This window comes from Candidatus Zymogenaceae bacterium (genome assembly GCA_016931225.1).
GTDB lineage: Bacteria > Desulfobacterota > Zymogenia > Zymogenales > Zymogenaceae > JAFGFE01.
The window spans coordinates 1-57,671 of record JAFGFE010000005.1 but is presented as its reverse complement, the minus strand read 5'-3'; the positions used below and the strand labels follow the sequence as shown (position 1 = coordinate 57,671).

The following is a 57,671-nucleotide window of genomic DNA, read 5'->3' as shown; positions in this document are numbered from 1 at the left end:
GTCAGCACCGCCCTGTTTGCATATCCCACGAACTCGGGCGCTCCGCCCGCTCCCATCATGCGGATGATGAAGTTATCGGGATCGCCGATATATGAGCTGTTCATGTTGCCGAATTTATCGATCTGCCCCACCCCGAGGAACGTCACATCGACGTATCCCCTGTTTACGACGGTGGTGAAGATGTCTACCATGTCGCAGGAATAGGTGAATCCCCTGGTGCAGCTCACATCGGCGATATGCAGCGGGACCTTGAAGGGATCCATACCGTATATCCCCGCCTCGGTCAGAATGATGGAATTCGGGGCGTGGGTCGCTCGGGCCAGTACTCCCGCGGCCATGGGGATGCCCTGGCCGATCACCACCATCTCGCTGTCTCTGATCTCCTTTGACGCCCGGGAAACGATCAGCTCGTCTATGGTATATTTAACCGCCATCGATCAGCACTCCTTTCTCATCGAGCATTGCCACGAATTCGTCCATGCTCATGCCAAGCTGGTTTGAATAATCGTTTTCGTCCCAGACCCGGGTGAATGGAAAACCGTAATCGGCGGGTGTGCTCTCGAAACGCTGCGGCAACAGCTCCCTCAAGGTGTCCGACCCGAATTTTCTCTTGTAATGTTCGATGTACGCCTCCCGGTCGGAAACATTGTGTATCCACTCGTCTATCCAGGCGAGAAGCCCTTCGGCCGATGACGCGGACGCGAAGAACAACACCCGAAATAGCATATCGTAGTCATAATGGCCGGCTACTTCCGATGGGTGGGCGCCCCAGGGGGAATGAACCACCGCCGCCACCTTATGGGCGGGAACAATCGTCAGGTGAGGGGACGACTTGATGACATCGCTGTCGACGATTTGCTCGGTCGAGAGAATAACCCGCTTTGCCGCCAATGCCGCCCACTTGGAGTTGATCATCGCACCCCAGAGCTGACCGTTGCCTGATCTGTCGGCCCGCTGAACATGAATCAGTGCGAAGTCGGGATTATATCCCTTGACCACGAGGACCGGCTTTCCGGAAAAGGGGTCCTCCACTTCGGCGAAGCGGTCGCTTTTGAGAAAGCCCCGCCGTTTGACCACGTCGGTCACCCGTATGCCGCCCATGACCGGAATGAAGGGATAGCCCATGGCGCCCGCCTTCATCATCGATAGCAGCGTGTGGTTTGTCATCTCTTCCACCAAAAGGCCGCGTTCCTTGATCGCTCGGTCGAGGGGTGATACCAGGCGTGTGCCTCCGGACCGGAAATTATACGCCAGTACCAGCCGATCGATGACCTCCGATTCCACCAGTTGGTCTATTTCCTCGATACCGCCCTGTTGAAAACACATGAGGTTCCGCTTCTTTTTGCGTATCAATTCATGTGTCAGCGCCAGGGGCATACAATAGAGGCAATTGGCGAACACGAAGGAGTCTCCATCGGACACAAAACGCTCGATCGCCTCGGAGGCGGTCATGAGCTTGTCCGTTGCCATGAATTTTTCCATAGAAAGCCCCATGATATGAGATAAAAGATAAAAGAAGAGGAGTATGGTGGCTGGGATGGTGATTGTGCGAATGTCCGGGAAGAGGTTCCCTCAGCCGTTGATACATACACACGTTATTATATTATTGCATGGCGGGGTGCATAATGACCAGTATTTTTTCCGGAGTCGGGATAAAAAACGGGCGTCTCATATCGCCGGTCCAGTGCGGTTCAAGACGCCCAATGAGAAAAATGAGGTATGAAAAGGGCAAGTGTGGGATGTATTGTTCTTTTTTAAGCATGCATACCCTAACCGATACATGTAAAGGGAGAATAAACATTCTGTTATTTTTCATGGAATCGACGGCCGGACGGATGAACAATGGACGGAACATGCAGGGAGGATTGACGGATTACCATGAAAAACGGGACGAATCCCGTTAGGAAGGAGTCGTCCCGAAAATAAATCAAAATGTATGTAAGAAACCGGTAACGTATTGGACGCCCGAAAACCGCTTTGATGTATATATATGGATGATGTCGGGTTTTTTTCGGCTTTCGGATGACGTCGGCTATTCCGGCTTCAATGCCAGGTTGTCCAGTTCCCGCCACTGTTCTTCCAGTTCATTCCAGTCGAGGGGGCCTGAGCCTACTTTTTTCTGCTTGATGGCAAACGCACAGCATTCGTCTCCGGCGGCGGAACACATGACTTCTTTCGATTCCGTTGTGTCGCCTATATATGTCTCGGCGATCATGGCCCCGAGCCCCTCCAGATATTTCTGGAACAGGAAACATGTCGGGGAGTCCGATGTGACGCCGTCGGACTCGTAGGCGTCCCAGCATTTCAGGTAGAACATATACATGCCGTCGGGCATCATTTTGGTGGCGATCCGGGTTCTTCCCCACCCCAGGAACGGAAAGCTGTTGGAAAGCACCCCGTCCATGGAGGCCATGGCCCCTTCCAGGTCGTTCCAGTTGTAATTTTCACACGCCCGCTGCCCCACCGCGTATCCCGCCCGGCGGGTGACGGTGTTTAATATGGCCCGGGCACCGTGCTCGGTGAGGATGGAAATGGAGGCGTCCTTGAACGCCTGGAGGAACCTCAGGGGCAGCATGGAAAACGGGGTGTTTCCGAAGGCGATCAGGTCCCGGGTTTTCCCGTCCCACTGGAAGAGGTCCGGTATGGTCGAACCGTCCGTGGATATCGGCAAGATGGTCTTGTCGTTTGCGTCGCGGACGTGGCCGTAGGTGGGATTGTCCGTATCGGCCTTGGGTGAGCCCACGGTCGTCAGCAGGGAGCGAAGGGTCATGGTGACGGCGTTTTTCCCCTCCGCTTTTTCAATTTCATCCAAAAACGACTGGAGAAAACCCCGGCGCTGGAGTATGAGCCTTTCCGTACGGTCTCCCGCTTTTAGGGTGATGATTCCCCGCGTTGTATCCCATGAAATGGTATTATGAGTCATGAAGAGAGTCTCCCTTAAAAGATGAATATATTCACGCAACATATTATACCCATTATACACTATAGTACAGGTGAAGTTCAAAGGATGATATACAAAAAAAACGGACGCATCGAGAGGTGTTGATGCGTCCGTTTTGTGTATGATGTGTTAAGGAAGTCTCGGAAACGCGGTTATTCGGATTTTCTTTAACTCGCTCCGAAAACCTTCTTGACCTCCTTGAACGCCTCGTTCGCAATGTTGACCGACTTTTCGATGTCCTTTTCCTCATGGGCGGCCGAGACGAACCAGTTGTGATGGGGATGAAAGAAGACCCCCCGTTTCATGGACTCTGCGGCGAACAGCTGGCTTCTTCTGAAGCTCACATCTCCCACAAAGGTCATGAAGGGAATGGCCGGGGGTCCGGTGACGGAAATCTCCAGGTCGTTGGCCTGGGCCATCTCCTCCAGTCCCGACTTGAGCTTCTCACCCATTTTGCGCATCTTTTCGATGCCCTTGTCTCTCTGGAGGATTTCCAGGGTCTTTAAAGACGCGGCCATCGGATCCGCGGCGAACCAGTAACTCCCGGTGAAAAAGACATTACTGGCGCTGAGCCGTGTCTTTTCGTTCCCGACCATGGCCGACAGGGGGTGCCCATTGGCGATGGCCTTGCAGTAGCAGGAGATATCCGGTTGGAAGCCGAAGTATTCGTGGGATCCCCTCATATCCAGGCGAAATCCGGCCCGGACATCGTCCAGAATTAGGATGATTCCCTCGTCGTCACAGGTTTTCCTGATGCCGTTCCAGAAACCGTCGGGTGGCATCTGCTGATCCGCCCACGTGGGATGGTGATACGGTGTAAAGATGGCCCCCGCCACCTGGTCCGGGTTTTCCTTGACGAGCCGGCGGAATCCCTCGAGGTCGCCCCAGTCTATATAGAGGATGTGATCGACGTCCTCGTCAATCACGCCGCCGTGGCCGGCGCCCTGCGCCCAAGGAGCCGTACCGTGGTATGCGCCCTTGGCCATGATGATTTTTTTCCTCCCGGTATGTTTTCTGGCGACCAGGAGGGAGTGGTTGGTCATGTCCGCGCCGTTCTTGCCGAACACCGCCCATTCGGCCATGGGGATGAGTCCGGTCAGGCGCTCGGCAAGCAGCACCATCACCTCCGCGGGGTGGTTGCAGCTGCTGACCTTGCGGCGTTGGGCGTCGGCGGCCTCCTCGACTTCGTCGTTGTTGTATCCCAAAACCATCGGGCCGTAGGCGCAGATGTAATCGATATACTCGTTGCCGTCGACGTCCCAGTAGCGACATCCCTTGGTTTTCTCCACATAATAGGGAGAGGCCAGGGGGCCGGTTATGACGGGTGTATGGTGACCGTAGATACCCTGGGGTATCACCTTGACAGCTCGCTTGAAAATCTCCAAGGATTTCTTATATTTATCTTCGTAACCCTTCATGATTTGTCTCCCTCGTCTTCCCGTTCCGAATTATTCCAGGTAGGCCCCGGCCTTTTCCATGAGCACCGCGAGCTGTTCCACCATCGCCAGCGATCCCGAGAGGTCGATGTCTCCCAGGCAGATGGCGGCCATCAGGTCAAGGGTGTCGGTGAACATGGCATAGGCGATGTCATAATCTCTAAACCCGAGGTATACCGTGTAATCATCCGGTTTTCCCTTTGCGGCGGTAAATGTCGTCCCCTCTTTTTTCAGGTAGACAGACGGTCCTCCCTTGATTTCCAGAAAGGCGATGCCGTCCGGTATCTTCTTGACGATGTCCTTTACGGATTCGTCCGCGTTGCCCACCTGGGCCGCGCCGAATATGGCGGCCACCATCAAAAGCGAGGCCACCATCTCCTTGCCCTTCTTGCCGCCGGGGGGATTTTCCACATTGTCCATGTAGGCTTCCAGCCTTTTTCCCAAAGGGTCAAATCCCTTCATCACCAGGCCCATCTTCAGAAGTCCCTTTACCGGGATGGGCAGGGTAAATCCCCCTTCGAAAAGGTTGTTTAACATGGAGACGCTGGGGAGAAACAGGCTGACGGTCGGCTTTTTATCGGTGCCGGGTGTGGCCACCACACCGTCCGGGCTGATTTCCACCTGGGCTGCAAGGCTCCCGGGCGCCTTGAACTGGATGACGCCGGAGTGTTTCTTGATAATTTCCTTTGCTTCCGCGTCTCTCTTGGCGAGTTCTTCGAACAGGTGAAGCACGGCATACAGGTACAGCCGGGCCTTCACGATTTCAGCAGACATAACTCCCTCCTCGTGCGTTCAATCCCGGTGATACGGGGGTGACAAAAATTGTATGATAAAGATACTCTCAATAACGCATCATCCCGAAACAACACCGGTTCGATCACTCACCAGTAAAATCAGGTTTTCTCCGTTCTCCAAATGCGGCAAGTGCCTCGAAGAGATCCTTTGAGGGGAGGATGTTTGCGCTCTTGTGGGCGACATATGTCAAGCCGTCGTCCATCGACTTATCCCTGCAGTAATGGATGACATCCTTGGCCGCCATCACCGCCAGAGGAGACTGGTCCGCGATCTCCCGGGCCAGGTCTTCGGCGGCCGCGTACATCGTGTCCTTATCGGGATAGACGTAGTTGACCAGGTGCATCTCTTTTACTTCCTGAGCCGAGTAGTTCCGGGTGGTGTAGGTCATCTCCTTGGCGAATCCCTCACCGACGATACGGGGAAGGCGCTGCAGGGTGCCCACGTCGGCAACAATGGCTATCCGTGCCTCCCTCACCGAAAAGGTGGCGTCTTCGCTAGCCAGCCGGATATCGCAGGCGGTGATGAGGTCCACGCCTGCGCCGATGCAGTGGCCTTGGATTGCGGCGATGACGGGTTTGCTGCATGACTCGAACGCGGTGATGGATTTCTGAAGTCTCAGGATGTCCTTGATGAGTTTTACGCGCTTTCTGCCCATGATTCCGGGTTCGGTGAGACCCGTCACCTCACCGGCCATGCCTATCAGGTCAATACCTGCGGTGAAGGCCTTTCCCCTTCCCCCCAGGATAACCACGCGCACGTCGTCGTCTTGGTCCATTTCTTCCATCACGTCCACCGCTTCTCTCCAGAAGTCGGGTCCGCATGCGTTGAGTTTTTCCGGTCGGTTCATGAATAACCAAGCGAATTTTTCCTTCTTCTCAATTTCAAAGACTTTGTAGGTTCCAGCCATGTTCCACACCTCGTTCTTTGACATAACAATGTTCATTTTCGCGGACTCCATTGTAGCAGGTTTTTGAAGGAATGAAAACAGAAACGTCCGGAATTTTCCACATTCGTGCGAATTTTTTGTTTTTTTAAGTTCATTGATCCACTCACTCTCTTTGAAACCGGGTTATTGCCTCCTTTTTCGGATGTTTTCCCTTGCCAAGATTGTCAGGTGTGCTATCATTTGGTGGAAAAAGTACAATACAGAAAATTTTTTGAATCCATCATCGAGCGGAACAATACCGCTCGGTTTTCGCATGATACCGTGATTTTTACCGCAGATATCGGCGGCACCACCACCCGGCTTGCCCTCTTTACCGAAGAATTGGGCGGCCCGGTGATGGATCGCCGGACAGACTATACAAATCGCGATTTCGACTCCTTTGGCGATATCGTCGCCGATTTTCTGGCTGGGGACGAAGCGATCAACGGCGCCTGTGTGGCGGCGGCGGGACCGGTTCATGATGGGGCGGTGCTGGTGACCAACCTCTCATGGCGCATCGATCGGCGTGATATCTCCCGCATGGTTGGCTGTGACCGGACGCTTCTGGTCAACGACCTGGTGGCCCTGGCGGCGGGTACGCCGCACCTCGAAGATACTGACCTTGTGTGCCTGCATCCCGGGGGATATCGAGGAGGGCGTCGGAGAGGGACGGCGGCCATCGTCGCCGCGGGCACCGGCCTGGGAGAGGCGTACCTGATCCCCATGAAAAGAGGGGACGAAACGGTGTTGATCCCCCGCCCCTCGGAGGGGGGGCACGCGGATTATCCGCCCAGAAACGACGAGGAGGCGGCGCTCTGTGACTATCTCCGCTCCCGATACGGGCATGTCAGCAAGGAGCGGGTGATCTCCGGCGGCGGCATTCGGTCCATCTATGAGTTTTTGAAAGATACCGGCCGCGCGGCCCCGGACCCGGACGTGGAGCGGCTTCTCGATCGGGAAAAGGGCGGGATCGATGAAAAACCGCCGCGTGAGAGGCCGACCGACCCCAACCAGATCATCACGAGAAACGCGCTGGATGGGGTGTCCGACATATCGGTTCAGACCCTTCGCATGTTCGTCTCCGCGTACGGCGCGGAAGCGGGGAACATGGCGCTTACGCTGATGGCCGATGGGGGTGTGTATATCGGCGGGGGGATCGCCCCGAAAATTCTTCCAGCGATGACCGACGGACGGTTCATCGAGTCGTTTTTGGACAAGGGGAGGCTTTCAGACTACCTGAAGGAAGTACCGGTGTGGGTGATTGTCAATCCCGCCGTTCAGCTTATTGGTGCTGTGTACCTGGCAGTGGAAGATGATGACGGCATGGAGGTAATGGATGAAAGGCAAGGATAAGGCGGAAATCGAGGCCCTGAGTATCAATACCATTCGAATGCTGGCGGTGGACGCGATTGAAAAAGCAAAGTCGGGTCATCCGGGCATGCCCATGGGCGCCGCCGCAATGGCATATACCCTGTTTACGAAATTTCTCAGGTTCGATCCCGAAGACCCGGCGTGGATAGGGAGGGATCGATTCATCCTGTCGGCGGGTCACGGCTCCATGCTGTTGTATGCCCTGCTTCATCTGTGCGGCTATGATATAAGCATGGACGATCTGAAGGCGTTTCGCCAGTGGGGAAGCAAGACCCCCGGACACCCGGAATACGGCCATACGCCGGGAGTGGAGACCACCACCGGCCCCCTCGGCCAAGGCTTCGCCACCGGTGTCGGGATGGCGCTGGCCCTCAGGCATCTCGCCGCCAGATACAACACGAAAGACCATGCGGTCGTGGGAGAGCGGGTCTTCGGCATAGTCGGCGACGGGGACCTGATGGAGGGCGTCAGCGAAGAAAGCGCCGAGCTTGCGGGGCACCTGGGCCTGGGTAATATCGTTTATCTCTATGACGACAACGACATCAGCATCGAGGGCAATACGGATATCACCTTTACCGTCAACGTGGCCGAACGATTCGGCGCCGCGGGGTGGCAGGTCCTGACCGTGCGCGACGGCAACGATACAGAGCTGATCGAGGCCGCCGTCCGCCGGGGGATCGCGGAGGAGAAGCGGCCGACCCTGATCATGATCAAGACCCACATCGGCTTCGGCTGTCCGGCAAAGGTGGGGAGCGCGTCGTGCCACGGTTCTCCCCTGGGCTCGGAACACGTCCGTGAGACGAAGGAAAACCTGGGCTGGCCCACAGAGCCCCTCTTTTACGTGCCCGCGGAGGTATCCCGACATTTCACCGAGATCGCCAGTGAGAAACGGGCGTATGTCCACGCCGAGCGGGCTGCGATGGAGGAGTACAAGGCCAGAAATCCCGAGCGGGCGAAAGAAATGGCGCTGATCGCGGAGAAGGGGCTTCCCGAGGGATGGGGGGAGGTGTTGGATGCGGCCTTCGACCCGGAAAAGAAGACGGCCACCCGGGCCGCTTCGGGGGAGGTACTCAACAATCTTGCGGATGTGATCCCCTGGCTTGTCGGCGGATCCGCGGACCTGGCCCCCTCCAACAACACGTATCTGAAGAACTACACGGATTTCCAAAGGGAAAACCTCGGGGGGAGAAACATCCGCTTCGGTGTTCGGGAGCACGCCATGGCCGCGATGCTCAACGGCATGGCCCTTGCGGGGCTTGTGCCCTACGGCGGGACGTTCCTGGTGTTTGCGGACTACATGCGCCCGGCCATACGCCTGGCGGCCCTGATGGGGCTTCGGGTGGTGTACGTGTTTACCCACGACAGCATCGGCCTGGGGGAGGACGGCCCCACCCATCAGCCGGTGGAGCACCTGGCCGCCTTGAGGGTGATGCCGAACGTCGCCGTGATCCGTCCCGCGGATGCACAGGAGACCGCGGCCGCCTGGAAAATCGCCCTGGAGAGGATATCGGGCCCCACGGCCCTGATTCTCAGCCGACAGGGGCTGCCCCTGCTCGATCGAGGGATATACCCGAAAGCGGGTGAGATCGAAAGGGGGGGCTACACACTGACGAAGCCCGGGGGTGAGCCCGACCTGATTCTCATCGCCACCGGCGCCGAGGTGCACCTGGCCCTTTCCGTAGCACAGGCCTTGGCCGAGAAAAACGTCAACGCTCGGGTGGTAAATATGGCCTGTTTTGAGCTGTTCGACGAGCAGCCAGAGGAATATCGGAGGGAGGTCCTCCCTCGGGGCGTGAAAAAGATCGCCGTCGAGGCGGCGTCTCCCTTCGGATGGGAAAGATACGTCGGCATCGACGGAGACATCGTGGGGGTGGAGACCTTCGGCGCGTCGGCCCCGGCGGACGTGTTGTTTGAACAATACGGTTTCAGCGTCGAAAAGATAACCGAGAGGGCGCTCAAGCTTATCTCATAAACCAGTCATAACGATGGACAAGGAGGAATTGCGATATGCCGTTGACCGGAACAAAGGAGATGTTTGAGAGGGCCTACAGGGAACAGTACGCTGTGGGTGCGTTCAATATCAATAACATGGAAATCATACAGGGGATTGTAGAGGCGGCCCAGGACGAAAAGGCGCCGCTGATCCTCCAGGTCAGCGCGGGAGCCCGGAAATACGCCCGGCATGAATACCTGCTGAAGCTGATGGAGGCGGCCCTTGAAACCGCGGATGTGCCGATGTGTCTGCACCTTGATCACGGTGAGGATTTCGAGATAGCAAAATCGTGCATCGATGGCGGCTTCACTTCGATCATGATAGACGGCTCGAAACATCCCTTCGATGAAAACGTGGCCCTGACGAAAAAAGTGGTGGAATACGCCCACGAGCGGGGAATTCCGGTGGAGGCGGAGCTGGGGAAGCTTGCGGGCATCGAAGACGCCATCTCCAGCAAGAAGTCGGTCTTCACCGATCCCGACGAGGCGGTACAGTTCGTTGAAAAGACCGGGTGCGACTCTCTGGCCATCTCCGTGGGGACGTCCCACGGGGCGTACAAGTTCAAGGGGGAGCCGCAGCTCGATTTCGAGCGGCTGGAGGTGATTTCCGAGAAGCTTCCGGGCTACCCCCTGGTGCTTCACGGGGCGTCCACGGTGTTGCCGGAGTTCGTCGAGCAGGCCAACGCCTACGGCGGCAAGCTCCCCGGAGCAAGGGGCGTTCCCGAGGAGATGATCCGTCGGGCCGCAAAGCTGGGGGTGTGCAAGGTCAACATAGACACGGACCTCCGCCTTGCCATGACCGCCACGATCAGGAAGCACTTCGTCGAGAATCCCGAGGATTTCGATCCCAGGAAATACCTGGGTCCCGCCCGGGACGCCATCCGGGAGCTGGTTCGCCACAAGCTGAAAAACGTACTGGGGTGCGCGGGAAAGGCGTAGGCGATGCGCCGGGCCGCATAAAGCGGCATGGTTGAAATATCATATAAATGAAAACAGGGGAATTCCCTATGGGAATTCCCCTGTTTCGTGTCGTATTCCGATCCTTATCGGGAGATGCCGCCCTTCCCGCGGACTTCGTTGAGGTCCTGGCCGCTGTCGCACATGCCCGGAGAGAGGATCTCCGCCCTTTCGCGATCCTTCTCGGCCATCTTCGCGTTTCCCAGCATGAGAAACGCCTCGGCCCGCCGACAGTGTGCCTGGGCGAGGTAGTCGGTCTGGTCGTCGGTATAGCGGACGATGGCTTCCGAGAAATCAGCGACGGCCCCCTCCCAGTCTCCCATGTCGAACTTGATCAGCCCGCGGTTGTAGTAGGCGGGGGCGTACGAGTCGTCATATCGAACGGCGTTGTTGATGGAGGCCAGGGCCAGCTCCGGATTGTTCCGGGAACGGTGGATAACCCCCATGAGATTGTGCGCCCGGGCATAGGTCGGGTCGATCGTGAGGGCGGAAAGCAGGTCGTCTTCCGCGCTGGATACGTTTCCCAGCCGGTAGCTGATAACGGCCCGCTCGAAGTAGGCTTCAGGATTGTCCGGGGACTGGACGATCAGTCGGGCGATATCCGCCAAAGCCAGGTCGTATTGATCGATGGCTGAATAGACCCGGGCCCGCGCCAGGAGCACCTCCGCCTCGCCCTCTTTACTCCCCGTCCAGAGGGTCTTCGACTGGTTCAGATATTCGAGGGCCACTTCATAGTTACCGGCGTCAAAGGCGATGACGCCCAGGTTGTATAAATCCCTGGCCTCGTCGTAGGAGGCGTTCCTGGCGGTGTCTCCGGAGGACGGCCCCCCCTGGTGTGTGGTCACGCAGCCGGTCGATATAAGCACCATGAAGAGGCCCAGTAGTAAAATCGTGCGTTTCACGGGTCTTTTCCCCCCTGTTGATAGAGCGTCGGGTCAATGGACGCCATTATAGACCAGAATCGTCACGAATGAAAAGAGAAAACGAAAAAAGCATTTCCTGCTCGTCGGTGGTGACGACCGCCGCTACTTCATCGGGTGCAGGATATGGGACAGTCGGAAATCCATGCTCGCCGCGTCAGTCACCCGGGATCCTCCCACCTGAAACACGTATGTGGTCAGCTTCCCGCCCGGCTCCCGGAACGTGTAGCAAATATAATAATCCGCCCGACTTCCGAGTACGCTCACATCCAGAAGCTCCCCCGCGGATGTGGGGATGCTCTCGGACGGATAGAGGTCGGGCGCCTGGGCCATCACTGTGACCGTCGAAAAGAGGAGCAGTATCCCAGCGATCAGTCCAGCGCATGCTATCGATAATCGTTTCATGAATTTCCTCCTTGGATTGAAAACGTGGTTTGACATGTCGCATTCCCGACGGGCCGGATATCGACGTCCGGCGGGACGTGCGGAATAGTATAAGTATATGCGGTTTTTCCCCGCGTGTCAAAGCGGATGGTGTGACAACCAGCATTCTTGACCGGAAAGGCCGATATTATTATAATGAAGGCCGTCTGAAGTTTTCAATAGACGTGAAATGAATGGAGGACGCCCATGCCCCGGACGATTGAGTTTTACGAGACACACCTGAAGGACAGGTTTCGATCCGTCGATCACCTGAATGAAAAAGATCTGGAATGGCTTCTGACCGTGCACGACAAAAAGGTGGAATATTTCAAGGAGGAGCGAAAAATGCACTTCGGGGCCTTCGCCCTGGTGACGGTCCTTTTTTTCCTGCTGCTTCCGGTCATCCTTGCCGGGGGTGAATTCATCAGGCCGCTCCTTTTCATCGAGGGGCTTTTGTTTATCCTGATGGTCCCGTATGTGTTCTATTACGCCTGGTACGAGAACAGACTGAGAAAACTGGAGGAATTTTACTTCGTGATTCTGGAGGCGCTTGTTGGGATGGAGGAAAAAGAGATTTACAGGGAGACGAATAGTTGATAGTATAACACGATGAATTTCATATCCGAATACGGCATGGCGCTCCTCCTTGGAGGGGGCGGTCTGATCATCGCCCTTGTCGTGTTGCTCGTCTATCTGTTGGCCTCCATGGGCCGGCTCAAGCACGGCGAGGAGATGCGCCAGCAGGAGATGCGCCTCATTATGGAGCAAAGCGGCCGCACCCTCGCCAAAGAGCTCCAATCGATGATGCAGACGGTCAACACCTCGGTGGACAACAAGCTCACCAACGTCCAGGGCCTCATCGACAAGCGGCTGGCGGACAACTCGGCGCTTTTGGAAAAGCGCTTGGATATCAACGCCAAGTCGATGGAGCGCACCCGGGAGAGCGTGGATCAGCGGCTCCGAAATGTCACTGAGACCCTCACCGGGCTCGAGGTGGCCCAGCAGCGGATCGTGGCGGTGGGAAAGGACATCCTGGAACTCCAGGACATCCTGAAGGCGCCGAAGCTTCGGGGCGGATTCGGGGAGTTTTTACTTGCGGATTTCCTTGCCCAGATACTCCCCGCAGAGCACGTCAAGACCCAGTATCGCTTTTCCACGGGCGAAATCGTGGACGCGGTCATCATCCTCCGGGACGGTATGGTGCCGGTGGACGCCAAGTTTCCCATGGAAAACTTCAGGAAGTATATCGGGGCCGACAGCGACGAGGAGAAGAAGCGGGCGAAGAAAACCTTCGTGGGGGATGTGAAAAAGCAGGTCGACGAGATCTCCGAAAAATATATCCGCACCGACGAGGGAACCTTCGCCTTCGCCCTGATGTATATCCCGGCGGAGAATATATATTATGAAACCATCATCCGGGACGAGGATTTGGGGGGTGAGCGGTCGCTGTTGAACTATGCCCTCGCGAAAAACGTCATCCCGGTATCCCCCAACAGCTTTTACGCCTATCTTCAGGCCATTGCCCTGGGTCTCAAGGGGATGCGTATCGAGGAGCACGCCCGGGAGATGCTGGGGCATCTGGATCGCCTCAAGGGGGATTTCACCAAATTCCGGGAGGATTTCGAGGTGCTGGGGACGCATCTGAAAAACGCGCGGAACAAATACGACGACGCCGGTTCCAAGCTGGGCAGGTTTGAGGACCGGCTGGATGACGTGGGGGCCCTCGGTCAGGGCGAACCCCCGGCGATCGAGGAATCGTAACAGACGAAATCGGAAGGATCGATATGATTAATGTGGCGATAAGCGGCGCCAGCGGCAGGATGGGGCGGACGGTGATGACCGCCCTGATGGGCGAGGGCGACATGACTCTCTCCGGCGCCCTGGAGATGCCGGGGCATCCGGCCCTGGGAACCCCCGCGTTGGCGGAGCAGGGTGGGCCGGGGGAGGCGGCGGAGAGGATTAAAATTACTGATGATATGAAGGCCGCCCTCGAAGGGGCGGATGTGCTGATAGATTTTTCATCGCCCGAGGGGACCGTGGCGGTGATTCGGGCCGCGGCGGATGCGAAAATCGCGGCGGTCACCGGCACCACGGGGCTTTCCGATGACGATGTGACCCGGGTAACGGAGGCGTCCTCGGTGATTCCTGTGGTGATGGCCCCCAATATGAGCGTGGGCGTGAACGTCCTGTTCAAGATCGCGGGCGAAGTGGCGGCGGTGCTGGGAAGTGCCTACGACGTGGAGATCATCGAGGCCCATCACCGACAGAAGGTGGACGCCCCCAGCGGCACGGCGAAACGACTCTACGAGATCATCGCCCGGGCGCTGGAGCGGGATACGGAAAAGGCCGGGGTGTACGGCCGGGAGGGGATGGTGGGCAAACGTACCACGGAAGAAATCGGCGTGATGGCGGTGAGGGCCGGGGACATCGTGGGCGAGCACACGGTCATCTTCGGCGGTATCGGGGAGCGCATCGAGCTGGTGCACCGGGCCCACAGCCGCATGACGTTGGCCTCCGGCGCGGTTCGCGCCGCACGCTGGGTCATCGGACGTCAGCCCGGAATGTACGACATGCAGGATGTGCTGGGTCTCTCGTAAGCGAAGAGAAGGTGTCGGGCGCCCGAACAGGCTCTTTCGGACAGCGATACACAGCGAGTCATCCGCTTCGATATATCTTTACATTGACTCCTCGCATCTCGGCGTGGAGAAAGGATAATACATGAAGATCGCCCGTTTTTTTGCCGACTCATCGGTCCGGTACGGCATCGTGGATGGAGACGACATCATAGAGCTTGTGAATGGAGAGATCCCGTCGGATGAAGACGCGGTCGTCTATCTCCTGCCGGAGGTGACGCTCCTGGCCCCCACGGCACCCTCGAAGGTGGTGGCGGTGGGCCTGAATTACACCGACCACGCCAAGGAGGTGGGGATGGACCTTCCCGCAGACCCGATGATTTTTCTCAAGCCGTCCACGTCCATCATCGGACCGGATGAGAATATCATCTACCCCGTCATGTCGGAACGGGTGGACTACGAGGGTGAGCTGGCGGTGGTCATCTCCCAGGAGGCGAAAAACGTCTCCCCCGAAGACGCCGAGGAGTATATCCTGGGCTATACCTGCGTCAACGACGTGACGGCCCGGGACCTCCAGGTGAAGGATGTACAGTTCACCCGGGCGAAGTCCTTCGACACATTCTGCCCCATCGGGCCCTGGATCGATACCGATATCGATCCCACCGATGTCGCCATCGAGACCAGGGTCAACAACAAGACGGTACAGTCATCACACACGAAACACCTCAACTGGGACGTGTTCGAGCTGGTATCGTTCATCTCGCGGATTATGACCCTGCTTCCCGGAGACGTCATCGCCACCGGAACCCCGGCGGGGATCGGCCCCCTGGAGCCGGGGGACCGGGTGGACGTGACCATCGCCGGAATCGGGACCCTGTCCAACCGCGTGATTGAGGCGGAGTAACGTCCCGGGAACCGCCCACATCCCGACGTGTCCTATAATCAGCTTGTTATTGACCTTGAGGAAATGAACGCCGATGAAAGTGACCTATGCCGATCGTATCAACGAGCTTCCCCCCTACCTGTTTGAAAAAATCGACCAGCTCAAGGCTGAGATGCAAAAAACGGGGGCGGACATCATCGACCTGGGGGTGGGAGACCCCGATCTGCCGACCCCGAAGCCCATCATCGAGGTGCTCCAGCGGGAGGTGGAAAATCCTCTCAATCATCGGTATCCCTTCACCCGGGGCATGGAGGTGTTTCGCCGCTCCGTGGCGGAGTGGTATAACCGCAGGTTCGAGGTACATATACAGCAGGACGGGGAGGTCGTCTCCGTCATCGGCTCCAAGGAGGGCATCTCTCACGTACCGGTGGCCTTCGTGAATCCGGGGGATGTCGTCCTGGTGCCGGAGCCGGCGTATCCGGTGTATGCCATTACCGCGAAGTTTTCCGGCGGCGAGGTTTCGTATATGCCGCTGTTGGAGAAAAACGGATACCTTCCGGATTTGAGCGCCGTCGACGACGACACCGCCCGGCGGGCGAGGCTCATGTACCTCAACTATCCGAACAACCCCACCTCGGCAATCGCCGACGAGGCGTATTTCAAAGACGTGGTTACTTTCGCGAAAAAGCACAATATCATCGTCGTCCACGACGCGGCGTATACGGAGCTTTATTTCAATACCGAACGCCCCATGAGCTTTCTTGAAGTGGAGGGGGCGAAGGATGTGGGCATGGAGATACACAGCCTCTCCAAGTCGTTTAATATGACCGGATGGCGCGTCGGCTTCGCCGTGGGGAATCAAAAAATCGTGGGGGGATTGGGGAAGGCGAAATCGAACATGGACTCGGGCATCTTCCAGCCGATACAGGCGGCCGCGGCCTTCGCCCTGGATCACGCCGACGAGCTGTCCGTCCCCATCCGGGACGTCTACCGAAGCCGCAGGAACGTGCTCGCCTCGGCGCTCAAAAAAGCGGGATTACAATGTAGCACGCCGTCGGCCACCTTCTATTTTTGGGTCCGGGTGCCCGAGGGGTATACCTCGGAGTCGTTCACGGAGCTCATGCTGAAGAAGGCCCATATCGTGGTGACCCCCGGTTCCGGCTTCGGCCCCAGCGGAGAGGGCTACGTCAGGCTGACCCTGTGCACCACCGAGGAGCGCCTTATTGAGGCGGGACGACGCATCGTCGACGCCATGAAGAAAGACTGATAACAGACTGTTGTACGGAATACGGCGATCCGGCCGTTTATGAGACTGGCATTCATGGAAAGGAGTGTTGGGTATGGCGAGGAAATTTATAGACCTGTCAATTGCCATCGAGGACGGACTCCCCTCGGATCCGCCCCTGATGATCCCTCAGATTCAATACATAGACCACGATGCGGGTGCGGAGACCATGATCCCGTTCTTTCCGGGCATTGATCCCAAAAAGGATCTGCCGGACGGCAAGGGATGGGCGGTGGAACTTCTTTCGGTGAGCACTCACGCCGGGACGCACATCGACGCCCCGTGGCACTATCACCCCACCCAGGACGGGGGGAAGCCGGCCAAGACGGTGGACCAGATGCCCCTGGAATGGTGCATCTCTGACGGGGTGGTGCTGGATTTCAGAAAATACGCCGACGGCTACAAGGTGACCCCGGATGACGTCGATGAGGAATTGAAGCGCATCGGGTATACGGTCAAGCCGGGGGACGCCGTGTTGATCATGACCGGCGCGGATGAATACTGGGGGAAGCAGGAATACCTGATGAAGGGATGCGGCATGGGGAGGGATTCGACCCTGCATATCCTGAATATGGGCGTGAACGTGGTGGGGACCGACGCCTGGAGCTGGGATCGGCCGCTCCCCTATATCGCCCAGGAGTTTCAGGAAACAAAGGACCCCTCCCTCATCTGGGAGGCGCACTTCGCCGGCATCGAGAAGGGATATTTCCAGATCGAGAAGCTCACCAACCTGGACAAGATACCCCAGACCGGGTTTACCTTCTATTGCTTCCCGATTAAGATCAAGGGCGCATCTGCGGGATGGATTCGCGCTGTGGCGGAGGTGGACGCATAAGTTGAATTTTTATGCTTAGGACACGACGGGGGCGGGGATATTCATCCCCGCCCCCGTGTGCTTTTAGGGATTCATTGTCTCCCACAACCCCACAACACCCCCGGTGGGATCGGTGATGACGGCGAACCACCCAATCCCCGGCACTTCGGTCTTTTCCATCTCCACCCGTCCTCCCAGCGAAGTTGTGAGGGCCGTCTTTTTCGCCACGTCATCCACCTCGATGTAGGGAAGCCAGCGGGTCGGAATACCCGGCGCAGGCGTCTTCATGATGCCGCCGCCGGCGCCCCGATCCCCTACATGAATCAGGGTATAGACGTCCCCCTCCATTGGGATATCCTCCAGCGTCCAGTCCAGGAGCTTCCCGTAGAACTCTTTCGCCCTGACCGGATCGTCGGAGGTCAACTCAATGTGCACGAATGGATTTGCCATCGGTTCCTCCCTTGGGTGAAAAAATTAAGACATATTTTTCGTGTCGGCGCCTTTTACCTCCCCGATGCGGCGGCCGTGGTAGCATCTGAGGGGAGCTGCGGGGAGATATATCAGGCAGTGGTTGCACCTGATGCACGGGCTCGGTCGTGTGTCTCCTTCTTGGATCTTGTTGGGCCAGTGGGGCTGGATGATCAGCGGACGGGAGAGTGATATATAGTCGGCCCATCCCTCTTGAACGATCTTTTCCATCCGCTCGGGGCGGGTGACGCCGCCCACCGCGAAAACAGGTACCGAGACCGCCTCCTTGATGGCAATCGCGGCGTCCAGGTTGTACTCCTCGGAAAATGGCGTGGCGAAGAGACGTTTGCCGAATCTGCGGGTGAAAAAGCGCAGAAGCGGCCTTCCCCGAAACATCCCCAGGTCGTCCAGCAACGCGTCGATGGGGAGGTCTCCCCGGAGGGTCGTCATGCTGTCCTCTGCGATGCCGCAGCTCACCTCAATCCCGTCTATCCCCAGGGCGTCGAGCATCTTCGCCGCCTCGACGCTCTCGGTGAGGGTCAACCCCCGCCTCATGCCGTCGGTGGCGCTGATCTTGATGAGCAGCGGGTAGTCGTCTCCGACGGACTCCCGGCACGCCCCGACCACCTCGGTGACGAAGCGCATGCGGTTTTCGAGGGATCCCCCCCAGCGATCCGTCCTGCGGTTGGTGTGTGGGCACAGAAAGGAGCTGACCAGGTAGCCGTGGGCGCCGTGGATCTGGACGGCGTCGAAGCCGCTCTGTTTGGCCCGACCGGCGGCGGCGGCGAAATCGTCGATGACCCGCCGGATGTCGTCGGTGGTCATGGCCCGGGGGGTGATGAAGCTTGAGCGATCGGTGACCGCCGACGGGGCGATGGGGCGGGTGCCGATGGCCGCCGGCGTCGTCTGCCGGCCGCAGTGGGCTATCTGCGTGGCGATGGCGCCCCCCAGGGCGTGAATCCTGTCGGTGATGGATCGATACAACGGGATCAGGTCGTCGGTGTGGATTCCCAGGGCCCCTTCTTTTCTATACTTCCCGTCGTCCGAGACATAGAACATGCCGGTGATGATCAGCCCCGTACCGCCCCGGGCAAGGCGCTCGTACAGGGTAAGAAGATCGTCGGTGGGTTTTCCGTTATCACTGCTCATTCCCTCAAAGGTAGCGGAGCGTACGATACGGTTTTTCAATGTCATGGACTTGATACGGGTCTCTTCAAAGAGCGTTGGCATGGATTATTCCTCAATAGATGGATATACATACGGTTGGACGATCTGTTCACGATATTGAACATTGGCATGGTAAACCCTTTCCCTTCGGGAGGCAAGGGTTTTTTCAGGAGTATGATACATACAGGACATAATAAACACAGAGATTTTTCCGAAAAATGCAAAATTTTTTGCCATCTTGTATCATTCTAAAATGCTTTGTAATTTGTTGATATTATTATACAATATATAAATAATATATTCGAGGGAACAGGGATGTAAAATATTTTGCGTTTTATGGGTGTGTGGGTCAGAGAATTTATTTTTGCGGTCACACACACATGGCGAACAGTCTATCATATTGATATTACAGGACAATTCTGTTTATGCGGGAGGAGTTCCGTTGCGAAAAGTCGGTATTAGGCATGATTCTTGCAATTTTAATGATTCGAACAGCCGTCTTGTTTGTTCGTGCGCCATGTATGGCGTTCCAGGCGGTATCCCGATACCATATCGGTTTTTTTACTTCGTAATGAGTCAACTGTCACATGCATGCCACCAACAACGGAATTCTGATAGTACATGAGGAAAGCGCATACGCCGATTACCTGAAAAATAAAATCCTCGAGGATTATCCGGAAATTACGATAGAAACCGTGAACAGCGCGGAAAACGCCCTGGAAAGAATTAATGACCGGGGATTTGACCTTATTCTCTCGGATATCGCACTCACCGGTATGGGGGGAATGAATTTTTTTTTCAAACTGCGGGAACTCCATCCGGAGCTCAAGGTTGTACTCCTCTATGAATATATCAGTGAAAAGGAAAAAACGTTATTGGACAGGGGGGGAGTGTTCGGCTGTCTCGAAAAACCGTTTGTGATGGAGAGTCTTCAGGAGTTAGTTCGCGAGGTACTCGGATGAAGGTGACGGTATGGTAGATAAAAATATCAGGGTTGTGATCGTCGATGACGCGGAGTTCATGCGAAAAGAGCTCACCAGGCTCCTGGAGTCCGACGAGAATATCAAGGTGGTGGGATACGGGAAGACGGGACAGGAGGGGATCGAGGCCGTCAAAACCCTGAAGCCGGACGTGGTGACCCTTGATATCGACATGCCGGAAATGGACGGTATTACCGCGCTTAAGCATATTATGATCGAATGCCCCACGCCCGTTGTCGTGGTCAGCGCGCTGACCCATCAGGGGGACGTGACGTTCGAGAGTCTCAGACTCGGCGTTGTTGATTTTCTGCCGAAGCCGTCCGGATCGGTATCTCGAAATATTGAGTCCCAGAAGGAGGAATTGATACACCGTATAAAGATCGCGTCCACCGTTGATGTGGAGAATATCAGGCGGGTGAAAATCCAGGAATTATCCGATCGCCCACAGGTGGAGAATGCTCCATGGACGAAAAAGAGAATTATTGTCGTCGGGACATCTCTGGGCGGTCCGAACCATATTATCAGGCTGGTGCACCATCTGCCGAGGGACTTCAAAACACCAATACTCATCAGTCAGGATATTTCGCCGATGATACTCGAATCGTTTGTTGAAAAATTCAATACGGTATCTCCCCTCAATGTGGTTGTCGCCGCCGACAAAACGATTCTCAGGCAATCAACGGTGTATGTAAACTCACTCTCCAACAATATCGGCATTCATGAGGACATCTTTGAAGACACGTTTTATATAGAGAGTAGACCTACTGAAGGAAAACCCATAGATGCCATGATGATATCCGCGGCTGAAATCTTCGAGTCGGGAACGATCGGCATGCTCATTGCCGGGGTGAATCAGGATGGAGTAAAGGGTATTGAGGAGGTGTATCGAAGGGGAGGAACGACCCTTGTTCAGAGTTACGAGACGCACTTTCTCCCGGATTCGGACCGGGATGTCCTGGAACGGGGTCTGATAACCCAGGTGATCAATGATTTTCATGATATTCCTATTTTAAAGAACGATCTATAGAGATACCTGTGAACCATGAGTGATACAAAAAAAGTTTTAGTGGTGGATGATGACCGGGATCTTCTTGCATTCATCATCAAGAACCTCAAAGGATTCAGTGAAGGATACGAATATATCGAATGCGTATCGGGCGGAGACGCCATCGAAATAATCAGGTCCCAGGACATTGATATATTGGTTACCGATATCTACATGCCCGATGTCAATGGGTTTGATCTCTTAATGGAGGTAAAAAAACACCATCCTGAAGTTAAGGTCATCATGATGACCGGTTATTCAACTCCCGAGCTTCATAGTCAAGCCTTTCAGAACGGGTCTGTGGGGTATATCGAAAAACCCTTCGAACCGAAAGAGCTGTTTAGCCTGATAACAAGCGCCTTTGAAAGGAGCGTCGGAAGCTTCAAGGGGGAAATGGAGGGCATACAAATACCGGACATCATTCAGCTCAACTGCCTGGCCAGGGTGACGAACGCGGTGAGTTTTCGTTCCCAGGGCCGGGAGGGGATAATCTTTTTCGAGAACGGCGAAATAGTTCATGCGGAATCGAACGGGACCAAAGGCGAGCCCGCCTTGAAGGAGATACTGTCGTGGCCCGGTGGTCAATTTTCCACACAACGAAACACCGCTCCCATTGCCAAGTCCATTCATAAGAAGTGGGAACAATTGTTGATGGAAAACATAGTTACCCTCGACGAGATACACCGAAAGGATTTTGTGTTGGATGAGGAAATCATCATCGACAACACGGAAGGATCTTTTCTTTCGACCGGGGGAAGGGTGAAGGTGCTGGTGGTGGACGACTCCAAGATCATCGCCAAGGGGATTTCTGATATTCTCTCCGGTGACGAGGATGTCGACGTTGTGGATATCGCCCGGGACGGCAAGGACGCCCTGGTGAAGCTCGCCAAGCATCGGCCTGATGTGGTGACGATGGACGTCAATATGCCGGAAATGGACGGATTGACCGCCCTCAAGCATATTATGATCATGCAGCCGACGCCGGTGGTGATGCTGTCGGCGTATACGGTGGAGGGCGCAAAAACGACCTTCGATTCGTTTCGCTTCGGCGCGGTGGATTTCATCGCCAAGCCCAATTCCCGTCAGGACCTGAGTCTCGAAGATCAGAAAAGGAACATCATCGAAAAGATCAAACGGGCCGCTCAGGTCAGGATCAGCTCCATCCAACACATTCGAGTAACGGAAAGTGAAAGCGACGACACCGATATCTCGTCGCACAACCGGGCCGATAACGTGGTGGCCGTCGGGGCCGCAATGGGCGGGTATGGTTCAATGATGAAGATGATCACCAGATTCCCGAAAGATGTGAACGCCGCGGTGCTGGCGGTGCAGTACATGCCGAACGATATTGTCGGACCTTTTGCCGATTATCTCAACACCTTTTCCCAAATGATCGTCAAACCCGCCGTCGACGGTGAGGAGATTAAAGAGAGAGTCTGTTACATTACGTCCGACGGCAATTACATGACCGTTGTCGATGACAGCGGCACAAAGAAAATAAGACTCCATGAACGTCCTTTCGACTTCGAACATAAAAACTCCTTCAATATGCTTTTGCTTTCCCTGGCGGAGACCTATGGAGACAGGGCCATCGGAGTGGTTATGACCGGGGAACATGACGATGGGATTGAGGGCGCCCGGGAGGTAAAACAGATGGGTGGATTGATATTCGCCCAGGAGGAGAAGACATGCCTCTATCCCCAGATGCCGTCGGCGGTGATCGCGGACGGTATTACCGACGGCGTATTTCCGGATGTCAGCATTGCTTTTGAGCTTTCAAAGGCATTGAAAAAAAAGTAAGTTTTTTACTTAATTTATGTTATAAAAAAGCTATAAGGGCCTCATGTATCCTGAACTTCTGGTAGTGGACGATTCCAAGGTGATCCGTGATTCTCTGCGGGTGATTTTTCAATCGGAGGGATTCGTGGTGGATACCGCGGAAAACGGCGCAGAGGCCCTTGAGATGGCCCGGAACAATCGCTACAAAGGCGTTATCACCGATATTTTCATGCCGGTGATGGACGGATATGAGTTTATCGAGAGAATCAGGCGGATAGACGGGTATGACGTAATTCCCATAATAATCATCACGGTGGAAGAGGAAATAAAAAAACACCGGGAAAAGGGCCTCAAGGCGGGCGCCAACATTCACCTGGCGAAGCCGACGGAGCCGAAAAAACTGGTTACACATATGAAGATGCTGTTGGGAGATGATCTTGGACATTGAAGGTGTGAGAATGGTCAGGGACTATGTCCAGGAGATAACCGGTTTGAAACTGAAAGATGAGCAGCTGGGGATTTTTTCCAGAAAGCTTGCCGAACGGATTTCAGAGCTCGGTTTTGAGACCCCCTTTACCTACTATCTGGCGGTCAAGCACCGGTATAAAGATATTGAGCTGGTTAATCTGATTGACAAGATGAAAATCAGCGAAACCTTTTTTTTTCGGGAGGAGGAGCAGCTTGCCGCCCTGAAGGATCGGGTGCTTCCGGAAATCGCTCAGAGGGTGGGCACGAGAACGATACGTATCTGGAGTGCGGGATGTTCCACCGGCGAGGAAGCCTATACCTTGGCCATTCTTTGCCAGGAGCTCAAACGTGAGCGGCCGGATCTTCCCGATATGAAGGTCACCATTATCGCCTCGGATATAAACGAGATCGCTCTGGATTCCGCCCGAATCGGCAAATATAGTCAATGGGCGATACGGCACCTCCCCTCTCGATTTATGGGGACCTATGTATCAACGAAAAACGGCGGGTTCGAGGTAATCCCGGAGCTGAGGGAGATGATACAATTCATCCCGATCAATCTCAACGATGTGGCATCATGGGAGGCGCGGCGCGATTTTCATTTTGATGTGGTGTTTTGCCGAAACGTCCTGATGTATTTTTCGGATCAGCGGGTGCCGGAAGTCGTCAGGGGGATTTCCCACGTACTGGATGAGAATGGATATCTTTTTACAGCATCCACCGAATCGCTGATGCGGCACACCACGATATTTAAGCCGATGAAGATAATGAACACATTTGTATATAAAAAACGAAAGACATAGGAGGTGATGGAACATGGCCGAAGAAAAACGGGCCGAGGGGCTCGAAAGAGCGGGGGATATGCAGATTGTTACATTTTTCTTAAGTAACGAGGAATTCGGGGTTGACATCCTTCTGGTCCAGGAGATCATCCGGCCGACTACCATAACCGAGGTACCGAACACACCGGCGTTTCTGGAGGGCGTCATAAACCTTCGCGGAAAGGTGGTGCCGGTGGTGGACCTGCGCCGGCGTCTGGATCTGGAAATTACTCCGACTGACAAAGCCACCCGGATTATGATCATCGAGTTGGAGGAAAAGGTGACCGGTTTTATCGTTGATTCGGTCTCCAAGGTCATGAGCGTTCATACGGAGTCCATTCAGAGTGCGCCTGAAATGGTAACCGCCGGGGTGGAGAGCGAGTATATCTACGGCGTAAGCCGCCTGGAGGACCGGCTGATCATTCTTCTGGATTTTTCCAAGATACTCACCGATCGAGAAAGAGAGCAGTTGACTGGTGTTGAATAACATAAATTCCGCGGGGGCGCGAAAGGTCTCTCGCGGCATACATACCTGTGAATATAAAGGGGGATAGAAAATGTCTATTCGGTTAAAACTGATCGTCCTAATGATCGTCATCGCCCTTGTTCCGATGCTGACGATATCGATTATGGCGTATCAGCGAGTCAAATCGGATACCAACACGCTAATCGAGAGTGAGTTGACGTCCCTCTCGAATGCAGCGGGCGGTATCATCACCGAGTTTTTTGCAGAGCGTCGCAGTGACCATCGAACCTTCGCCAGTTACGCGGAATTCGAGCAACCGCTGGTGACCGGAGAGTTCTTCATCACGGTGACGCTCTTTGAGTCCCTGAAGGCGGAGCGAACCCGATTTCTTCACGATATCATGTATATCGACAACTCGGGCGTCTGCAAGGCCAGCACGTTTCCTGAAAACATCGGGAACAGTTTTATCAATGAGGACTGGTTCTCGGAGGCGATTGGCAATAATGACCCGGATAATGTTGTGGTCAAATATTATGAGGACCCCATCCATGGTCATATATTGATCGCTCTGTCCGGCCCGGTTATAAAGGGAGGGGTAAAGTACGGTGTGTTCGTACAGCTTATCGAACCGAATTATTTCACGGATCTCCTCACTCACACGAGATTCGGTGACACCGGTGAAACCTATATCGCAGCCCTGGATACCGGGTACATGGCCTCTGAGTCTCTCTTCGTTGCTGACCTGATACGTGAGGGACTGGTGAAAGAGACGGCGATCTTCGAGATCAACATCTCTGATCTGGAAAGCTACAAGCGAGGCGCCGAGCTGGCCGCTACCGTAGAGGAATACGTGGGCGGCAGAGAGGAGGAGCGTACTTTCGGCAGATGGGAGGACTACCGGGGTACGGACGTATTCGGCGTGGCCATCCCCGTTCCCCAGTACAACATGCTCATTGTCTCGGAATCTGACGTTGCGGAAGCCTACCGTACCCTGTCCGCCTCGCGAATATACGCCACGGTGATAACGCTTCTCATGGCGGTCCTGGTGGGAGTCGTGGCGTATTTCTTTGCCCGAAACATCTCAGGTCCCATCACCCGGTACTCCGACCAGATGGAGGCGCTGGCCGGCGCCGGCGCTGACCTGACACAGCGACTGGAGGTAACGACAAGTGATGAACTGGGGGTTTTGGCACAGAACTTTAATGAGTTCGTGGCCCGACTGGAGGGCATTGTTGCCCGGGTCGCCCAGGGCGCCGGAACGGTGCGAAACCTCTCCCAGGAAGCGGGGCCTATTGCTGAGAGAAATGCAAGCATTATGACGGAGCTCCGGGGAAAAATGAACGAGATCTCCGATATTACCGAGAGTGAGGTGGAGGCGTCCCGAACGGCCTTGAACCTGATTTCCGAAATGGCCCAAACAGCCCTGTCCGTCCAGGAGCGAGCCAACGCCCAGGCAACAAACGCCGCCCAGACATCTTCGTCGGTCAACGAGATGGCGTCGGCCATCAACGAGCTGGTGGAGCAGGCGAAAGGCGTTTCTGCGGGAGGTCTTGAGGCCACCGCCGAGCTGAGAAGGGCCCTGGAGATTGCCGGTACCGTGACGACAAACGCCGCGGGCGCCGCCGAGCGTGCCGAGAACGTGATGAGTATCGCCAGAGCCGGCCAGGAAGCGGTGCAAAGAAACGAGGTAGGTATTCGATCGATCTCCGAATCCACCGAGCAGGTGTTTGAGATCGTCGAGGTCATCAACGACATCGCCGAGCAAACCAACCTCCTGGCCCTCAACGCCGCCATTGAGGCGGCGAGAGCCGGCGAGCATGGGAAGGGTTTTGCGGTGGTCGCCGACGAGGTCAGGAAACTGGCCGAGCGTTCCGGTGAGGCCACCAAGGAGATTACCGACCTGATCCGAGCAGCGCATCGCGCCGTGGAAGACGGTACCCGGGCCGCCGGAGATGTGGCCATGGAGCTGGACCGGATTCTCAAGAATGCCGAGGAAACCACAGGTATCGCCCGGCAGAATGCAAACCTGGCCCGTGAGGCGACGGAGAGCCTTGAGTTCGGCGTGAAATCCGGCGAGGAGGCCACGGCAATGGCTGGAACGGTCGCCGAGGCCATGACCCTGCAGCTCAAGAGCATCGAGGAGGTGCTTCGCTCCATGGACGACCTGGCGTCTCTGGCCCAAGAAATCGTGGAGTTGACCACCGAGCAGGGACGGAGAACCCAGGCCTTCGAGGAGGTCATTCAGGATGTCGCGAGCCGTTCAGCCCGCATCAGCGAGAGTATTATCGAAGGCGTTCAGAACACCTCGGAGGTGGTTGAGGGAGCCGGTATCGTCCGGGAAAACGCCGAGACGATCCAGCGAATGGCCGGTACCAATGTTGATCTTATGAGCCAGTTCCGGTTCCGCACGGCGGACGAGATCGCGCGGGAGAAGTAGATACTGTGATACACCATTGACCCGGGAGAGGGAAGGATGATCCCTCCCCCGCCGATTTCCTTAAAGGTGATCCGTCATGGGGATAAACCGTTTTCGGGATATCTGTTCTCACTCGGTATGCGGGCGGTGTCCTATGTAAAGAGAGAAAGGGAGACCTCCCCGGTAGGTGCCGGAAACCATGAACGACTATTGACCAGAACCAAAGGAGAAACGACAGATGCCCAGGACCGTGTTAGTTGTCGATGACTCGACCTTCATGCGAAACCGTATTAAAGAGGCGCTGTTGGACGACGATATCGAAGTGGTGGGAGAGGCAAAGGACGGCGATGAAGCCGTGGAGTTGTTTCGCCGGCTTCAGCCGGACCTGGTCACGATGGATGTGACCATGCGAAATACCGACGGCTTTACCGCAGCGGAAACGATCCTCAAGGATAATCCGGACGCCCGCGTAATACTGCTGACCCTCCGACAGGAGGAGGAAAAGCATTTTCTTGAAGAGGCGGCGGAAAAAATGGGGATCAGAGCGGTGATCTTGAAGCCCTTTACCCCCGAGGAGCTCAAGGCCACCGTGGTCCGGGTCCTGAACGAATGAAAGGTGTTGCTGGGTATCAATTATGCGGAGATTAGCATCTTGATATTACCTTTGAATTCATGGGAAGGCATCAGATGAACGAAATAAATGGCGAGGGCGGCTCATCCTGGAACGGTGTTGATCGTCGGAGGGAAAAACAGAGAAAAGGAGAGAGAAGGAAACATAACTGGCGGGATGTGCAAAAAAAGGGTGAGCGTCGCTTCGGCGTGGAACGCAGGAAAAGTGAACGGAGGAAATCCGCGAAAGAGAAGCGTCAAAGCGCCATTTTCAGCGATCTGAAGAAAAAGCTGTTGATATATTTCCTGCTGGTGGTGTTCGTCTGTATCGCCATTACGGTGGAGTTGATTATCGAGGTGGGCGAGCCGAAGCTGACCGATCAGATCACCGAGATCATCATGGTTCAGGCCGAGGAACACACAGCTTTGGATGCTGTGGCGGGTTTTAATTTCGAGTCGATATATGAACCGCTGAATCACCTGCAGATACGTATGATCATTGTTTTGGGAATAGTGCTGGCGGCGGTCTTCTTAACCCTGTTTTTCTTTATCAAGGACGTGGCCGGTCCCCTGGACGAGATGGTACAGACGGCGAAGGAGATTTCCCGGGGAAATCTCGCAAAGACGGTGCCGGTGTATACGAAAGACGAGATAGGTCAGCTGGGTGGCATCATTAATGATATAACCGCGGATTTTCAGGAAGTTTTATTGATGGTTGGAAAGATCAGCCTATCCGCGGCGGACGCTACCGATGTTATTCATAACCGGGTGGAAGTACTCAAGGAAAAGCAAATCAGTGATGAAATTCAACAGCAGCTCAATGTCCTCTACAAGGACATCCGAGAGCTCAAATCGCTGGTGGAATCCTTTAGTTTCTACCAGATCGATCTTGACAAACTGTAATATGGGCATGGATGATGGAGCATGTGATGGAATTTCTCGCCCAGTCGTCGGCAAACTGGTTTATGTTTCCGATTTCCATCCTGGTGGCGATGACCGCCACTGGAAGCGGATTCGGCGGCGGGATTATCTTTCTGCCCATTTTTGTATATTTTCTAGGCATGACCGTGCCCGAGAGCGTCGGCACCGGCATGGTCACGGAGCTCGTCGGCATGAGCTCCGCGCTGGTGGGATACGTCAGACAGCGTCAAATCGAATTCAATATAGCCTTTCCGATGATCATGCTCACCATACCGGGCGTGATTATCGGTCTTCATCTGGCCCTGGTGACCAACGAGGCGATCCTCAAGGTGTTTTTCGGGCTGATCGTCGTGGGGTGCGCCATATGGACGTTTGTCTCCATGGCGGAAAAGAAATATGGAAATCGGGAGGGTTTGGGAACCGAGGAGATATATCCCTTCGCGTGGGTTCCGTTTTTGGGAGGGCTCTCCAGCGGACTCTCCTCGGTGGGTACGGCGGAGACCATCTTCCCGGTTCTGGAGCGTGTCTACAAACTCAACGTGCACCGGGCGGTGGCGACCACCGTGATGGTGGAGGCCATTGCCGGATACGTGGCCACATCAATCAATATCTGGGAGGGCCAGATACGTTGGGATGTGGCGATATTTACCATGACCGGCGTGTTGTGCGGCGGGCAGCTTGGGCCGATTTTAAACAGGTTCGCTCCGGAGGCGGTTCTCAAGATACTGTTTTCCATGTTTGTGCTGCTCACAGGCGCCAAGATGATCGCTGACAACCTCAGTATTATTATAGAAATGATGTATTAGGGAGCGTATGGAGCCGGGGAAGAAAGAACGGATTACCATCGGCAGACGGATGATCATATATCTCATGATCATCGTTCTGACCGTACTCACCCTGGGCATCGAGTTCATGCGGGAGGTTGGCGATGAGAACCTGCGGGGAATGATATTGGATAATGCGGCTCTTCTGACTGCGGGAAGCATCACGGAAGCCGAGGCGATAGAGCCGTTGGTCCGCCTCAGGAACAAGGTTATGCTGCTTCTTGCCATACAGGTGCTTATTACAAGCGTGGTGCTGGTCATCTTTGTCAAGAAGATCACCCTGCCGTTGAGGCGTATGTTCCGGGTCGGCGACCGCATCTCCACGGGCGACTTGAAGGAGGCGATGCCGGTCTATACCAACGATGAAATCGGCAGGATGGGGGAATTCATTAACGATCTCATCAGCGATTTCGGCGAGGTGGTGGGCCATGTCCGGATTTTCGCCTCCTCCGGCTTGGATTCCCTGGACGATATACAGGCGTGCTTGATAGATCCGAACGGTACAGAGGCCCCGGCATATCGGGAGACGGAACATCTCAGGCGGAGCCTTGTGCAGTTACATGAAATGACGGAAGAGTTTACCCTGTTTTCCGTGGAGCCGGAAGGAAAATGGAATTTGTGATTCATGGAATCACTGGTCTTTCTCTCGTTTTTCGTAGGGATTGCCATCGCCACGGTGGTGACCATTACCGGGATCGGCGGCGGAGTATTATGGATGCCGTTTTTAATGCTGGTCCTGAGGCTTCCGCCGGACGTGGCGGTACCGACGGCCCTGGCGATACAGGTCGCGGGAATCGGCAGCGGTACGGTTCGGTACCTGTGGATAAAGAGGGTCGATGTGCCGCTGGCGCTTCTGTGCATCGGGACGGCCGTACCGATGGTGGTGCTGGGATCATTCGTCAGCCAGCGGCTCCCGTCACACATCCTCGAGGTGGCCCTGGGTCTTGTGACTATCGGTATCGCGCTGTTCTTCATTTCGGGAGACGATTGGTTCACGGACGAGCGCCGCACCACGGTGGAGATACGGGAAGCCGTGCGGTTCGGCATCGTTCCGTTGGTGTCTTCTTTTGTCAGCGGACTTCTTTCGGTGGGGGTGGGCGATTTCATCGTGCCGATAATGGTCAAGCGTTTCAAGCTCTCGATGGAAGTGGCGGTGGGGACCGCGGTTCTGGTGATGGCCGTCGTCGCCGTAATCGGCGTGGTCTCTCACTTGGCGTTCGGCGGCAGGTTCGATACCTCCGTGCTTCTGTGGAGCATACCGGGCGTAATAATCGGCGGTCAGATCGGGCCGAGGCTTGCCGGTCGAATAGATGACCGGATTTTGAGGGAAATTTTTATATTTCTGTTATTATTGATAGGCATTCACATTCTCTATAACGCGGTTTGACCTGAGAGAGCGGCCGGTTCGTAAGAGATGAAAAATATTATGTGCACGATCCGTTCATTTTTGTCGTTTCCAAAAACGGGCGGAGCATTGTTAACGGAAACGGATCGCAGGTGTCGTTATGTACGATGAAGAACTGTTGAAGGAATTCATCATAGAAAGCAACGAGCACTTATCCGAGCTGGAGGAAAACCTCAATCGGCTGGTGGACGACCCGAAGAACCAGGAATATCTCAACCAGCTTTTTCGGGCCGTTCACTCCATCAAGGGATCAGCCGATTATATCGGCCTGGAGAAAACCGGGGAATTCCTGCACAAGATGGAGAGCATACTCGAACGGCTCCGGCAGGGGTCTCTGACGGCCACCAAGGATATAATCGATGTTCTCTTTATGGGTATGGACACGGTCACGTCTCTCCTGCAGGATCTCTCCGAGAGTAAAGAGGAGCTCTCAAGTGTGGAATCCGCCTCCGTCGCCCTTGATCGTTTGCTTAATGGGGACGTCGAATTGCCGGAGAACGACACTCTGGATGAAGAGACATCGGACGAGGTGACCGAGGGAGTGTTTTCATCGAGAAAACCGGAAGACACGGCACCGACGAAGGCCGCAGAGGAACCTCCGGAAGAGCCGGAAGACACGATAGAGATGGATCTAGATCTGGATGAAGAGTTTCCCGATCTCGGTGAGAAATACGGCGATGTGGATGATACGGTACGCACCCGTTCGAAGGCCCATATCCCCCCAAGCGAGGACGTGTTCGACAACGAGATTTCCGAGGTCCTCGAGCAGCATATGGATGAGCTGGAAAACGCTCTCAAGGTGTTGGAAGAGAAAAAAACCACCGAAGAACTGGAGCGATTTCTGAAGCTTGTGGAGAGTTTTCGGTCGTCCATTGAGTATTTCGGGTACGACGAGCTTGATACGAGTCTCAGCAATATCAGTAAATCCATTATGTTGTTTCTTGAGGAGGGGGAGAGCCTCACCGATAACGAGGTGCTCAGTTTCTACAACAACCTTGACATTATCCGGGAATATGTCAACGAAACAGAGCCGGTCATTGGGAACACAACGGAGATCTCCGGCACCGACGGCAAAACACCGTTGTCCGCCGATGAGGCGATCAAGGAATTCACCATAATACCCGGGGTGGGCGCCGCAAAAGCCCGACAGATCTACGAAGCCGGTTATTTGACGTGGGATGCGCTGTCCAGGGCGAATGAGGAGGATCTCTCCAAAATTGAAGGGATCAGCGCGAATCTTGCCTCGGATATCATCGCCTTTTTCCAGGAAGAGCGGGAGGCCGCTTCCGCTCAGACACAGGCCCCATCCGTATCCACGGTACAGGGGGAGTCGGAAGGGCATATAGCGGCGATCAGAGGCGAGGTCAAAGAGGATCTCGCCGTGGGGTATGATGAGGAGCTGATAGATATTTTTCTCTCCGCTACGGTTGACCTCTTTTCCATTCTGGATGTGCGCCTTCAGGATATCGAGGACAAGGAGGCCGATGACGATTTAATACAGGAATTGCTGGAGATTGTGCTGAAGCTCAGACGTTCGGCGAATTACATGGAATATTTCTCCATCGTCGATCAACTCAACCAAATCGTCACCCTTCTGGAACGGTACCTGAAGGATCGCCACGGGATGAGCCCTGAATCCGTCACCACCCTGGTGCAGGAATTGTCAGGTCTGAAATCCGCGCTGAGACGCTCGAAGATTTTCACCGAGCCATCGGAAGAAGAAACGGCCGAGGTGATTGAACTGACCGATGAAGACCGGGAGCTCTTGCAGATATTCCTCTCCGCCGCCGAGCAATATATGGAGACCATCGATGTGTGCCTCACCAATATTCGGAACGGAAGTGATATCGAGGAATCGGTGGAAATATACAAGAAAGCGGTGGAGAGCCTCCGGTCGTCGGCGAAATTCATGGGATACGACTCCATCCTGAGTATTCTTGAGAAGGAGATGAAAATTCTCACCGAAGCGGGACATAATCCCGAATCGATCTCATCGTTGTCTGAGACTCTGGGCGGCTTCTATACCGAATTGGAAGATGAGATCGGCACGCTTTCCCGATCCGCGGGGAAGATCCCGGAGGCGGTCGAAATACCGTCGGTGCCGACCCGGGAGCCCCGGGAAAGGCCGAAGGCGGAGGATATACGGGCCGAAACGCCGGATATTTCCGTCATGGAGAAGCCGGGGGAGGCCGCGACGCCGGTCGCCTCCCGGAGAATCTCGGATGAGACGCCGCCGGGAGGTTCTGTCCCCCCGGGAGGGGGCGACGAAGAGCCGCCCGGAACGGAGATCCCCTATTCACGAAAGACCCTCAGGGTGGAGACCGAGCGGGTGGATAATATCATGAACCTGGTGGGCGAGCTGGTCGTCAACCGCGCAAGCTTTTCCCAGTTGGTAAACTTGTTCAGGGATATGTATCGGGAAATCCTGGAATTGAAGAAGCTCGACAAGCAGGAAATGATAAACCTCAGACAGCTCGCCCTTGAATTCGAGGAGTCCACAACGGAGCTGAGCCGCGTTTCCAATGAACTCCAGGAAGGCGTCATGCGTGTCAGGATGGTCAGTATAAACCAGTTGTTCGCCCGATTTCCCCGGATGGTGCGTGACCTGGCCAACAAGATGAACAAGGATGTGAACCTGATTATCACCGGTAAGGAAACGGAGCTGGACAAATCGGTCATAGAGGAAATCGGCGACCCCCTTACTCACATTATCAGAAATTCCATCGATCACGGTTTCGAATCCCCCGGGGAACGACGAAAAATGGGCAAGCCCGAGCAAGGGACATTGAATATCTCCGCGTATCATCAGGGCAATCAGGTGATCATCGAAGTATCCGATGACGGGAGAGGGATGGACTTCAGCAAGATCAAGTCGCGAATGGAGTCTTCGGGTGAGGTTACGGCCCTCGAGGCGGAACGCCTGACCGAGCGGGACATGATCAATTATCTGTTCAAGCCGGGTGTTTCCCTGGCCGAGAAGGTCAGCCATGTTTCCGGTCGGGGCGTCGGGCTTGATATCGTGAAACGAAATGTCGACAAGCTGAAGGGGAGCATCGACGTGATAACGGAGTTGGGGAAGGGAGCATCGTTTAATATCAAGCTGCCGCTGACCCTGGCGATTATCCAGGCCCTGATCGTTGAGATACAACAGCGGGTATTTTCCATTCCACTGTCATCGGTTATTGAAACGGTCCAGGTGCACATCGACGAGATTGATACCATCGAAGGGCATCAGGTCCTCAGGATACGAGACAAGGTATTGCCGCTTCTGCATCTTTCAGAGATATTTCGCATGAATACCGGATGGGAAAGTGAAGAGGATGCACAAAAGAAGGTATATGTGGTAATATTAAGCGCCGAGGGGAGGGAAGTGGGTCTCATAGTGGACAGGCTCCTGGGTGAAGAGGATATCGTTATCAAGTCCCTCGAGGAATATCTGACCGGAACCAGGGGAGTATCCGGCGCGTCGATTATGGGGGATGGATCGATATCTCTTATCATTGATGTGATAGAACTGGTAAACCTGGCGATCGCCAAGGAGCGGGAGCTCAGGAAAAAACAGGCGGAGCGGCGGTATCAGAAGCGATCTGTCAGGAAAAGAATCGAAACGGAAAACGACACTCCCCCGGTCTCATGATGGTGGGAACATGCGGAATACAAAGGAGAGGCTTCTTTGGCGGGTAGTAGAATAAAAACACTGATAGTCGATGATTCCCCTGTTATCAGACGGGCCGTCACGAATGTCCTCGAGGAAGAAGCGGACATCGAGGTGGTGGGAGTCGCCGTGAACGGCGAGGATGCGATACAGAAGTATCTCGACCTGAAGCCGGATGTGGTGACAATGGACGTCATCATGCCCCGCATGGACGGACTGTCCTCGCTGAAGATACTCGCCCGGGAGTATAAGGTCCCGGTTATTATGCTCAGCGGGGTGACGAACGAGGGAGCGAACATTACCTTTCGCGCCTTGGAGATGGGCGCAGTGGATTTTATTCCCAAGCCGAAGAAGGGATCCATGATCCTCAACTTCAAGTTCCTCAAGCAGGAGCTGACGACGAAGATACGGGCCGCATATCACGTGGACATGGATAAATACCTGGCGATCAGTCCGGACATCGCCGAAGAAAAGGCCAGAGGTGCGGGCAAAAGCATCAGGCCGATCAGGAAAAAGCCGGATGGATACACCAAGGAGGAGCTAGCCCGTCTGGCGGAGAATAAGATCGTGGTGATCGGCGCGTCCACGGGGGGACCGAAGGCCCTGGAATTCATCCTCGGAAAACTGCCGCCGACCTTTCCCGCAGGGATCATCGTCGCCCAGCACATGCCCAGATTCTTCACACGGTTTTTCGCGGAACGACTGGGCAGGGTGACGTTTCTGGAAGTCTCGGAGGCAAAAAACGGGGACGTCATCGAGAGCGGAAAGGTATTGGTGACTCCGGGTAATTACAATGTCAAGATTGTCAAGCCGTTTTTGGCCCCCCAGGTGGAGCTTGAGAAGGTGGATGAGGATGAAAAAAGCGCCACACCCTCCATCGACACCCTGTTTTATTCGGCGGCCGCCACATTTGGGGAGAACACGATCGGTATTATACTTACCGGAATGGGCAGGGACGGCTCCAAGGGCCTGAAGGCCATAAAAATGATGGGGGGAACAACCATCGCCCAGGACGAGAGCACCTCCCTGGTTTTCGGTATGCCGAAATCCGCCATAGAAAACGGTGTTGTGGATTCGGTGCTGTCCATAAACCAGATACCGGCGATGCTTCAAAACGTCACGAAAAAAGCCTGATGAATATTTTCAGATAAAAGGGGCTGTTTCATGAGTCATGTGATTACCATTGCCAGCCAGAAAGGCGGGGTGGGGAAGACAACGACGGCGGTTAACCTCGGTGCTTCCCTCGCTGTGTATGAGCGACGGACATTGGTCGTTGGTCTTGATCCCCAGTGCGGTCTCTGGCTTAGTTTTGGACGGAAGAGGGAGGATCTGCGGGGCGGTTTTTATGACGTGGTGTTGAACGGGATGAGTCCCCGAAAGATGATTCATGGAACGGAAATTGAGTACCTCAGCTTCGCCCCGTCGAATATCTGGAGCAACGAGGAAGAGACCGCATACTTCAATAGGATTAACGAGAACATCTTCATGGTGAGGGATATCATCGATGAGATTAAGGATGCGTATGATTTCGTGCTGATTGATTGCCCCCCGTCCCTGGGGGCGATTACCGTCGCCGGCATGGCGGCGGCTGATTATCTGATAGTACCGGTTCAGAGCGAATTTTACGCCCTGAAGACGATCGGACGTTTGATAAAGGCGGCCCGTGTGGTCGGGAAGAAATTCAATCCGAACCTGAAGCTCTTGGGCTTTCTTTTGACGATGGTGGATATGCGCACGTCTGCATCCCGGGAGGTGGCCGAGGATCTCCGAGTTGATCTCAAGAAAAAGGTCTTCGATGTATATATACCCAGAAACATCCGTCTGTCAGAGGTGCCCAAAATGGGAAAGCCTGCGATACTGTTTGATATCAGCAGTGCAGGCGTCAAATCGTACCTGGAGCTTGCCGAAGAGGTGATTCAGAAGGTGGAATGAGGATTGAATCTTTCAGGTGGGTCAAGAAGTGAGGGAGCACCCTTGCTGAAACAGGATGTAATATTATAAAAAAACGGGGCCGAAAACAGGCCCCGTTTTTTTATATGATATATAGATACGGGTGATCTACGCCGCGATGTGAGGATGATTCTACGAGGCGCTCCGGTCATTCCGTACCCGTATCCATAAGAATCGGCAGTGTGAATGTGGCGGTGGTCCCCTTCTTTTCCTTGCTTTCAACGGAGATGGTTCCGCCGTTGGCCTCGACGAGATTCTTTACGATCGTCAGTCCGATGCCCATTCCCCTGGAGCGGGTGGTAAACAGCGGATCGTAAATTTTCGCCAGGTTCCTGGCCGGTATCCCCCCACCGTTATCCGCAACAGAGATGGAGAGGTAGTCATGCAGTGCCTTCGCCTGTATGTTTACGGATATCTGCGTGTCCCCGCTGCCGGATTGATAGGCGTTCTGCAGCAGGTTATAGAGCACCTGCGCCACCTGGGTGGAGGAAGCGTGCGCCGAAGGAAGGCCCGAGGGGAACTTCGTCGTCACACGCACGTTTTTCGGCGGGGGTCTGCGTTTGAGAACGATTGCGACCAGGTCAGGGATCGGCACCACCTGCTTTTCCGAAGTCTTCGCCCGGGAGAAATAGAGGAGGTCCAGCATCACCCGTTCCGCCTTTCGTATCTCTTCGGATATCATGTCGAGATTCTTCACCGTCTCATCATCGGCACCTTCGAGTTTTTTTCTAAGGCTGGAAATTGATCTTGATATCCTGTCCAGGGGGTGTCTCAGCTCATATCCGACGCCGCTGGCCATCTGTCTCAGGACGGAAAGCTTCGTCTTTTTGACCATCTCTTCCGGCGCTTGATGCAGCTCCTTGGTCAATTGACTCAGCATCATTTCCAGGTGTTGTGAATACTCCTTGATCTTTCCGGCGGATCGTATCCTTTGTGAAATGTCTCTTTGTATATGTACCAGGGCGGCGGAGGTCTTCTTCCTCTCAACAATGGGCGTTAAGGTGATTTCAAAATGAGTATTGGTCTTGTCATCATATGATTCCAGGACCTTGCCGCGACTGTAGCGGACCACATCTTCATAGGGGAGGCTGAGCGGTTTACGGCCGGATGCCCTGAGAAGTGTGTCATAGCTTTTCCCGATGAGATTTTTCGGCTTTGCGTCGAAGTAGCGGGCGAATGCTTCATTTACCTTCAGGATTTTCAGTTTGTCGTCGATGATGCAGATGATATCATTCAGGGAATCGAAACCGGCCCGCCATTCATCCGACGCCTTCAGATGCATGACTTCCCGTTTTTTCATGTGAGTCACGTCCTTCTGGATGATGACGTGACCCGATATCTCCGTGTTGTCCTTGTAAATGGGCGATACCGAAAGCTCGAAGTGCGTGTCAATCCTTGGTTCATACCAGTCGATGACCTGCGGACTGATGGTCGCTTTGATCTCGTCCACCGGAAACGTGATATCCGTGCCGATGGACTGGAGCAAAAGATCATGATAATTTTCGCCCACCAGGTCCCGGGGAAGTTTTCCGAATGATGCGGCGAATGCGTTGTTTCCCTTGATGATGGTAAGACCGGTGTCCACGATGGATATCATGTCGCTGATGGAGTCGAAGGTGGTTCGCCATTCATCCGAGGCGCGTTTGAGAATCTCCTCGTGCTTGACATCACTCGAGATATCCTGTCTGACCTCGATAATGCCTTCAATCTCCCCGTCATCCGAGAGGACCGGATAGCCGCGAACCCGCCAGACGGTGTCGTCCGCCGAACGGATGTTTCCTTCCTGTGGTTTTTTCGTTTTGAGTACCCGCTGGAGGGGACAATCGTCACAGACGTCGAGATTTTTCATGAGGATATGGTAGCATCGATGGCCCACGATATCTGCGGCTTTCCCGCCGGTCAGCGCACCCGCGGCTGTATTCGCCCAGCGGATTTTCATTTCCGGATCGAGTGAGAGAATCACATCTGAAATACTGTTGAGAATCTGTTGTTCCTTGGGGTCCACGGGGAGAGTCATACTCCGCTCTTTCATCTTTTGTTCTTTCATCCCGGCGATCGCAGAACGGTCGTGTTTGATGCTTCGAAAAGCGAATGAGTCTATAAACTCGAGCTTCAACTTCACATAATATCATATTTGAGTGAAGCTGAGCATTTTTTTTCGACCTGATTTTTTCGGGAAATATGCGGCCGGGGTGTCGGGATTACGATAGTCACTTGTCTCGTGTGTTAGGAAGATCCGTCCAGGGACGAACCGACATGGATAGGCGGAGTTTTCGTGACCGGGGCCGCTCCATTTCTTCAAAGACGCGTATCGCCTACAACATCGAACGGATCATGCCGAGGAGGTTTTCTATAGAAAATGGTTTGCTGAGAAACTCGACCGTTCCGTGGTTTAACAGGTGTCGATAGCTTTCCTTTTCACTGTAGCCGCTGAAGAGAATAACCCGTGCCGAGGGATTGTTTTCAAGAATCTGTTCGAGCACCTCGTCTCCCCTGAGATCGGGCATGATGATATCCAGAATGACCAGATCGATATCATCGATGTGTTCCTTGTATAATCGCAGACCCTCGCACCCGGACTGGGTCGACAGTATCGAATAGCCTGCGTTACTCAGGACATGCGTAAGCATGGAAACGATACTGCTTTCATCATCCACGATCAGGATTGTTTCCGAACCGCCCCGGTCTGAAGGAGCCGGACCCTTGATGGACTGCTCCATCTGGTTTGTTGCGGGAAAGTAGATCTCAATCGTCGTGCCGATATCCGGCGTGCTTTCGGCGTGTATGTATCCGCCGTGATTTTTCACTATGCCGTATACAACACTCATCCCCAGGCCGGCTCCACCCTGTTTCTCCTTGGTCGTAAAATAGGGTTCGAACATCTTGGCCAGAACTTCCTCGCTCATCCCCTTGCCGGAGTCGCCGACCGCTATTCGAGCATATTCTCCCGGCCTGATGACAAAACCAGGCATCTGATTCGGCAGTTTTGTGGCGAACATCTCGGTTTTGATGGTGAGCGTCCCGCCGTCGGGCATGGCGTCACGGGCGTTGATGACCAGGTTCATCACAACCTGATGTATCTGGGATTCGTCTCCCCTGATGTTTTTCAGGTTGTCCTGGGTGTCCAGTGTACAGACAATTGACGAATCAAAGCCCTTGACAGTGAGCTCGCATACCTCATTGAGGATTCTGTTGAGGTTGAGCGGCTTGATCATGATGCTCCCCCTCCGCGAGTAGGCCAAAAGCTGGGATGTCAGTCCGGAGGCGCGGACGGCCGATTCTTCGATGACCGTAAGTCCCTTGTGATAATCGTCACCCGGAGAGGACTTGCTTCTCAGATATGAGGCGAATCCGAGGATGGACGCCAGGATGTTGTTGAAGTCATGGGCGATACCGCCGGCAAGGGTTCCGATGGCCTCCATTTTTTTCGCTTCAAGGAGCTGCTCTTCCAGGCGCTTTCGTTCGGTGACGTCCCTGGCGATGCCGGAAAAGCCGGTGGGCCGGCCCCTGCCGTCATGAAGCAGGGAAACAGAGACTTCAACGAATCGCCTCTCACCGTCCCTTCTGACAAGCTCCCAGTCAAAGGCCTTGACCGTTTGTCTGGTGCGGTATACCCGATTGAAGGTTTCAAACACCATTTTAGCCGTTCCTTCGCTCATGAAGGCACGATTATTCATCCCGATCATATCTTCCGGGGAGTAGCCGAGAATCTCGGACATGGAATCGTTGAAAAAGGTGAAATTACCGCCGAGGTCCACCTCATAATACCCTTCGTTGATATTTTTGAGGATAGATGAGTATTTTTCCTCACTCTGTCTCAGGGCCTCCCGTGTCTCCCGGTCATGGGTCGCGTCGCGCTGGATGCCCATATAGGCAATGACGGAGCCGGTATCGTCCGTAATGGGGGATACTTTGATATCAGAGATGAATTCCGAGCCGTCTTTCCTCTTGTTGTGCACGTTGCCGGACCATTCGTAACCGGACTCGATATTATCTGATATCTGGTTCTGAATGACGTCGAAGAGGGGCTCGGAGTTGAGGAAATCAGGATTTTTTCCTAAAAATTCTGATGCGGTGTAGCCGTACAGATTCTCCGACGCCTCGTTTACATAGATGATTCGCTGATGTGTGTCGGTTACGATAACTGAGTGATTAAACATTCCGGCGATATTTTTCAATAGGCCAAGCAGGGTATTGGTCGTCTTCTTATCGGATTCGTTCGGGGTGTCGTCACGGGAGGAGTCGTCGGTTATTTCCGTCCCCAGCAGCACAAGGGCCGTTGTGGGATCATCAGCATGGGAAAACGGGGCGGCGTGCCACACGATCGTTCGCCCGCCGTCGTCGTTCGCGGGTATGAATGTTCGTATTGTCCGTGCCGTGTTATCGGACAGAACAGTTTTCCATAACGCCCCGGATTCATCGGGGATCAGATCGGGATGCAAGATTTTTCCGACGGGGGAGGGGACTTTTGTGCTGAAAATTTCGATGCACAAATGATTTGCACGAACGAGGATTCCCTCGGTGTTCAAGACGCCGAAAATCAAACCCGTGTCATCGGCGAATTGTGACAGGGTCAAAAGCACATCGTTGTGTTTGTGTGTCTTGTTTGTCGGAGTCTTGGTTCGACCGTTTTTCATGGTATGATCGCGGCTACTTCAGTTGTCATTGAGAAAGATATCGAGGATGAGTTTATGGGGTGAAAGTGTTTCAGCACGGCCGTTATTGTTTTTCCGGGGCTGAGGAGTTGCGTGGTGTTTCGGGCTCCCCTTTTGAATTGAATTTTTAAAAGACTTGTTTTTGATTATAACATATATATATCATATAAATCATACAAAAAAACAATGAAAAAGGATCATATGTCGCCGTTTGGCGTCTCTTTCATTCCCGATAACAAAGGGACGGCATCGTCTGGGTGCGGGTTATGTGTATGGAGTCTTTTTGGGAAACGAAAGGCGCCGGAACACGAGGGGTTTATTGCGTGATGAGCGGGGGAGGGGCGCCGGCGGCGATTCGAGCCCGGTGTCGGGAGATGAGTCCCCGTTCATCCGCCGCATGTGATGGGAGACGACAGCGGCGGGAAAAATAGATGAATATGGTTCATTTATTTCTTGACATTCAGGCGGCGCTTTCATATAAAATAAGTGAATGCCGTTCATATAAGCCGTATTATGAAGATTCCACTGAGGGCGAGGAAGCAAAGAGACAAACAACGGCGTCGGCTCATGCTGCTGGACGCCGCCCGGGAGCTGTTCATGCGTCACGGCTATCACGGCACCACCATAGAGATGATTACGGAAAAGGCGGGCGTCGGCACCGGAACGTTTTATCTCTATTTTTCCGCGAAGAGCGAACTTTACAAGTCCTTCCAGGACGAGGGGATCGATATCCTGACGGGAATGCTTTCGGAAGCAATCGCCGATCGGACCCTTTCCGTCGGCGATAAAATATTCGCCGCCGCTCGTGCCTACCTGGATTTCTATCGCACGTATAAGGAATACTTCAATTTCATCGCCCTGATGGTCCTGGAGGGGCAGGACGAGCTGCGGGAGCAGGAAAGCGAGATTGGCCGGCTTATAGATGAAAAGACTCTGTCGATCCTGAAGCTCATCGAGAATATCTTCACCGAGGGGATAGAGAAGGGAGAGTGCCGCAAGGTCGATCCGTTTGCGGCGGGTATGGTCTTCTGGGCGATGATGGACGGGATGATCCTGATGCAGGAGCGGGATAACCTTCGGGTCGCCGGTATTGGCCTGGAGGAGATGATCCAAGCGGGGCTCTCAACCCTGTTCGATGGGGTGCTGGCGGGATCGTCTCGAGAGGCGGCCGCCGATATCTGCGTCGGCGAATAGGGAACGGCCCGCCCGAGTGTTCCTTGGGTGTATGTGAAAAGTTCTGCGAAGATAATTCTATTAACCTCTTTTACGGTGGTATCATGAAAGATCCGGATGGTGCACGGACCCTGACCGTCGGCGGGAAACTCGGTTATGGAGTCGGAGATTTTGCGTTCAATCTGGCCTACCAGACGACGGCGCTCTATTTACTCATCTTCTTCACCGATACGTTTCTCATAAACGCGGCGGCGGCGGGAACGATCATGTTGGTATCCAAGCTGTGGGACGCGATCAGCGATCCGATGATGGGCCATATAAGCGATCGGACGAGAAGCCGCTGGGGGAGCAAGCGCCCCTATCTGCTGTTCGGCGCCATCCCCCTGGGATTGGCGGTGTGTGCGCTGTTTTACGGGCCGGATATCGAAAGTCATGCCCTCCGGGTGGTCTATGCCCTGGTGGTGTTCGTGCTGTTCTGTACCATCATCACCATCAATAACGTTCCCTACAGCGCCCTGACCGCGAACTTGACACAGGATACTGACGAGCGATCGGTGTTGACCGGGTATCGGATGTCTTTCGCCATCTTCGGCGCGCTGATCGCCGCCGGAGCGACGCTTCCCCTGGTGGGCCTGTTTGGGGGAGAGGACAAGCTGATCGGCTTTCGCATGACAGGGATCCTGTACGGCGCCGTTGTGGCGGCGGTAATCCTCATCACATTCGCCAGCGTCAAAGAACGGGGAGGGCAAGAGACCACGGAACATATGACCGTAAAAGAGAGCCTGAAGGTGATCGGGGGCAACAAGCCGCTGATCATTCTCTTTTTCGGCACATCCATCAACCTGACGGCGGTGTTGACCACCGCGGCGGTGGTCAATTACTACTTCAAGTACAATCTCAACAACGAGTCCATGATCCCGGTGGCGTTTCTCTGCCTGTTCGTGACGGCAATTCTCTTTATGCCGTTTTCCGTCTATCTGACGAAGAAGATCGGTAAAAAAATCACCTATAACCTGGGGATGCTGAGCTTTGCCGGCGTGCTGGTGCTGTTATTCTTCTTCGGTGAAATAAACGTCTACCTGACGCTGTTCCTGTTCTTCCTGGGCGCCTTCGGTATGGCTACCAACTGGTTGTGTCCCTGGGCGATGGTGCCGGACACGGTGGAGTATTCCGAGTGGAAACAGGGCCTCCGCCGGGAGGGGGTTATCTACGGGGCGTTTTTCTTCGGCCAGAAGTATCCCGCGGCCCTGGCGATGTTCATCTCCGGTATTGTTCTCAATTTTGTGGGATATATCCCCAACATCGAGCAGACGGACCAATCGCTGATGGGCATCAGGGTGCTGTTGACCCTCATCCCCGCGGCGCTGCTCGTGATAGGGAGCATCTTCATTGCTCTGTTTCCCATAAATGCGGATATGCACAGGGACATGATCCGGGATATTGAAAACCGCACCGATAAAACATGAGAGAGTCGCCTCCCGGGGTATGGAGATGGGCGTTCGGGGGGCGGCGTCTCCGAAAGAATACACTGTCTTTGTGTGACGGGTCGAATGCCGTTACAATATATGTATAAAAAAGGAGGTATGTTCAATGTTTTCAACGAATCTGAATCATCCGGAGTTGACACAGCAGGCTCTCGATATTCTGCGGAGCGGAGATCCCTTCCAGTGGTATATCATTACGCTGCTTGCCTGCGTGTTCTATTTTTATTTCAACGAAATCCAGCACAAGAACTGGAAGGCCGTTGTGGCGGGACTGTCTCTGTACATGGTGCACTGGCTGGCTGAGATCATCAACGCCCTGATACAGCATTTTTCCGGCCACGCCCTCTGGACGGTGCCCACCGGAACGGGATTTTTAATTCTCGTCGGCGTGGGCGCGGAGCTGAGCCTCATGTTCTCGGTGGCGGGCCTGATGTTCTCGAAGATTCTGCCCGAGGATCCGAAGGTCAAGATCCTGGGGATACCCAACAGGCTTTTCATCGCAATCCTGAACGCGGCGTTCTTCTCCGTCTTCGAGATATTCCTGGCCAAGACCCCGGCGTTTCACTGGGTCTATCCCTGGTGGAACGCCCTGACGGTGTTCATCTTCGTCTACATCCCGTTTTGGGTTGTCGGCATGTATTCGGTGGACTGGAAGCCGAAGACCCAGAAGATCGTCATCGGCGGACTTTTTGCCCTCAACTTCGTGTTGATGTTCGTGTGTGCCGGCATCCTCAAGTGGATTTAAGCGATCCTTCCCCGGCGGCGGGAAGTATCCCGCCGCCGGACAGTGAGCTTACCTGAGAGTCTGTGTGTATCCTGTTGAGAGGGAGACGGGGGAGGGCATGAAGAACAACGACGAGGCGAGCGAGCGAATCACTCGGATGAGGACCCGTTACCTGAGTGATGTGGCCCATATTTCAATCCAGCGGGCGAAGTATTACACCGAATCGTGGCGGGAGACGGAAGCGAGTGACCTTTCCCAAAACGTCCGCGTCGCCCAAGCCGTAAGAAGGGTGTTTGAGCGGATGGACATCACCATCGATCCCGACGATCGCATCGTCGGCTCCTGGACGGAATTTTTCCTCGGGGTCCCGATCGATGTGGAAAAGGGGCTCTTCAACCGGGTGTTCGAGGTGGAGCTGGGGCTCTGGAGCATGATCCGCTCCATCGTCGGACAGAACATCACCTTCCTTGCATATATGCTGCGCCGCTACGGCCTCAGGGCCCTGATCGGGAGCATCACCGAGTCAAGCAGGGTGGGCGCCGCCATGCCCTCCATCGGCACCACCCCCATGCAGAAAAGGCGGGTTAATCCCTGCGCCATCTCCCGGAAGGACAAAAAGCTCCTGCTGGGGGGGATCCTGCCGTACTGGCGGGGGAAGACCATTGCGGAGGAGCTTCAGAGGAGGATCACGGACGAGCGGATCTATGCCGGGGACATGGAGATGTTCGCCGCCGCGCTCCCCGCCACCACGTCCAGAAAGGACATCGTGATATCGCTGGGGGCGGCGATCGGCGTCTGGCAGGGGCATTTGATCCTCGACCATGAGACCCCCATCAAGAAGGGGCTTTTATCCATGCAGGATGAGGTCTGGCGGGTTAAGGATTCCCTGACGAACGGGGATCGGGAGGCGATGGAGTTTCTGACTTCCGTGGATATCGCCCTGGAGGGGGTGATCACCTACGCCCGGCGCCTGGCGGAGGCGTTGAAAAGGGAGCTGGATAGGGAGACGGACCCCGAGAGGAGGCGAATCATCGTGGGCATGCTCGAGGCCTGCGAGTGGGCGCCGCTCAGGCCCGCCCGCACCTTCCGGGAGGCGGTACAGTCCTACTGGACGGTCAAGACGGCGGTAGAGAGCTGGCGGTGCCCTTCAATGTCCACGCTCCGGGACGGCTCGACCAGTACTTCTTCCCTTATTACGAGGCGGACCTCCGTGAGGGGCGCATCACCCGGGATGAGGCCCGGGAGCTTCTCGAGGAACTGCTGCTCAAGGTGATGACCCATAACATGCGGCCGGATTCGAATTACTACGGGGATTTCGGCCAGCGATTCGAGGGGTCGGAGCCGGTGACCCTGGGGGGATTGACGCCGGACGGGAAAGATGCTGAGAACGAGCTGACCCACCTGATTCTCGAGGCGGCCCACCGCTCGAAGACCGCCCTAAATGTGGTGGTGCGCCTCCACGACGAAACCCCGGAGAACCTCTACCTGAAGGTGGCCGATCTTCATTATCGGGGGACGTCAAGCATTTCCCTCATGAACGATCAAGTCTCCATCGAGGCCATGAAGCGGCGGGACTTCACCGATCGGGATGCCAACGGCTACGCCATTACCGGGTGTGTGGACATGTGCGCCCCGGGGAGGACCGGCGGCATCGGCTTTTCCGCGCTGCTCATGGCCCGTATCCTGGATATCACCCTGAGAAACGGCGACTCCCGGACCCTGGTCGGAACGGTTACGGGTGTGGGACTGAAAACCGGCGATCCCGACACCTTTACAACCTTTGACGAGCTGTATGAGGCGTTTATCTCCCAGGCCGTCAACATGATCGAGCTGATCGTCCGCGCCACGCAGATCCGGGATCGGCTCTATGCGGAAAAGCTCCCGGCGCCGTATATCTCGGCCTTCATGGGGGGGTGTCTTGAAAAGAGACGGGACGTCACCGCCGGGGGCGCGTTGTATGACCTCGAGGGGATTCTCTTCATGAACAGCATCGCCAACGTGGTCGATTCCCTCTATGTCATCAAAAAGCTGGTGTATGAAGAGAGGATCATGACGGTGTAGGATATCCTCGAGGCGACAGATCACAATTTCACCGGATACGAGGATATCCTGGAGAAGATACAGGAGGTGCCCGGCAAATGGGGCAACGGGGAGGCGGAGTCCGACGAGCTGGCCCACCGGTTGACCCTCCGGCTTTTCCGGGAGATCTACAGGCACCGTACGTTCAAGGGGGGGCCGTACGCCCCGTTCATAAACAGCATGACCTCACACACCTACGACGGCCGGGTGTCCCTGGCCACGCCGGATGGTCGCCGGGCGGCAAAACCCTATGCCGCAAGCTGCAATCCCTGCAATGTGGACACCCGGGGGCTGACCGGGGTGCTGAGGTCAGTGGCGGCCCTCGATTTTTCCCACGTGCTGGGGTGCGCCGTGAACGTGAGGCTCCACCCCTCGGCCATCGGCGAGACGGTCGAGACCAGGAGAAAGTACATATCTCTCTTGAAGACGTACTTCCGGCTGGGCGGAGAGCAGGTGCAGCCCACCGTGGCGTCCACGGAAATGCTCCGAGCGGATCAGGACGATCCCGAGCAGTACCGGGGGCTGATCGTGAAGGTGGGGGGATACAGCGCGTACTTCGTGGATTTGGGGAAAGAAATCCAGGACGAGATCATCTCCCGCTCCGAACACCGCATGTAGCCTGGGAGGTGGACGCGTGACTTCCGGTATCGTCTTCGACATCGCCCACTATTCCATTTACGACGGGCCGGGCATCCGCACAACGGTTTTTTTCAAGGGATGCCCCCTCCGCTGCGCCTGGTGTCATAATCCCGAGTCATGGAAAAAGAAACCTGAGATCGGGTATCTCCCGTCGGTGTGTACCGGGTGCGGTACGTGCCGGGACGTCTGCCCCGCGGGCGCCGTTGCCGTCGTCGACGGGGCGCTTTTTCGGGACTCGTCCACGTGTCGGGTATGCGGGAGGTGCGTGGATGCGTGCCCGTCGGGGGCGCTGGAAGTCATCGGAGGGTCTCTCTCGACGGACGATGTGCTCCGGGAGGTGCTGGTGGATCTTCCCTTTTATGAGGATTCCGGGGGCGGTGTGACCGTCTCCGGGGGGGAGGCCACCATGCAGCCGATCTTCCTGGTGGAGGTGCTGACCGCGCTCAAACATCACGGTATCCATACCGCCCTTGAAACCTGCGGCTTCTTCGATGCGTCGCTGGTGCGGCCGCTCGATGAGCTTGTGGACCTGTTTCTCTTCGATATCAAGTCCCTCGATACGAGTCGTCACCGGGAGATGACCGGCGTCGGGATTGAAAAAATAATCGACAATTTCACGTCAATCCTCACCCTTTCCGGTTCATCGCGGATCATTCCCCGGATACCAATCATTCCCGGCTTCAACGCGGATGACGATTCGATCCACTCCAACGCACGATTTCTGTCATCCGTCGAATATACCGGGCCGGTCCATTGTATGCCGTACAACACAATGGCCAAGAGCAAGTACGAAAAGGTGGGGAGAGCGGACCTCTATCGAGACATGGGTATCCTTTCCGAAGACCGACTTGAAAGGATTTCTCGTATATTCACCGACGCCGGTTTTGTCGTCGTCATCAATGAATAGACGACGTGATTCGGAGTTCTCACGATCCTGTTTTCATCTTTCCGTTTTATAAAACACCTCTGATGTGTGTGTCGTTACCCCGGACAAAGAGTAAAAGCTTTTTCGCCTTTTTTTTCACCCTCCCGGAATCAAAACAATGGACAAACAGGCCGTAAAACCACTATAATAAAGTCACAAACGATGGTCCGGCGCTATGAGACAGAGTGCAATGAAATACGTCATTCTCGTCATCGATGACGAGGTGAATATTGTTAACATCCTCACCCGGTTGCTTGAGGGAAAGGGGTACGAGGTTCATACCGCACTGACCGGAGCCCGGGGCCTGGATCTGGCGGCTCGGATTCAACCGGACCTGGTGCTCTTGGACCTGATGCTGCCGGACATGAGCGGACTGGATGTTCTGCGTCGGATTCACGAGGGATGCGATGAAACCCAGGTGGTGATGCTCACCGGATACGGTTCGGTGAAGTCGGTCATAGAGACCATGAAGGCGGGGGCCGTCGATTACCTTACCAAGCCCGCCGGTGAAGAACAACTGCTTTTGACGGTGGAGAAAAACCTGAAAAACATTCACCTGATCCGAGAGATCGAATTTCTCCGGGAGCAGGATCGAAAGAAATACAGTTTCAACTACCTTGTGGGTCGCTCCAAGGGGGTAATGGAGATATATCGCAATGCCCTGTCGGTGGCCCGCTCCGATTCAACCACGATTCTCATTCAGGGAGATTCCGGGACCGGGAAGGAGTTTCTGGCCAGGTTCATCCATTACCGGTCAAATCGCGGCGAGGCGCCGTTTGTCGAAATAAACTGCGCGGCGATACCGGAAAACCTGATGGAGTCGGAGCTCTTTGGATACGAGCCGGGGGCGTTTACCGACGCGCGGATCAGAAAGCAGGGGCAGTTCGAGCTGGCGGCGGGGGGGACCATATTCCTCGATGAAATCGGGGATATGTCGATGCTGCTTCAGGCGAAGCTCCTCAAGTTTCTCGACAGCATGACTTTCAAGCGGGTGGGCGGAACCAGGGACATTACTCTTGATATTCGTATCATCGCCGCCACAAACAAGGATCTCGGCCGGGCGGTGGAAGCGGGGGAGTTTCGAAACGATCTCTACTATCGGCTCAAGGTCGTGGAGTTTTCCCTGCCTGGGCTGGTGGAAAGACGCCAGGATATCGAGTTATTCGCCCGGGCGTTTTTGGAGGAATGCGCCAAGCGTCTCAAGCGGAAGGTGACGGACATCTCGGATGAAGCGGTCGCGAGCCTCGAGGAATATCACTGGCCCGGAAATATCCGGGAGTTGAGAAACGTCATTGAGCGTGCGGTGATCGTCTGTGACGGAGAGGTTGTTGAGCCGAAACATCTCACCCTATCCGGCCCCGACATGGAATCCCGCACCGGCGGCGATGACCCCCTGCTGGCGACATCGCTGCCGGAGGAGGGGATTGATTTCCAGAAAACCATCGAGAACGTCTCCCGGGAGCTGATCACAAAGGCGATTCGCACTACCGATGGAAACCGTTCCCACGCGGCCCGGCTGCTCGGTATCCCCCGCCAGGTGCTGCTCTACCAGATGAAAAAACTGGGCATAGACGACGAGTAGATGGTCTGAATACGATTTCTATCCGTGTGCTTCCCGCCGTGTCCCATTCCATATAAAAATATGCTGATACATAAGGATTTGGATTATTCGTTCCTGAGTTCCCTCATGTCCCCTACCATGTTCCGAAGGATCGGTCCGAACAGCCAGGGAGCGGCCCGATAGAGCCGCCAGAAGGGCCGGCCGTCCAGCGTCGGCGTGATGACCGCCCGGTTTCTTTTCACTCCCCGGAGGATGCGCCACGCCGCCCGGTCCACGTTGGCGGCGATAGGCACCTTTTCGTGCAGTTTGTCCCTGTTTATGTTCGTTGTCTCGGCGTTGTCGAATATTTCGGTCCTGACAAAACCGGGGCACACCACGCTGATTTTGACTCCCAGGTCCCTCGCTTCAACCCGGAGCGCCAGGGAAAGGCCCACCACGGCGTGTTTCGATGCGGTATAGCTGAGGATGGCGGGTATGGGGATCAGGCCCGCCATGGAGGCGGTATTGACGATGTGTCCGAATCCCTGTTTCACCATGACGGGATAGGCGGCGTCGACGCCGTGAACAACTCCCCACAGATCGACATCGACCACCCGCTTCCACTGCTCCAGGGTGATATCCCGCGCGTCTCCCAGTATCGCGATGCCGGCGTTGTTGAAGAGGTAATCGATCCGTCCGTGGCGGGTGACGGTCTCCTCGACGGCCGTCCGCACCTGTTTTGCGTCGGTGACATCCAGGCTCATCGCCTCGGCGCTGCCTCCCGTTTTCTTGATCTCACCCGTGCAGAACTCCGCTCTTTCGATGTCCACATCCGCCAGGATCGCATGCGCCCCCCGACGGCATAATTCTGCGCCCAGCGCCCTGCCGATGCCCGACGCACCGCCGGTGACGAGGGCGATTTTTCCCCAATAAAAGTCGGCCATGCAATCACCTCCCTGATATGGGTGTATGGGTATAAAAAAATCTGTTGTCTCTACGCCGATGAGATACTGTGTCGTTCGGCGGCACGTTTTTCCGGCTGTTTGCTGTGATCAGCCGTTATTTCTTTGGTGTGTCGGCTGAATCTCCTTCGCCGTTGGATTCAGTGTGCGGGCGCCCCGGCGCCGGAGTCTCTTTGACCGTCTGATGTGATGTTTCGGCCCCGGCGGCTTTTTTTGTCTCTGTGGATTTTTGATACCGGACGCGGAACATTTTATCCACGAAACCCAAAAGGATGCCGATCCCCATGAAAATGTACATGATGGTAAATATCTTGGAGCCGATTTTCGTGGGCGCTAGGTCGCCGTATCCGACGGTCGAGAGGGTGATGACGGAAAAATAGAGGGAATCGAGCAGCGACCAGCCTTCGGCGCGGTGATAGAAGAGCGATCCGATGAGCAGGGTGACGAGCAGCGTGATGAAGAGTCCCCGAAACTCGGGGTCTTTCAGACCATTGACGATGCTTCGTACAAAATTGACGAGTGTGAGTAAAAATGAAATCATGATACGCACCCCCCTTCGTCAAGGTTCAAACGGTGTGTATGTTCCCTGAGCCACCTCCGCTTGCGCCGATAATCGGGCACCACCGACCCGACAAGCTCCCAGAACGCCCGGGAGTGATTCGGGTGGGTGAGGTGGCAGAGCTCATGGACAATGACGTAATCGATCATCTCCACCGGCGCCATCATCAGCCGCCAGGTGAAGTTCAGGTTGCCCGTGCTGCTGCACGACCCCCAGCGCTTTTTCGCGCCGTTTATCTTGACGCTCCGGTACGAAAGGCCCAATGCGTCTGCGAATCGAGACACCCGGGAGGGGATGTATGATTTCGCCTGCTTGCGATACCACGCCTCGAACGTGCTTTTTGCCCCGTCCTGACGGCCCCGCCCCAAGAGGAAGACGCCGTCGTTAAGTATCAACCGCTTGTTTCCGGGAACGATCTGAAGTTCACATTCCTCCCCGAGGTACGGGAACAGCTCTCCCGATTGATAGGTTTTCGGCGGATTGAGCCTTTGTATCGCTCTCACCTCGTCCTGTTTTTTCTCGATCCACGCCCGTTTTTCCGTGATGACCCGGGCGATGATGTCGTCATCGGCCCAGCGGGGCGCCCGGATCGTCAGCGTGCCGTCCGACTCCACGACGAGGCCGAGGGTCTTTCTCCTGCTGCGAACGATCCGGTCTGGGAGCGGTGGACGGGTATCTTGTGTCATTGATATGGCGCCGCCATAGATAACGAAGGAGGGTGATCATTTTCGGTTTTATATGACCGTTGGGGTTCAGTATAGAAGAAACCCGGTGTTCATGCAAGGAAATATACCTGAATGCCGCGCCCGGGGCCGTTTGGCCCGGGATGCGAGGGACGCCCCGGGATATCCTCGATCATGGAAGATCCGGGAAGACGGGCGCCAGGGATGCCTCGATCCGTCCGGGGGGATCGTCGGGACGGACAATAATGGGTATGATCGCGTTCACGTCCACGAAGATGCACGTGCCGGAGTCGGCCTCCGTGCACAGATACAGCGCCCCGGAAAGAATGATCTCATCCTCACCGCCTGTCAGGGCGATGGGCACGGTCAGCGGAAAGGACTCGGGCGAAAGCGATATGGTGTCCGCCGCCGTGCCGTCCGCGGTTTTCGGCGTGTTGTTTCCTGCGAGGGTGACGTCGAGATACGACGGCGCCGACTCTGTCAGTGTATATCCTTCCGGCAGCACAAGCGTGATGGTTCCCTCCCCCGGGCCAGTGGTCAGGGGAGACAGGCGGACCGGCTTGGTATCGACGGCGGGGGAGTCTTCGGGGTGCGCGGCGGCGATATCCGGGATGGAGAGGGTGGAGACGGTGTCGTTTGTGATGTCGATGATGCGGATGAGGTGGTTGTTGGTGTCGGCGACGTAGAGGCGTCCGTCGGCGTAGGTGACGCCCGCCGGCTCGTCGAACGTGGCGTCGAAAAGAGTCCCGTCGGAGCCGCCGGTCGCCCCGGTTCCCGCGAACGTCGTGATCGTCCGCGCAGCGATGTCGACGCGCTTGATCTTGTTGTTGTAGGTGTCGGCGACGTACAGCACACGATCGTGATAGGCGACGCCCAACGGGTGCTGGAGGCGGGCGGAGAGGCCGGTCCCGTCTGTATCGCCGAAGTCGAAGAGGTCACCCCCCACAATGGTGTCGACTTTCCCTGTGGGATCGATGTCCGCCGATCGGATCGCGCTGATTTCGCTGTCGGCGAAGTAGAGCTTTTCCCCGTCCGTCGTCAACCCCGATGGCTGGGCAAGGGATGCAAAAGACAGCTTCCCGTCAAGCCGTCCCTCCCGTCCGCTTCCGGCGTGGACGGTGATGCGGCCGGTGTTGAGATCCATCCGCCAGAGCTGGTGGGGGCCGGCCATGGCGATGTAGAGGGTGCCGTTCACGAGGGCCAGGTCCCAGGGGGAGTTGAGGTTCGTCGAGAGGGCGTCGGCCTCACCACTCACACTGAATCCCTGCCGCCCGGTCCCGGCGACGGTAACGACGGTTCTCTCGTTCAGATCCGCCTTCCTGATGGCGTGGTTTTCCGTATCGGCGATGTAGAGGGCATCCCCGTCCGCCACCATCCCCTGGGGGTGGAAGAACGTTGCCGTCTCAAAACTTCCGTCGGTAAATCCGTCTGTGCCGCCGCCAATGACGTCGATGAGGGAGTGATCAGAAAGAGACAGCACCAGGATGCGGTTGTGGTTGGAATCGGCGATGAAGAGCCGTCCGGATTCCTCATGGGCCAGGACCTTTCCCGGGAAGAGCAGCGGCGTATCGGCTGCCATCATTGATTCAGGCACCATCGGAATCGGGGAGCGGTCGATAAGCCCGACCGCGTCGTAGTCCTCGATGACCCGGGTGATGACGCTATCCAGGGCCGCGAAGACGCCCTCGCCGGAGCGGGAGCCCACGATGGTGCCGTCCGGAGCGATGAGCACCACCGTCGGCCAGGCATGCACGCCGTAGCTCCGCCAAAGGATCATGTTCGAGTCGTTGATGACCGGGTGCTCGATCTCGTAGCGGAGGATGGCCTGGCGGATGTTATCGGTCTCTCCTTCTGCTGTGAACTTGGCCGAATGGACCCCGATGACCACAAGCTCGTCGGGGTATTTCTCCTCGAGCATCTTCAGGTCACCTATCACGTGGATGCAGTTGATGCAGCAGTAGGTCCAGAAATCCAGCAGCACCACCTTCCCCCGGAGCTCGTCTATCGTGAGGGGGCGCTCGGTGTTGAGCCAGTCGAGCTCTGTTGGAAAGTCCGGGGCGTATATTTTTTCATTGAACGGTGTCATGGCAAAATCGCCTGCGTTTCCCAGGGTTCTTTTAAAAACTATCCCGCCGAATGCGATGGCCGCAATCAGGAGGAGAGATACCGCCGCCGCCAGGCGGCGATATCGCATCGTATGGTTTCGTGGTCCGGACATATCGTCGCAAGCTCCCGGCTCTTTCACATTCATGCCGTTATCGCAGGGCCGATTTTGATTGTTTTATATATTATAATAATGATAATGATTATTGTCAAGATAGGACATACATTCCTGCACCGTGTTTCCGATGGAAGGGATTGAGGGATATATATGAATAGGCGATGGACACCGCTGGATTGGAAAAAGAGAAACGAAAGGGAACAATGAGGGAAAACAGCCTGTTCAGGCGGTAATAAGAGAACACACGGCAAGAGATACTGTTAATTATTATTGATGTTTTTTTATTGCTTTCCTGCGAAAATAAGTTTATAAATGTAAAAGTCAGGGGTATTCCGTGCAGTGTATCCTCTCGGGGCCGCCGGTTTCGCCAGACGCGCCACATGTCATGCTTCTCATCATTCCTTTGCCACCCAACTCCTGAAGAGCGGCTACAACATCAGGACTGTTTGGGAATTCTGAGCCATACGGACGTGAAGACCACCATGATCCGCACCCATGTCCTCAACCGGGGACCTTCGGGTGTCCGCAGCCCAACAGACGAGCTCTGGGAGGGAGGTTTTTGTGCCGATCCGCACACCTTGTCCGTATATATGGCCGAGCCCGCGGCGAGGGGCCGATGGGGGTCCGCCCCTTGCGGCGTCATCGATGTGGGATTCCCGGGCGTCACATACGGGCGGTAACAAAGAAAACAGCATCCTGTGCGGATCAATCTCATTGTTGTGAGACTTACATCATGGGGAGGGTATGATGAAGTACAAGATAATCAAGGGAAGCTTCCATGTGAAGGGATATTCTCCTGATGGAGATTCAATACGGTTTCAAGCTAACGAGTCTGTTCACTGGGACTATTTTACCTGGAAGAATGCAAACAAGAAAAAAAGTGAAAAAAAGCAGCTGAGGTTTGAAGCGATAGACGCTCTGGAAACTCATTATGAAGAGTCGCATCAGCCGCGATCCTTTGGCGTGGCCGCACTTGAAATTCTGCTGGAGATGATCGGTATCAAGGATGTCATATATAATATAGCTGTCACCAAGATTGTGTCGGCCTCCGACGGCTCAAGTGGTTTTATCGCCGCGTCTTCAATTGATATGTATGAGAGACCGATTTCTCTTGTTTTTCCTGCTGATGTGGATCTTGTTGACGGCCGGGAGCTTGACGCCGGGGACCTGCCGCTCGATGACAGCATCAACATGAAGCTGCTTGAGCTGGGGCTGGTTTACCCGACTTTTTACGGCACCATGCAGGATGAGTTGCTGACCGCTTTTACGTCCGCCACGGAAAAAGCCAGGGAAAAGAGGGTCGGCATTTGGGCGTTGGATAAGACCCCGGAATTCATGCTTTGGAACAAGGATACCATTCAGGATGATGTTATCATATTCCCGAAGTTGTTCAGGCGGTTGACGGCATTTTTTGAAGGCAGAAGCAGTTACGACGAGTTGAACGAATATCTCAAGAAACAGAAAGACAAGCTGCTTATTCGCTCCACGGGCGAAAAGAAAATGATGCATGAAATAATGGAAATAGACGGCAGACACATCAAGTTTCTCATGAATCCCGAGAATTTGATTTTTGAGCCGAAGGGCTGACGCAGCACGGCAACTCAGTCCCACAAAAAGCGCCGCCTCGATCGGTTTCGCGGTCCGGACATATCCTTGAATGCTCCCCACACATTTTCACATCCTCTGTTGTGATGCGCGAGGAATTGCGCGATAAGCAAATTAATAACGATAATTATTACCGTCGATGGTGAGGCAATTGTTTCGGTGAGATGTTTTTTTTGGGAGGGGTTGGAGGTGTGGGTTTGAGGTGATGTGATCCATTAGATTGGGGAGAAATTAATAGTAAAGAACAAATAGAAAAAACTGATACAGCGTATCAAAGAAGGAATATATATTTGTGTTTGGTTTTTAATTATTTTATAATAAATATAATTTTACATAAACATTCTATTGAAAATATTGAGTTGATCTAACTATATATATCTCAGGTGGGCAATGAAGATTGATCAAATAAAATTGATGCGAGATTGTTTCGTTTTCCGTAATTTTTCATGGCCTAGTAATCTTCCTGAATTCAAGAGGTACAATCTTATATATGGATGGAATGGTTCGGGAAAGACGACATTAAGTCGGATATTTCAAGCGTTGGAGAATCAAGAAGAACCACCTTTTAGCAATATTACTTTAAAGATAGATGGATATAATATAAGCAACGAAGATTTCACTAAATCTTTGAGGCCAATACGAGTTTTTAATAAACCATTTAGGGAAGAAAGTGTTTTCCCAAAAGGAGGAAGTGTTGCGCCTATACTAGTATTAGGTAAGGAAAATGTTGAAAAACAGAAGTTAGTTGACAAACTAAATGAGGACTTAGATATTTTTAGAAAGAGCCTTGAAACAAAAAACAGAGAGAAGAATGTGGCTCAGGAAAAATATGAATCGTTTTGTACAGAAAAAGCTGGAAATATTCGAGAAATGCTTAGGTCAAGTGGAGACAACAAATTTAATACTTATGACAAAAGAGATGTTAAAGCTTGTGCAGATAAGATGATTATTTTAAATAACAAAGCCTCATCTCTGATTGATCAGGAAACTCGTAATAAATATCATCAACGTATTCATGATAAACCAAAAGATAAAATACAAGAAATTGATTTTACTTTACCAAAACTTATTAATTATAAAAAAGATGTTGATGATATACTTCACAAAACGGTAGTTTCAAGTGCGATTGAATCATTAAAAAGTGACTCACAATTAACGTCATGGATTTTTGATGGACTTGGGCTTCACAAGGAACGTAGTGCAAAAAAATGTCTTTTCTGTGATCAACCAATTTCAGAAAAGAGAATTTCAAGATTAGAATCTCATTTCAGCAGTGAGTATTCTGATTTAATAAATGAACTGGACAAACAAATTAAAGTTCTAGAAAAGAATATTAATGAACTTGAAAACTTGAATACTCCAAAAATTATAGAATTTTATGATGATCTTAAATTCGAATATGAGAAAGTGAGTAATGATCTGAACAAGGAAAGTAAATCCGTAGTTTTTGCATTAAAGGGATTAGTTAGTGAATTAGAAAATAAAAAAAATCGTGCTTTTGAACAGGTTTCACTTGATACTACTATCCCTGATCTTGACATCAATATTTTTGTTGAAAATACTAATAATGTAATAGCAAAACACAATCGATCTTGCGATGAATTTGAATCAAAAATCATAGATATAAGAAATGCACTTGAAATGGATTTTGTTTCTTTTAATCTTGATGAATATACAAGTCTAAAAAATAATATCTCGTCAATTGAAAATGATATAAAAGAATTGAATTTTCAAATAGAGGAGATCTCTAATCAAATCCGTGAAATTGAACGAGAAATTGTTGAGCATCGTCGACCTGCAGAAGAACTAAACGATGATTTACGAAAATATCTTGGTCATACAGAACTTCATCTCAAAATAAATGAAACTGGATACACCATAATGCGACATGATGAACCAGCTAAAGATATTAGTGAAGGGGAAATGACGGCTATTGCTTTGCTGTATTTTCTGAAATCACTGAAAGATAAAAGATTCAATTTGGAAGAAAGTATTGTTGTTCTTGATGATCCAGTATCAAGCCTAGATACTAATTCCTTATATTATGTGCGGTAGTCACGAGTTGCGTTGACAGTTTGCCTTCCTGTGAGATGGTTCTACTATACTACGCCACGCTCTCCTCGGCTACCGTTT

49 protein-coding genes (1 of these 49 running past the window's edge) are annotated in these 57,671 nt (G+C 54.4%); 33 read left to right on the top strand and 16 right to left on the bottom strand.

All coding sequences use genetic code 11. The annotated features are described in order from the left end of the window. From JW885_01570 to JW885_01545, 6 genes are all read right to left on the bottom strand, one after another. Positions 1-434: the 5' portion of a hypothetical protein gene (locus JW885_01570; GenBank protein MBN1880836.1), read on the bottom strand. Its footprint begins 406 nt before the window's first position; only the first 434 of its 840 coding nucleotides appear in the window; its start codon is at positions 432-434; its stop codon lies beyond the left edge, outside the window. Then, positions 424-1,470: a CoA transferase subunit A gene (locus JW885_01565; GenBank protein ID MBN1880835.1), complete on the bottom strand. Its 1,047-nt coding sequence runs from the start codon at positions 1,468-1,470 to the stop codon at positions 424-426. The genes JW885_01570 and JW885_01565 overlap by 11 nt, the downstream gene beginning before the upstream one ends. Positions 1,471-2,032: 562 nt before the next feature. Continuing rightward, entirely contained in the window at positions 2,033-2,923 is an 891-nt protein-coding gene (locus JW885_01560; GenBank protein MBN1880834.1) for a 4-vinyl reductase, read from the bottom strand. A 185-nt stretch (positions 2,924-3,108) separates the two neighbouring features. Beyond that, entirely contained in the window at positions 3,109-4,359 is a 1,251-nt protein-coding gene (locus JW885_01555) for an aminotransferase class III-fold pyridoxal phosphate-dependent enzyme (GenBank protein ID MBN1880833.1), read from the bottom strand. A gap of 30 nt (positions 4,360-4,389) precedes the next feature. After that, on the bottom strand, positions 4,390-5,151 hold the full coding sequence (locus JW885_01550) for a hypothetical protein (GenBank protein ID MBN1880832.1): 762 nt from the start codon (positions 5,149-5,151) through the stop codon (positions 4,390-4,392). Between the two features lie 103 nt (positions 5,152-5,254). Beyond that, complete coding sequence (locus tag JW885_01545; protein ID MBN1880831.1) at positions 5,255-6,079, bottom strand: crotonase/enoyl-CoA hydratase family protein; 825 nt, start codon at positions 6,077-6,079, stop codon at positions 5,255-5,257. Between the two features lie 300 nt (positions 6,080-6,379). On the opposite strand from JW885_01545, the gene glk reads away from it, so the two are divergent. Genes glk through fba form a run of 3 tightly spaced genes read left to right on the top strand, consistent with a single transcriptional unit; the run spans position 6,380 to position 10,399 of the window. Then, positions 6,380-7,450, top strand: a complete 1,071-nt coding sequence (gene glk / locus JW885_01540) for a glucokinase (protein ID MBN1880830.1) — start codon at positions 6,380-6,382, stop codon at positions 7,448-7,450. Then, a complete protein-coding gene (gene tkt / locus JW885_01535; protein ID MBN1880829.1) occupies positions 7,434-9,440 on the top strand; it encodes a transketolase in 2,007 nt (668 codons plus the stop codon). Before glk ends, tkt begins: the two co-directional genes overlap by 17 nt. A gap of 35 nt (positions 9,441-9,475) precedes the next feature. Next, entirely contained in the window at positions 9,476-10,399 is a 924-nt protein-coding gene (gene fba, locus JW885_01530) for a class II fructose-1,6-bisphosphate aldolase (GenBank protein MBN1880828.1), read from the top strand. Positions 10,400-10,503: 104 nt separating this feature from the next. On the opposite strand, the gene JW885_01525 is transcribed toward fba, so the two are convergent. Together JW885_01525 and JW885_01520 are read right to left on the bottom strand one after the other, a co-directional pair. Then, positions 10,504-11,319 (bottom strand): tetratricopeptide repeat protein, encoded by an 816-nt coding sequence (locus JW885_01525; protein ID MBN1880827.1) that lies wholly within the window; start codon positions 11,317-11,319, stop codon positions 10,504-10,506. Between the two features lie 123 nt (positions 11,320-11,442). Next, a complete protein-coding gene (locus JW885_01520) occupies positions 11,443-11,742 on the bottom strand; it encodes a hypothetical protein (GenBank protein ID MBN1880826.1) in 300 nt (99 codons plus the stop codon). A 225-nt stretch (positions 11,743-11,967) separates the two neighbouring features. On the opposite strand from JW885_01520, the gene JW885_01515 reads away from it, so the two are divergent. From JW885_01515 to JW885_01490, 6 genes are all read left to right on the top strand, one after another. Then, a complete protein-coding gene (locus tag JW885_01515; GenBank protein ID MBN1880825.1) occupies positions 11,968-12,357 on the top strand; it encodes a hypothetical protein in 390 nt (129 codons plus the stop codon). Between the two features lie 12 nt (positions 12,358-12,369). Then, positions 12,370-13,521 carry a DNA recombination protein RmuC gene (locus tag JW885_01510; GenBank protein ID MBN1880824.1) on the top strand — a complete coding sequence of 384 codons (1,152 nt, stop codon included), beginning with the start codon at positions 12,370-12,372 and terminating at the stop codon, positions 13,519-13,521. 23 nt (positions 13,522-13,544) lie between these two features. Then, positions 13,545-14,357: a 4-hydroxy-tetrahydrodipicolinate reductase gene (locus JW885_01505; protein ID MBN1880823.1), complete on the top strand. Its 813-nt coding sequence runs from the start codon at positions 13,545-13,547 to the stop codon at positions 14,355-14,357. 121 nt (positions 14,358-14,478) lie between these two features. Next, the gene (locus JW885_01500; protein MBN1880822.1) at positions 14,479-15,237 is read left to right on the top strand and encodes a fumarylacetoacetate hydrolase family protein; all 759 of its coding nucleotides are present in this window, start codon (positions 14,479-14,481) and stop codon (positions 15,235-15,237) included. 73 nt (positions 15,238-15,310) lie between these two features. After that, positions 15,311-16,483 (top strand): LL-diaminopimelate aminotransferase, encoded by a 1,173-nt coding sequence (locus tag JW885_01495; protein ID MBN1880821.1) that lies wholly within the window; start codon positions 15,311-15,313, stop codon positions 16,481-16,483. Between the two features lie 73 nt (positions 16,484-16,556). Continuing rightward, on the top strand, positions 16,557-17,336 hold the full coding sequence (locus JW885_01490; GenBank protein MBN1880820.1) for a cyclase family protein: 780 nt from the start codon (positions 16,557-16,559) through the stop codon (positions 17,334-17,336). A gap of 63 nt (positions 17,337-17,399) precedes the next feature. Here JW885_01490 and JW885_01485 read toward each other — a convergent pair whose 3' ends face one another. After that, positions 17,400-17,765, bottom strand: a complete 366-nt coding sequence (locus JW885_01485; GenBank protein MBN1880819.1) for a VOC family protein — start codon at positions 17,763-17,765, stop codon at positions 17,400-17,402. 24 nt (positions 17,766-17,789) lie between these two features. Continuing rightward, on the bottom strand, positions 17,790-19,013 hold the full coding sequence (locus JW885_01480) for an NADH:flavin oxidoreductase (GenBank protein ID MBN1880818.1): 1,224 nt from the start codon (positions 19,011-19,013) through the stop codon (positions 17,790-17,792). 524 nt (positions 19,014-19,537) lie between these two features. On the opposite strand from JW885_01480, the gene JW885_01475 reads away from it, so the two are divergent. From JW885_01475 to JW885_01405, 15 genes are all read left to right on the top strand, one after another. Further along, positions 19,538-19,912 carry a response regulator gene (locus tag JW885_01475; GenBank protein MBN1880817.1) on the top strand — a complete coding sequence of 125 codons (375 nt, stop codon included), beginning with the start codon at positions 19,538-19,540 and terminating at the stop codon, positions 19,910-19,912. A gap of 10 nt (positions 19,913-19,922) precedes the next feature. Beyond that, on the top strand, positions 19,923-20,957 hold the full coding sequence (locus JW885_01470; protein MBN1880816.1) for a response regulator: 1,035 nt from the start codon (positions 19,923-19,925) through the stop codon (positions 20,955-20,957). A 15-nt stretch (positions 20,958-20,972) separates the two neighbouring features. Then, positions 20,973-22,775, top strand: coding sequence for a chemotaxis-specific protein-glutamate methyltransferase CheB (cheB, locus tag JW885_01465; protein MBN1880815.1), 1,803 nt, complete (start codon positions 20,973-20,975; stop codon positions 22,773-22,775). A 43-nt stretch (positions 22,776-22,818) separates the two neighbouring features. Then, complete coding sequence (locus JW885_01460; protein ID MBN1880814.1) at positions 22,819-23,202, top strand: response regulator; 384 nt, start codon at positions 22,819-22,821, stop codon at positions 23,200-23,202. Then, on the top strand, positions 23,192-24,025 hold the full coding sequence (locus JW885_01455; GenBank protein ID MBN1880813.1) for a protein-glutamate O-methyltransferase CheR: 834 nt from the start codon (positions 23,192-23,194) through the stop codon (positions 24,023-24,025). The genes JW885_01460 and JW885_01455 overlap by 11 nt, the downstream gene beginning before the upstream one ends. 13 nt (positions 24,026-24,038) lie before the next feature. Beyond that, positions 24,039-24,530, top strand: coding sequence for a chemotaxis protein CheW (locus tag JW885_01450; GenBank protein ID MBN1880812.1), 492 nt, complete (start codon positions 24,039-24,041; stop codon positions 24,528-24,530). A 70-nt stretch (positions 24,531-24,600) separates the two neighbouring features. After that, positions 24,601-26,946 carry a methyl-accepting chemotaxis protein gene (locus tag JW885_01445; protein MBN1880811.1) on the top strand — a complete coding sequence of 782 codons (2,346 nt, stop codon included), beginning with the start codon at positions 24,601-24,603 and terminating at the stop codon, positions 26,944-26,946. 217 nt (positions 26,947-27,163) lie between these two features. After that, a complete protein-coding gene (locus tag JW885_01440) occupies positions 27,164-27,538 on the top strand; it encodes a response regulator (GenBank protein MBN1880810.1) in 375 nt (124 codons plus the stop codon). A 74-nt stretch (positions 27,539-27,612) separates the two neighbouring features. Further along, positions 27,613-28,437: a HAMP domain-containing protein gene (locus JW885_01435; protein MBN1880809.1), complete on the top strand. Its 825-nt coding sequence runs from the start codon at positions 27,613-27,615 to the stop codon at positions 28,435-28,437. Positions 28,438-28,463: 26 nt separating this feature from the next. Further along, entirely contained in the window at positions 28,464-29,261 is a 798-nt protein-coding gene (locus JW885_01430; protein ID MBN1880808.1) for a sulfite exporter TauE/SafE family protein, read from the top strand. 7 nt (positions 29,262-29,268) lie between these two features. Then, positions 29,269-29,901: a methyl-accepting chemotaxis protein gene (locus tag JW885_01425; GenBank protein ID MBN1880807.1), complete on the top strand. Its 633-nt coding sequence runs from the start codon at positions 29,269-29,271 to the stop codon at positions 29,899-29,901. A gap of 3 nt (positions 29,902-29,904) precedes the next feature. Beyond that, positions 29,905-30,666, top strand: a complete 762-nt coding sequence (locus JW885_01420; GenBank protein MBN1880806.1) for a sulfite exporter TauE/SafE family protein — start codon at positions 29,905-29,907, stop codon at positions 30,664-30,666. A gap of 118 nt (positions 30,667-30,784) precedes the next feature. Beyond that, on the top strand, positions 30,785-34,321 hold the full coding sequence (locus JW885_01415) for a chemotaxis protein CheW (GenBank protein ID MBN1880805.1): 3,537 nt from the start codon (positions 30,785-30,787) through the stop codon (positions 34,319-34,321). A 36-nt stretch (positions 34,322-34,357) separates the two neighbouring features. Next, entirely contained in the window at positions 34,358-35,473 is a 1,116-nt protein-coding gene (locus JW885_01410) for a chemotaxis response regulator protein-glutamate methylesterase (GenBank protein ID MBN1880804.1), read from the top strand. A 30-nt stretch (positions 35,474-35,503) separates the two neighbouring features. Further along, positions 35,504-36,271, top strand: coding sequence for a ParA family protein (locus JW885_01405; protein MBN1880803.1), 768 nt, complete (start codon positions 35,504-35,506; stop codon positions 36,269-36,271). A 166-nt stretch (positions 36,272-36,437) separates the two neighbouring features. Here the strand turns inward: JW885_01405 and JW885_01400 are convergent, their stop codons facing one another. Together JW885_01400 and JW885_01395 are read right to left on the bottom strand one after the other, a co-directional pair. Then, positions 36,438-38,321 (bottom strand): PAS domain-containing protein, encoded by a 1,884-nt coding sequence (locus tag JW885_01400; protein MBN1880802.1) that lies wholly within the window; start codon positions 38,319-38,321, stop codon positions 36,438-36,440. 283 nt (positions 38,322-38,604) lie between these two features. Continuing rightward, positions 38,605-40,731, bottom strand: a complete 2,127-nt coding sequence (locus JW885_01395) for a PAS domain S-box protein (protein ID MBN1880801.1) — start codon at positions 40,729-40,731, stop codon at positions 38,605-38,607. Positions 40,732-41,457: 726 nt separating this feature from the next. Here JW885_01395 and JW885_01390 point away from each other — a divergent pair. From JW885_01390 to JW885_01360, 7 genes are all read left to right on the top strand, one after another. Further along, positions 41,458-42,138: a TetR/AcrR family transcriptional regulator gene (locus JW885_01390; protein MBN1880800.1), complete on the top strand. Its 681-nt coding sequence runs from the start codon at positions 41,458-41,460 to the stop codon at positions 42,136-42,138. Positions 42,139-42,221: 83 nt separating this feature from the next. After that, the gene (locus JW885_01385; protein MBN1880799.1) at positions 42,222-43,583 is read left to right on the top strand and encodes an MFS transporter; all 1,362 of its coding nucleotides are present in this window, start codon (positions 42,222-42,224) and stop codon (positions 43,581-43,583) included. Positions 43,584-43,707: 124 nt separating this feature from the next. Beyond that, the gene (locus tag JW885_01380; protein ID MBN1880798.1) at positions 43,708-44,346 is read left to right on the top strand and encodes a hypothetical protein; all 639 of its coding nucleotides are present in this window, start codon (positions 43,708-43,710) and stop codon (positions 44,344-44,346) included. A 97-nt stretch (positions 44,347-44,443) separates the two neighbouring features. Next, a complete protein-coding gene (locus JW885_01375; protein ID MBN1880797.1) occupies positions 44,444-45,598 on the top strand; it encodes a hypothetical protein in 1,155 nt (384 codons plus the stop codon). Between the two features lie 854 nt (positions 45,599-46,452). Beyond that, complete coding sequence (locus JW885_01370) at positions 46,453-47,022, top strand: hypothetical protein (protein MBN1880796.1); 570 nt, start codon at positions 46,453-46,455, stop codon at positions 47,020-47,022. Positions 47,023-47,038: 16 nt separating this feature from the next. Continuing rightward, positions 47,039-47,950: a glycyl-radical enzyme activating protein gene (locus JW885_01365; GenBank protein MBN1880795.1), complete on the top strand. Its 912-nt coding sequence runs from the start codon at positions 47,039-47,041 to the stop codon at positions 47,948-47,950. 208 nt (positions 47,951-48,158) lie between these two features. Continuing rightward, on the top strand, positions 48,159-49,550 hold the full coding sequence (locus JW885_01360; GenBank protein MBN1880794.1) for a sigma-54-dependent Fis family transcriptional regulator: 1,392 nt from the start codon (positions 48,159-48,161) through the stop codon (positions 49,548-49,550). 83 nt (positions 49,551-49,633) lie between these two features. Here JW885_01360 and JW885_01355 read toward each other — a convergent pair whose 3' ends face one another. The 4 genes from JW885_01355 to JW885_01340 all read right to left on the bottom strand — a co-directional run bounded on the left by JW885_01355 (position 49,634) and on the right by JW885_01340 (position 53,798). Further along, complete coding sequence (locus tag JW885_01355) at positions 49,634-50,452, bottom strand: SDR family oxidoreductase (protein MBN1880793.1); 819 nt, start codon at positions 50,450-50,452, stop codon at positions 49,634-49,636. Between the two features lie 115 nt (positions 50,453-50,567). Further along, entirely contained in the window at positions 50,568-51,011 is a 444-nt protein-coding gene (locus JW885_01350; protein ID MBN1880792.1) for a two pore domain potassium channel family protein, read from the bottom strand. Then, positions 51,008-51,715, bottom strand: coding sequence for a M48 family metallopeptidase (locus JW885_01345; protein ID MBN1880791.1), 708 nt, complete (start codon positions 51,713-51,715; stop codon positions 51,008-51,010). Before JW885_01345 ends, JW885_01350 begins: the two co-directional genes overlap by 4 nt. Before the next feature lie 169 nt (positions 51,716-51,884). Next, positions 51,885-53,798 carry a redoxin domain-containing protein gene (locus tag JW885_01340; GenBank protein ID MBN1880790.1) on the bottom strand — a complete coding sequence of 638 codons (1,914 nt, stop codon included), beginning with the start codon at positions 53,796-53,798 and terminating at the stop codon, positions 51,885-51,887. Between the two features lie 882 nt (positions 53,799-54,680). On the opposite strand from JW885_01340, the gene JW885_01335 reads away from it, so the two are divergent. Beyond that, the gene (locus JW885_01335) at positions 54,681-55,520 is read left to right on the top strand and encodes a thermonuclease family protein (protein ID MBN1880789.1); all 840 of its coding nucleotides are present in this window, start codon (positions 54,681-54,683) and stop codon (positions 55,518-55,520) included. Positions 55,521-55,928: 408 nt separating this feature from the next. Next, on the top strand, positions 55,929-57,593 hold the full coding sequence (locus JW885_01330; protein ID MBN1880788.1) for an AAA family ATPase: 1,665 nt from the start codon (positions 55,929-55,931) through the stop codon (positions 57,591-57,593). Positions 57,594-57,671 lie beyond the last annotated feature (78 nt).

What these genes read in the sequence shown, in the direction of transcription:
- JW885_01350 (MBN1880792.1), bottom strand. Translation starts at nt 51,011, where the DNA reads ATGATTTCATTTTTACTCACACTCGTCAATTTTGTACGAAGCATCGTC.
- JW885_01445 (MBN1880811.1), top strand. Translation starts at nt 24,601, where the DNA reads ATGTCTATTCGGTTAAAACTGATCGTCCTAATGATCGTCATCGCCCTT.
- JW885_01545 (MBN1880831.1), bottom strand. Translation starts at nt 6,079, where the DNA reads ATGGCTGGAACCTACAAAGTCTTTGAAATTGAGAAGAAGGAAAAATTC.
- JW885_01440 (MBN1880810.1), top strand. Translation starts at nt 27,164, where the DNA reads ATGCCCAGGACCGTGTTAGTTGTCGATGACTCGACCTTCATGCGAAAC.
- cheB (MBN1880815.1), top strand. Translation starts at nt 20,973, where the DNA reads ATGAGTGATACAAAAAAAGTTTTAGTGGTGGATGATGACCGGGATCTT.
- JW885_01505 (MBN1880823.1), top strand. Translation starts at nt 13,545, where the DNA reads ATGATTAATGTGGCGATAAGCGGCGCCAGCGGCAGGATGGGGCGGACG.
- JW885_01340 (MBN1880790.1), bottom strand. Translation starts at nt 53,798, where the DNA reads ATGACACCGTTCAATGAAAAAATATACGCCCCGGACTTTCCAACAGAG.
- JW885_01375 (MBN1880797.1), top strand. Translation starts at nt 44,444, where the DNA reads ATGAAGAACAACGACGAGGCGAGCGAGCGAATCACTCGGATGAGGACC.
- JW885_01485 (MBN1880819.1), bottom strand. Translation starts at nt 17,765, where the DNA reads ATGGCAAATCCATTCGTGCACATTGAGTTGACCTCCGACGATCCGGTC.
- JW885_01560 (MBN1880834.1), bottom strand. Translation starts at nt 2,923, where the DNA reads ATGACTCATAATACCATTTCATGGGATACAACGCGGGGAATCATCACC.
- JW885_01490 (MBN1880820.1), top strand. Translation starts at nt 16,557, where the DNA reads ATGGCGAGGAAATTTATAGACCTGTCAATTGCCATCGAGGACGGACTC.
- JW885_01355 (MBN1880793.1), bottom strand. Translation starts at nt 50,452, where the DNA reads ATGGCCGACTTTTATTGGGGAAAAATCGCCCTCGTCACCGGCGGTGCG.
- JW885_01435 (MBN1880809.1), top strand. Translation starts at nt 27,613, where the DNA reads ATGAACGAAATAAATGGCGAGGGCGGCTCATCCTGGAACGGTGTTGAT.
- JW885_01550 (MBN1880832.1), bottom strand. Translation starts at nt 5,151, where the DNA reads ATGTCTGCTGAAATCGTGAAGGCCCGGCTGTACCTGTATGCCGTGCTT.
- JW885_01520 (MBN1880826.1), bottom strand. Translation starts at nt 11,742, where the DNA reads ATGAAACGATTATCGATAGCATGCGCTGGACTGATCGCTGGGATACTG.
- JW885_01400 (MBN1880802.1), bottom strand. Translation starts at nt 38,321, where the DNA reads ATGAAAGAGCGGAGTATGACTCTCCCCGTGGACCCCAAGGAACAACAG.
- JW885_01450 (MBN1880812.1), top strand. Translation starts at nt 24,039, where the DNA reads ATGGCCGAAGAAAAACGGGCCGAGGGGCTCGAAAGAGCGGGGGATATG.
- JW885_01415 (MBN1880805.1), top strand. Translation starts at nt 30,785, where the DNA reads ATGTACGATGAAGAACTGTTGAAGGAATTCATCATAGAAAGCAACGAG.
- JW885_01345 (MBN1880791.1), bottom strand. Translation starts at nt 51,715, where the DNA reads ATGACACAAGATACCCGTCCACCGCTCCCAGACCGGATCGTTCGCAGC.
- JW885_01495 (MBN1880821.1), top strand. Translation starts at nt 15,311, where the DNA reads ATGAAAGTGACCTATGCCGATCGTATCAACGAGCTTCCCCCCTACCTG.
- JW885_01385 (MBN1880799.1), top strand. Translation starts at nt 42,222, where the DNA reads ATGAAAGATCCGGATGGTGCACGGACCCTGACCGTCGGCGGGAAACTC.
- JW885_01360 (MBN1880794.1), top strand. Translation starts at nt 48,159, where the DNA reads ATGAAATACGTCATTCTCGTCATCGATGACGAGGTGAATATTGTTAAC.
- JW885_01405 (MBN1880803.1), top strand. Translation starts at nt 35,504, where the DNA reads ATGAGTCATGTGATTACCATTGCCAGCCAGAAAGGCGGGGTGGGGAAG.
- JW885_01425 (MBN1880807.1), top strand. Translation starts at nt 29,269, where the DNA reads ATGGAGCCGGGGAAGAAAGAACGGATTACCATCGGCAGACGGATGATC.
- JW885_01460 (MBN1880814.1), top strand. Translation starts at nt 22,819, where the DNA reads ATGTATCCTGAACTTCTGGTAGTGGACGATTCCAAGGTGATCCGTGAT.
- JW885_01500 (MBN1880822.1), top strand. Translation starts at nt 14,479, where the DNA reads ATGAAGATCGCCCGTTTTTTTGCCGACTCATCGGTCCGGTACGGCATC.
- JW885_01430 (MBN1880808.1), top strand. Translation starts at nt 28,464, where the DNA reads ATGGAATTTCTCGCCCAGTCGTCGGCAAACTGGTTTATGTTTCCGATT.
- JW885_01420 (MBN1880806.1), top strand. Translation starts at nt 29,905, where the DNA reads ATGGAATCACTGGTCTTTCTCTCGTTTTTCGTAGGGATTGCCATCGCC.
- JW885_01515 (MBN1880825.1), top strand. Translation starts at nt 11,968, where the DNA reads ATGCCCCGGACGATTGAGTTTTACGAGACACACCTGAAGGACAGGTTT.
- tkt (MBN1880829.1), top strand. Translation starts at nt 7,434, where the DNA reads ATGAAAGGCAAGGATAAGGCGGAAATCGAGGCCCTGAGTATCAATACC.
- JW885_01470 (MBN1880816.1), top strand. Translation starts at nt 19,923, where the DNA reads ATGGTAGATAAAAATATCAGGGTTGTGATCGTCGATGACGCGGAGTTC.
- JW885_01330 (MBN1880788.1), top strand. Translation starts at nt 55,929, where the DNA reads ATGAAGATTGATCAAATAAAATTGATGCGAGATTGTTTCGTTTTCCGT.
- JW885_01565 (MBN1880835.1), bottom strand. Translation starts at nt 1,470, where the DNA reads ATGGCAACGGACAAGCTCATGACCGCCTCCGAGGCGATCGAGCGTTTT.
- JW885_01475 (MBN1880817.1), top strand. Translation starts at nt 19,538, where the DNA reads ATGCATGCCACCAACAACGGAATTCTGATAGTACATGAGGAAAGCGCA.
- JW885_01380 (MBN1880798.1), top strand. Translation starts at nt 43,708, where the DNA reads ATGTTTTCAACGAATCTGAATCATCCGGAGTTGACACAGCAGGCTCTC.
- fba (MBN1880828.1), top strand. Translation starts at nt 9,476, where the DNA reads ATGCCGTTGACCGGAACAAAGGAGATGTTTGAGAGGGCCTACAGGGAA.
- JW885_01335 (MBN1880789.1), top strand. Translation starts at nt 54,681, where the DNA reads ATGAAGTACAAGATAATCAAGGGAAGCTTCCATGTGAAGGGATATTCT.
- JW885_01555 (MBN1880833.1), bottom strand. Translation starts at nt 4,359, where the DNA reads ATGAAGGGTTACGAAGATAAATATAAGAAATCCTTGGAGATTTTCAAG.
- JW885_01510 (MBN1880824.1), top strand. Translation starts at nt 12,370, where the DNA reads ATGAATTTCATATCCGAATACGGCATGGCGCTCCTCCTTGGAGGGGGC.
- JW885_01390 (MBN1880800.1), top strand. Translation starts at nt 41,458, where the DNA reads ATGAAGATTCCACTGAGGGCGAGGAAGCAAAGAGACAAACAACGGCGT.
- JW885_01480 (MBN1880818.1), bottom strand. Translation starts at nt 19,013, where the DNA reads ATGCCAACGCTCTTTGAAGAGACCCGTATCAAGTCCATGACATTGAAA.